Here is a 54,889-nt window from a genome sequence, read left to right as displayed (position 1 = left end):
CGCGCTTAAGGCCCGGCGGGACTTCGTGAAAGAATCGGCACATGCCTGAAACTGCCGCCACAGCTGATACCCGCACGCCGTCCGGACGCCTGGCACTTGCCGCGTCGGACCGACACATCGCACTCGGCCCGCTGGACGGCCGCTACCAGTCCGCCGTTGCGCCGCTGGTGGACTACCTGTCCGAGGCGGCCCTGAACCGCGACCGCGTGGCCGTGGAGGTTGAGTGGCTGATCCACCTGACCGGGAACAGCGTCCTGCCCGGCGCCGGCCCGCTCACGGCAGCGCAGCAGGAGCAGCTGCGCGCGATCGTCACGGAGTTCGACGCCGCATCTGTCACCGAACTGGCCGAGATCGAGGCGGTGACGGTGCACGACGTCAAGGCCGTCGAGTACTACATCGGCCGCCGACTGCCCGGCATCGGGATCGATCACCTGACCGCCCTGGTGCACTTCGGCTGCACCTCGGAGGACATCAACAACCTCTCCTACGCCCTCGGCATCAAGGGAGCCGTGGAGGACGTGTGGCTCCCCGCGGCCCGCGCCCTCGTGGCCCAGATCAGCGCCATGGCCGAGGACAACCGTGCAGTGCCGATGCTCTCCCGCACACACGGCCAGCCGGCCACGCCCACCACGCTGGGCAAGGAACTGGCCGTCATTGCGCACCGGCTCAACCGCCAGCTGGATCGGATTGCCCGGACCGAGTACCTCGGCAAGATCAACGGCGCCACCGGCACGTATGCGGCCCACGTCGCCTCCGTCCCGGGCGCCGACTGGGAGCACGTGGCGAAGAGCTTCGTCGAGGGCCTCGGCCTGACCTGGAACCCGCTGACCACCCAGATCGAAAGCCACGACTGGCAGGCAGAACTCTATGCCGACGTCGCGCGGTTCAACCGCATCCTGCACAACGTCTGCACCGACATCTGGAGCTACATCTCGATCGGCTACTTCGTGCAGATTCCGGTCGCGGGTGCCACCGGCTCCTCGACCATGCCGCACAAGGTCAACCCGATCCGGTTCGAGAACGCCGAGGCCAACCTCGAAATCTCCTCCGGCCTCCTGGACGTGCTGGGTTCCACCCTGGTCACCTCCCGCTGGCAGCGCGACCTCACCGACTCCTCCTCGCAGCGCAACATCGGCGTGGCGTTCGGCCACTCGCTGCTCGCCATCTCCAACGTCGCCAAGGGCCTGGACCGGCTCAAGGTTGCCGGGGACGTCCTGGCCGCGGACCTGGACACCAACTGGGAGGTCCTGGGCGAGGCCATCCAGATGGTCATGCGCGCCGAGGCGATCGCTGGCGTCGAGGGCATGGACAACCCGTATGAGCGGCTCAAGGACCTGACCCGCGGACACCGCGTGGACGCCGCGCGGATGCGGGAATTCGTCCAGGGCCTGGGCCTGTCTGCGGACGCCGAAGCCCGGCTTCTGGCGCTGACGCCCGGACGCTACACCGGCATCGCGGACAAGCTGGTGGATCACCTCAAGTGAGGCTCCTGCTCATTCGCCACGGCCAGACGCCCGGGAACGTGCTTGGGCAGCTGGACACCGACCATCCGGGCCCCGGGCTGACGGAACTCGGCGAGCAGCAGGCGGCCGCCCTGGCGCGGTCGCTGGCAAACGAGCGGATCGGCCTTCTCTACGCTTCGACCCTGATCCGGACCCAGATCACGGCACAGCCGCTGGCCACCCTGCGGGGCCTTGACGTGGGGATTCTCGCGGGCCTGCGGGAAATCGAAGCCGGGTCCCTGGAGAAGCTGACGGACCGCGAATCGCACCTCCGCTACTTCGGGACGGTCGCGGCCTGGACTGCTGGGGATCTGGACCGCCAGATGCCGGCCGGCCCCAACGGCCACGAGTTCTTTGACCGTTTCGATGACTCGATTGCCAGGATTGCAGGCGCCGCCGAGGGCGTTGCCGGCTCCGGGGCGGTGGCCGTGGTGAGCCACGGCGCCGCCATCCGGGTCTGGGCCGGGGTGCGTGCCGTCAACGTGGAACCTGAATTCGCGCTCCGCCATGTCATCGCCAATACCGGCATTGTGGCGCTGGAGGGCGATCCCGACGCCGGGTGGCGGCTCATCCACTGGGACGAAAGTCCCGTGGGCGGCCTGGTCCTGGCGGATCCGACGGCGGAGGATCCCACCGGCCGTCCGGCGTAGCGCAACGCTTACCGGCAGGAAACACAGCCGAAACCGCCGGCGCCTAGCCTTGGGCTGCATAACCCTTCGGCGAATCGAGGCAGTGATGCAGACCAACCCGCGGCTCAACATCCGTCAGGTCACGTGGGCGAACCCCGTCGGCGCGGACCTGAGAGCCGCCCAGCAGGCAGAACTCGACGCCCGTTTCGGCCGGCCCGACCACGAACCCGGCCCGCCGCCGTCGGAAGCTGACACCGCGGTGTTCCTGGTGGCGCACGACAAAGCATCCGGTCAGCCGGTCGGCTGCGGCGGTCTTCGGATGCTGGATACCCACACCGCCGAAATCAAGCGACTCTATGTCCTGCCGTACACCCGCGGCTCGGGGGTGGCGAGTTCCATCCTCGCGGCCCTCGAAGCGCACGCCCACGCGCTGGGGACCACCACCCTGACCGCGGAAGCGGGCTCGGTGCAGACCGACGGGCGGCAGTTCTACGAGAACTCCGGCTTCGTGTCCGTGCCGAACTTTGGACCGTATATCGGCGTGGAGCACTCGTACTGCTACGCGAAGCCGATCGATTCGCACAGCGCAGCCCACACCGCCATGGCGTGAGGCCGCCCGGGGCCGCGGACCGGGGCGGCCCCCGCTGGGCCCGCCATCCCGGCATGATGCGTCACACAACGCCGGCCGGCACGGAGTCGGCTACCCTCGCACTATGGAATCGGCCGACATCACGTTCCGCACCCGCAAATGGGTGCGGCACGAGGACCTCAACGCGAACGGCACGCTGTTCGGCGGCAGCCTGCTGAAGTGGATCGACGAAGAGGCGGCCATTTACGCGATCCTGCAGCTGGGCAACGGCCGGGCCGTCACCAAGTACATCTCCGAAATCAACTTCGTCAGCTCTGCGGTCCAGGGCGACCTGATCGAAATGGGCCTGACCGCGACCCGCTTCGGCCGGACGTCGCTGACCATGCGGGCCGAAGTCCGGAACATGATTACCCGGCAGAGCATCCTCACAATCGAGGAAATCGTGTTCGTGAACCTGAGCCTGTCTGGCAAGCCTGAGCCGCACGGATACACGGAAATCACCTATGACCGGGACCGGATTCCGACGCACCACCTGACCGAGACGCTGGAACAGGACTAAAGCGGCCACGACCCGGGCCCGCCTGTCACGGTGCCTGTCACGGTGCCGGCGGACTGTGCCCCTCGCTCAGGTCCAGAATTCGTCGGCCTTGGCCGTGTCCTCGAAGAATTCCCGCCCCTCGGCGATCTGTCCATCGCGGACGACGAACGTAATGACGGTGGCCATGTCCAAGGTCTTGCCGTTGGCCTCCCCGTGGGTTTGCTGGATCGCGACGGTGTGTTTTTCGCCGCCGACGATGTCCTCGACGTTGGCCTGGAAGTGACCTTGGGTTCGTGCCCCGAGTTCACCAAAGTACGCCAGGACCGCGTCGCGGCCCGCTTTGGTTCCAGACAGCACGCCGCTCCCGGCGACGTACCAGACGGCGTCCTCCGCGAATATCTCGCTGAGGGTCGCCATATCCCCTGCGTTGAAGGCCGCGTACCCCCGCCGGACCAGTTCAACATTCTCTGCCGTTCCCATGATCGGACACCTCTCCGTCATCCTTGTCGGGTTGTGCTGGGACGGTTAAAGGCTAGTCCTGGCCCCAAGGCCTGTCGATGGAAATATGCACCCTTTCCGGCCTCTTGGCCCACGTCCCGGCGGGTTCGGCCGGCCCGGGCTGTGGGAGAAATCGCCGGCGTCGGGCCTGCCTAGGAACGGCGTCCTGGCGAGATCCCGCGGCGGGACCTCAGGCGGCGCCACGCCCCGGGCGCCAGCACGACGGCGATGCCGACGGCAGCGCCGATGACCGTTTCCACAATCCTGTCGCGGAGCAGGATGCCGGGCGGCACAGGTGCCACCAGGAGCGTGGAGGTCAGAGCCAGCGGCGTGACGAAGACTTGCGCCAGCATGTACTGCCGCGCGATGAACATCTCGGCGCCGAACTGGCACGCGGCAATCACCAGCACCGTCTGCCACGGCGTCGGTTGCAGGAGGAGGATCCCGGCGAGCAACACGAGACCCAGCGCGGTGCCGGCGATGCGCTGCAGGCCGCGGCTGACGCGGTGCCGGGTGGTGTGTCCCACGAGCGGGACGACGGCGGCCACCATCGCCCAGTAGTTGTGGCCCACCCCGAGCCATGCACCGGCCAGGGTCCCCAGCGTTCCCGCCAGTCCGGCCGCCACGAGGTAGCCCGCGCTTTCCTGCCACGCGGCGCGCTCCTCGGCCGGCGTCAGGCTCACGGGCTTCGGGCTCACCCACGGGGCCTGGCGGCCAAGGGCCACGCGGGAGGACTGGCCGAGCAGCAGGGAGAAGGCGACGGTGAGCACGGCCACCAGCATGCACTGCCACAGCGGCGGCTGGTTGGGGATCGACGCGATGGCTGCAAAGGCAAAGATGTGGAACAGCGAACCCGAAGGACGCAGCCGCCATCGCGCCACCACCAGCGAGCAGGCGCCCGCCACCACGGTGGTGGCCCCCACCAGCACCCACGTGGTGCCTTCGGCCGAGAGCCGGGCCAGCGCGTCCACCCGCGCCGTGAGGGCGGCCAGGAACATCACCAGCAGCATGAGGCCGCCGGCCCGCACCTGGAGAGTGAGCCGCCTGGCATGCGGCTCATTCCGGCCGTAGATGCCGGTGAAGGCGCCGAAGGAGGCAAAAATTGCCAGATCCAGCCTTCCCAGCAGCATCAGGGTGATCAGCGGGACGAACACGCCCACGGCGCAGCGGAAAGCGACCCGGTGGTCTTTGTTTCCCGGCGCGATGGTGAACATGTCGGCGAGCAGCTTCACGGCAGCAACCTCACGGGCGCACCTTCGTGGGGCCGCCTCACGGCGCGGGTTGCACGGGGACGCGGCCTCACAGGCTTGCTTTCATGAGTTGGAGCGCCTTTCGCAGCGGGTCGGAGTGTTACGGCGGCGGCGCTGGCATCCATGGTGGATTTTACTCCGGATCCCCGCGGCTGGAGCACCGGATCCTGGTGAACGGGATCCGCCGGAACCCAGGCGAAGTGGTAGCGTCTATCGGTTGAATCAAGCACCTGTGGATCAGACAGCCGATTCACGGCTCAGACATCCAGCAACGCACACCGGAGGTTCCCCATGCTCAAAGGATTCAAGGATTTCATCCTTCGCGGCAACGTGATCGAACTGTCCATCGCCGTCGTCGTCGGCACCGCCTTCACGGCGCTGGTCAGCGCCTTCACGTCCAACATCGTGAATCCGATCATCGCCGCGGCCGGCGGGGTCAAGACCCAGGGCTTGGGCTTCCACATCTGGCCTGGCAACGATAAGACGTTCGTCAACTTCGGTGCTGTGCTCACGGCCTTCCTGACCTTCCTCATCACTGCCGCGGTGGTGTACTTCATCTTCGTGGCCCCAATGAACCGGATCAACAGGATGGTCAAGAGCCGGCTGAGCGCGGCCGAACCCGAGGAACAACCGATCCCGGCCGACACCGCCCTGCTGGCCGAGATCCGGGATCTGCTGGCCGGGCTGGCCGGCCCGGAATCCGACGGCGGCCGCGCCGGCGCTCCGGGAACCGCAGGGGTGCACGCAGCGGGGACCGCAAGTCCGCATCTGGAGGAGGATGCGGACGAGGACAGCCCCCGCCACGCCGCCAGCCGTTAGCGGCCAGTCCCGGCCGCCCTCGAGCCATCTCCCGTAGCCCTCAGCGGCGGTCCGAAACCGTCACGCGGCGGCAATCCGGCCGAAACAGCGGGCCGGAATCATGGGAGCATGACGCGCAACGCCGCAGGCAAAAACCCAGCCAAAGCCCAGTCCCCCGCCACCTCCGAGTTGAGCTGCGAAGTCTGCGGCCAAATGCCCGAACCGCCCAAGACGCGGCTGACTTTAGCCAATATCGCCGTGATGCTTCCCATCGAATTGCTGGTGCATGCGGCGGTGGTGGGAACGCACTTGCCCTATGTTGCCAAGGTTCTGGTTCTGACCATGACCGCGACCATCCTGGTGATCTGGGTAGCCGAACCCTCGGCGGCCCGGATGCTGAGGGGCTGGCTGCATGCCCCGGCCCTGCGGCACCGCAAGCGACTCGACGCTGCGCCTGCCCTGTGGCGGGCCCGGACTGTCCTGAAGGACAGGCCCGGGTCGCTGCAGAAGCTCACCCAGGCATTGGCCGGGCTGGAGACGAATATCCTCAGCATCCACGTTCACCCCGTGCCCGGCGGCGTGCTGGACGAGTTCGTGCTCTCCGCACCGTGGGACGTCCGCGAAAGCGAACTCCTGCGGACACTGCGTTCCGGCGGCGGAGCCGATCCGCATGTCTGGCCGACCACGGCCCTGGCCATGGCCGACGGGCAAACGGGGGCGCTGAGCCTGGCCGCCCGGATCGCCGCCAGCCCGCAGGAGCTGCCGCTGGCCGTCGCGGAACTGCTGCGGGCCAGGATCGTCACGGGACCCGGCACCGGCAGCGCCGAGGTGCCACCGTCCGCCGACGGGACGGTAATGAAGATCCCTACGGCATGGCACGGACCCATCACCTTCTCGCGGCCCGGTGAGCCGTTCACACCGGCCGAATCCGCCCGCGCGCACCGGCTGGCCGAACTCGCGGAGATCCTGGCGCACCGGAGGGCAACACAATAAGCAGTCTTCCGGTCGAACCGAAGGAAGGCACGGTCGTTGGTTCAGGAAGTCACTGACTTCGGGACCGGTCACCCGGGCTAGGAACGGCCAACAGGGAAGATGGATCCCGTGGCTCGATGCCGGAGACCACGTCGTCCCGCGGCAAAGACTGATCGGGCGCCACGTGCCGGCGCTGGACAGGTGTCTCGGCACGCTGGCGCCGAACCCTGACGGCATCTTGGGCAGGCCTCGACTCCGCCCGCCGCCGTTCCCTGCCCAGCTCCAGCGAGCGGGCGACGGAAACGGAGCCGAAAACCAGCAGTGCTCCTCCGACCGCCACTATGATCAGGGTGCGGAGCCGGCTTGAAAACATCTCCTTTGCCTGACCGGGTCCGTCTACCGGAAGCGCGGAGAATAAGTACAAATTATCCGCGCCATTGATCGTCTGTACATCGTGCAGGGTCGTGGTGAGCCGTTTGCCTAGGGCCAGGGCCGTATCGACAGCCTGCGTCGGCGATGTGCCCGAGGCTGAGAGCTGAAGCATCATACCGGACGAGGAGCTGCTGGACTGGCCCACCGAGTACTCCACTCCGAGGCCCTGCTTCTTCAGCTGTTCCCCGACGTCCTGGGATCCAAGTTTGGTGATGATCACCTGGGCCAGCAAGGTATTGTCGGCGCTTCTGAGATAGGGGTTGTCCGAGTTCAGCGCCGCCAGCTTGGGGTTGGCTTGCAGTTCTTCGGTGGTTGGAGTCTTTGGCGTCAACAGGGCGTACGTCATGGTCGCCTGATAAGTGCGCTGAGCGAAGAACATGACGTATGCACACGCTGCGCACGTTAGCAGAACCATGGGCAGCGCCACCCATTTGTGCCGCCACAGGGATTTGAGTACCGAAATCGGGTCCATAATTTTTCTTCCTACCCCCAGGGAACAGGCGCCGCCAGAGCTCCGGACGGAGCCTCCTGGGCTTGTTCGAGTTGATTCTTAACCATCAGCCAAGTGGTTCCGGACAAACCTATGAAAAACGGGCACAGCAAGGCGAAGACGCCGAAGGACATGGAGTCGAAAGTTCCCGACGCGACAGTGGCGATGAGTCCGGCAGCGGCAGCGGCAGCGGCAAGCAACTTAAGCTGCTGCGATTGCGCATTCCTCGCCGCCGTCAGGGCGGCCAGCGCCGGTACCGCCAGATATGCCACGAGGGCGACTAACCCGATGACCCCCATCGTGACGGCGGCCAGAAGGTATTCGTTGTCGAAGATGTCTCTCTGATGTGCGGGCATCCAGGTCCCCGGCCCGGAGCCGAACCAGGGCCGGTCGGATACCATCCGGAGCACCAGCGGGTAGTCGTCCGTCCGGGCCGACACGGAGGAATCCGAGCTCCCGGCTGTCGAGGTGTTGAACATCGTGGAAATGAGCCCAGGCACCGCAATGAACAGGCCGGCGACACCCACCGGTACCACGATCGCGGTCCATTGCCGGGCAATCCTCGGCAGAAAGGGCACGCAAATCACAAGGGCGATGGCGAGACCGATCAAGGCGGACCGGGAGACCGTCAGGGCATTCGCAGTAATCAGTAACCCCACGACCGACCAGTGCAGCCACGAGGGTCCCCGCCTGTCATACAGCGCCCGCCAGACACTTAACGGGACCAACATGGCACTGACCACCCCCAATTCAATGGGATGCATCGTGGTTCCGGAGACGCGCATTAGCGCGGAACGTGGTTGGAACACCGTACCTGCGTTGTCGTCCACGAAGCCCACCATGACCACTCTGAACCACTCGACCGGGTTCGTGTGGGTTAGGAACTGGATGAGGGCGACGACGCAGCAGACCGCCCCGCCGGCCAGGATCCAGCGGACCAGTACCATCGCATCCTCGAGACTCCGTACGGTTTCCGTCGTCACGAAGGCAATTCCGGCAGCGGCAAAGACCAATAGCATCCAGCGATCCGCTGCCGCCCGGCCCAACACTGTACTTGCGCCGCTCAGACCGGCAAACAAGTGCCCATAGCTGACACAGGAAGCTACGAGGAGCAACAGTACCGCCGCTCGGCCCGGGTGGGCGAAGCCCACCGGATCGTGGAGTGCCAGTGCACTGGATACTGCCCACAAACCAAAGAGGACCAGGGCAAGAAGTTGCGGGAGGCTTCCGCTGGCACCCACGGGTTCCAGAACCAGGTATGGCGGCACGGCCACGACGGAAAACACGGTGACCTTGAGGAGCATCGGGGGGCCAGCATGCTCCCGATCCCTGACCGTCGGCGGATTTGTGTACGTGCTCAGCACGGGGACCCGCCCTTGGCCGCAGGCCCGTGGCTGCTCTCGTCTCGCTCCGAGCGTTCGGCGCCCTTCGAGCCCCGGCGGCCCGCCACCGCGAATCCCAAATATAAGGCGGCGTTCACCGCGGACAACGGAGCGCGGCGAGCGCCGACGACCTCGGTGACGGTGTGCCCCACAGTGTGGCGGGTCGTGACGGGGCCGGGCAACGCCGCCCAGCGATCCTCGGACACGACAGTCCACAGCACGCCGGCGCGATCCGGTTTCCAGCAGCGCAGGAGTTCGGACAAAACAAGAACTGCGTGAAACGCGCCTGCATAGGCTGCCGAGTGGTACTTGCGGACATAACGAACGCGGTTGACGGCCATCAGGGCATTGAGCTCCGCCGACTCACCGGACCCTCCGCCTTTGTGGGTCATGGCGGCCGCAGGTTCATACCAGACCCGCTGGCCGAGCATCCTCATTCGATGGAAGAAATCCGTCTCTTCCGAGTACAAGAAGTACGACTCGTCCCACGGCAGTGCGTCCGCCAGGGATCGCTGAACCATGAGCGCGGCCCCGGTTGCCCATTGCACCGGATGGGCGTGGGCGTAGCTTTCGGCGTTGAAATCGGTTGTGGCAAGCCAGCCGGGCCGATCCGGGGCACGTCGCCCCAGGAACGCGTCGCCGATGGCCCGGGTGATGCTGGGTTCGCGGTACAGGCTGGGGAGGGTGGCGTCCTGGCTGTCGACCAGCCGGGGCACGACGGCCCCGGCGCGGGAGGCTTGGAGCCGGTTCATCATCACCGCTAAGCTACCTCGCTTGACCAGGAGGTCCGGATTGAGTATCACCACGGTTTGGGCGTCGCCCGCCCGGCGCAAAGCGGCATTGATGCCGGCGGAGTACCCCAAGTTGCCGCCGGTGCCGAATGCGATAACGTCCGGGTGCCGCCGCTGGACGAGTCCGAGCGTGCCGTCGCGGGATGAATTGTCGGCGACGAGTACCCGCAGGGTCAGATCGGACGTTTCGGCCCGCAGGCTGCCGAGAAGGGCGTCAATGTCACCGGCGCTGTTATAAGTGACGACAACGACGACGGCGTCCGCTGCGCCATCAGGTCCGGTGAACCGGCCCGGCGATCGGGGCGCCGGCGTGCCCGACGGCAGGACATCAGGCACCGCCGGCGGTACAGCAGACGAATCCGTCCGCAGCTTCAGGTAGGAAGGTGCTCCGCCGAGCAGGTACCGTCCGGCAAGTCGCCGGGGTTCCAGAGCGAGCCGGTAGCCCCATTCAAGACCGTGGTCGCTGACCCACTTGGGGGCCCGGCCCATCCGGCCTGCCAGGAAGTCAACGGCAGCGCCGAAGGCCAGAAGTACTTCGGCGCCGGTGAGTCCTCCGTAGCGGTCTATCCACAGCTCCTGCCGGGGTTTGCCGAGCCCCACATAGAGCAACTGCACCCCGGACTCGGCTATCTGCCGAGCAAGGGCTTCCGAGTCCGGCCCGGAGGCCAGGGCATTCCGGGCCGGTGACCACATGCCTGCGATCTGGAGCCCGGGTTGGTCCCGAACGAACTTTTCCGCGAGCAACCGCTGGCTAGCCTCCGAACCGCCCAGGAATCCGACCCTCAGACCCAACTCCTCCGCGCGCAGCAGCAGCGGGGACGCCAGATCACTGCCTGCCAGGCGCGGCCAACGACGGCCGGTGAGTCGGTGGGACTGGGCCACCAGGGGTGCCCCGTCCAGCAGGTAGAGCCAGTCCACGGCACTGGCCGGATCGTCATGGAGGGTGCCCGCCCACCGCCTCCCCGCGCCGAAGTGGTTCAAATGGTCCAGGTTCACGGATGCGACGGCCAGTGGCCGGTCTTCACTGCGGACGGCCCGTCCGAGGATCATCTCCAGGGCCGCCTCCGGATCCATCAGATCCACGGGCGTACCGCCCAGAATAACCTTGCTCGTGTCTACGCGTTCCACGACTCCCCCTTGAGCGTTTCCTCGGGCAACAGCTGCCCCCTTGCTTCGATGTAGCGGCGCCCGGTGACCGGACAAAGCCAGATTCCGCCATCGTCCTGTTTCAACGGGATCCCGGCCTCCCCTGTCCAGCCCAGCTGTCGGGCCGGCACGCCGGCAACTAGGGCGTAGGCCGGCACATCCTTGGTGACGACGGCACCCGCAGCCACGGTGGCCCACTCGCCGATGCAGACGGGAGCGACGCACACAGCACGCGCCCCGATCGCGGCACCTGTGCCCACCGTGACGCCGACGGCCTCCCAGTCGTCGAAGCCCTTGAGCGCACCGTCGGGCGTGATGGCCCGGGGATGCAGATCGTTGGTGAGCACGGCCGCCGGACCGACGAAGACGCCGTCGCCCAGTCGTGCCGGCTCGTAGACGAGGGCGTAGTTTTGGAGCTTGCATTTATCGCCTACCCGTACTCCCGGGCCGACATAGGCCCCGCGGCCAACGTTGCAGTTCATGCCCAGTGCGGCGTCCTCGCGGATCTGCGCAAGGTGCCAGATGCGGGTGCCTTCGCCGATGGACGCGGTTTCGGCCACGTCCGCCGAGTCTGCAATATCTTTCCCCAGGTTGCCGACTCCCGATCCGCGGGACGGCCCGTGCCGTGCCGGCCGGCGAATGCGGATCAGCGCAACGGCCGTGGCTCCCAGAAGTGCTCCCAGCGTATTGGCCATGACATCGCGAAGGCTGGCATGCCGCTGGCTCAGGGCGAAGAACTGCACAACTTCGATCGCCGCTGACGTCGGAAGGCCAATCAACGCTGCCAGCCACCAGCGGCGTACCGGCAACAGGAGGGCAGTGATGACGCCCAAAGGGACAAAGAGGCAGACGTTTGCTGAAGTCTCCACGAATTTGTAGTCGATTCCGGCTGTCAGGGCGTGCTGTTGCAGGACCGAAAGAAGGTCGTCGAGAATACCGGAAACTGGGCGGTCTATCGGCGTGGGCCAGAATCCGATGCAGGCCAGGGCCGCCAGGTAGATCACCAACAGCATCACGATCCCGTACCGGGCGTTCGGGCCGAGGTTCTGCGCGGCATTCATCGCTCGGTCTCCAGTCGGAGGGCGTCCAGCACGCAGCGTGCATCGGTGGCGGTCTCCGGGACGCGAGTGGCCGGCGCCCGGACGCCGCCGAGCCATTCCGCCGGGCCGGTCCCGGCCCTGACGGCTGTCGCGGCGGGACGTAACGGTGCCGTCAAATCCTGCATGCCGCCACCTCCGACTCGACGGCGGCAGCGAAAGCATCCTGAGTTTCTCCCCAGCCAGAACGAGTTCCAGAGGACAGCGTCGCAACGGGCATGCGCGGCACGTCGGTAACGATGCGTCCGAGCGCATCGGCCAGGCCGCCCGGCGTGGCCGGCGCCCAGGCAACATGCGGATGCGGCAGGTCCAGTCGAGCGTAACGGTGGTCGTTGACCACGGGGATCATACCGGCGGCCAGCATCTCTTCCGCGACGAGGGATATGTTGGTGAAGGACATGGCGAGGCCGGCCAGCGCGGAGTTGTAGAGGGTATTTAGCCGGGCCGGAGAGAGCTTTCCGTAGTGGGTGTGCGGGACTTTCCAACTGTTCACCGGGTCTCCGTAGACGTGGATCTGCTGCTCCGGATAGCGCCGGTGAAATTCCTCCAGCGCCAGCCTCGCCAGCAGAAAGCCGCGCCGGTCAGCGGATTCCCTGGCATAGAAGACCACCCCGCTGCGGCTGCCACGGTTTTGCAGCCCATAGACCTCCGTGTCGCACCCGAAGGCCACCACCGAGGACTCGACTCCGACGTTCTCCCTGAGGGCGGCACCGACCATCTCGCCAAGCGCAATGTGATGGAAGCCGAACCGGTAGCTGTCCTCGGCCAGACTGTAGAGGCTGCCGCGGGGATAGAAGAACGGTTCGAAATCCTGGACGAAGTAGAACCGGTGCATCCCGGCGCGGCCGCGGCTTGCCAGGACGTGGGCTGTATCCCAGGAACTTGCCACACAGGCGTCGAAGCCCTCAAGGCGGTCCGGCGCCGCCTTGATGTCGGCGGACAGATCCGGCCAGTGCCTTCTGATCACTCCCCGCTGGCGGTTCAGGTCCCCGCCGTGGCGGTCGTACAACAGGATGGTGCACCTGTGTCCGCGTTGTTCCATTCCGCGTACCATACGAAACAGGGTGGTGTGGCCGCCGGACCCTGGGCCTGGGGGCGTACACAGCCAAGCCACGGCAAGCCCGGGGCCATCGTTGCTGCCTGGCATCGCGGAGGCCAACTGCAGCCTCGTCGAATCCGCAACGTCGTGGGGCAGCAGGGGGAAGTCCAGTGCAGCCGTTTCGAACCTGGACTCCAGATGGCGGGCCGCGCGTCGAGCGATGCGCCCGATGACGTCCCCCGTCCCGGCAGTGCGGACCCGGCGCAGCAGCCCGGCCGCAGCGGAGTGTTCCAGTACCATCTCAGAACACCCCGTTCCGACGCCAGTTCCGCCAGCGGAACTCCGATCGGACCCGGCCGACGCCTCGCCGCAGGACCGCCCGGCCCCGGCCCCACGGTTTCGCCGCCGCCGCAAGTGCCGCAGGGTGCGTGACCCGACGCCATGCGGGTCCCTGAGTGACTCCGGGGTCCATGTCCCGTGCCAGCCGCAGACAGAACTCATAAAGCGGGGACGCTCCGTGACCCCGGTCGATCTCGTGGGCGGCGGTGTTGAGGGCCTCGTCCACGAGGGCCCTGGTGGCGGCCTGCCGGAGCCCATGGGCTCCCGCCACTTCTCCGGCGGGACCGGCGAAGAGGACATCGAACGCTTCGCGGCGTTCTTTGAGATCAACTAACGGGTCAACTTCCCTCGCCGACATACTGGCGGGGTGCTCCCGGTGCCAGGCCTGATCCACGCCGTGGATGTAGGCGACGTCGCTGAATGCAGAGATCCGGAGCCAGAGCTCCATGTCATGCGTGTGACGGAGGGGAGCCTGGTAGCCGACTCGTCCCAGGACGGAGCGGCGCATGACGACCTCGGGAGCGGTGATGACGTTGGTTCCGGAGCGGCACCGGTCCGCCAGCCATTTGTGGCCGGGCCAAACCGTCCACGCGCTCGGAGAACCGCGGAAAGCGGGGGGTTCCTCCGTTTCAAAATGCACGGGGCGTCCGTAGATCAGGCCAACCGACGGGTAGGCGGCCGCCACTTGCGTGGCGCGGGCCAGGGCACCCGGAGTGAGCAGATCATCCGCGTCGAGCCGCACCAGGAATTCGCCTGTGGCCGCCTTGGCGCCGTCGTTAAAGGTTTCGACCACACCCACATTCGCTCGGTGGTTGATAACCGCTACGTTTGGGTGGCTCGCCGACAGTTCCCGGGCCAGCTGCAGGCTCGCGTCGGTGGAGGCATCGTCGACGATGATGACGTCCACGGTCACGCCAGCCTGGGTGAGGGCGGATTCCACCGCCTGCCGGAGGTATCGCTCGTAGTTGAAGCAGGAGATCACCACCGTGACAGTCGCGGGGCTTCCCGGCACCGGAGCCGGCAGCGTGCGGACGCGGCGGTTGAGCCGCCCGGCATCCACGGTCGTCATTGCCCTATCGCCTTCCGTAGTTGTGCGGCGACGAATTCCTGCTCCTCGGCCCTGAGCCCCGGATAGATGGGTAGCGAGAGAATATCGTCTGCGAATCGTTCAGCGCGCGGAAAGTCACCGGCGCCGTGGCCCAAGTATGCGTATCCCGGGAGCAGATGAATCGGGACCGGATAGTGGATTGCCGCACCGACGCCGGCGCCGTTCAGTTCCCTGAGCACCCGGTCGCGTCCGGATACGCGGATCACGTACACGTGGTGGACGTGTTCATTGCCCGCTGCGGTACGGGGCAGGACCACGTCGTCGACGCCGTCGAGCAGCTCCGCGTAGTAGCCTGCCGCTTCGCGGCGCTGCCGGTTCCACTCATCAAGCAGGTGCAGCTTGGCGGAGAGGACCACAGCCTGCAGGCTGTCCATCCTCGAGTTGAATCCGACCTCCGGGTGCTCGTAACGGGCCGTGCCGCCGTGGTTCCGCAGGCGCCGCGCGGACTGCGCATACTCTTCTGAGTTGGTCATGAGGGCGCCGGCGTCGCCATAGGCTCCAAGGTTTTTGCCCGGATAAAAGCTGGTGGCGGCCAGGTCTGCCAGGCTCCCGGCGCGGCGCCCGAAGCGCGTTGCCCCTTGGGCCTGGGCCATATCTTCGACAATGAGCACGCCGGGGCCCGCCGCTTCACGGATTTGTTCAATTGGTGCCGCCTGACCATACAGGTGGACGCCGATCACTGCTTTGGTCCGCCGTGTCATCTTGGCCGCGACGTCCCCGGGGTCCAGCAGATAGTCCTCGGTGCAGTCGGCAAGAATAACTTCTGCGCCGGAGCGAAGGACCGCTCCCGCCGTCGCCACGAAGGTGTTGGCCGGAAGGAGGACTTCGTCCCCGCGTCCGATGCCAGCAGATCGGAGGGCAAGCTCGATTGCGTCAGTGCCGTTTCCGACGCCGACGGCGTGGTCCGAACCGCAGTAGCGGGCCCACTCGCGTTCAAACTCCTCCACCGGGGGGCCAAGTATGAAGCTGGATTCCGCAATGACCCGGTTGAAACCTTCCCGGATTACGTCGGCTATCTGTTCCTGCTGCCTGGCGAGGTCCACCAGCGGTACGCGTTGCATCAAAGCGTTCCCCCTTGAGTTGCTGTGGCTTGAGCTGCTGCGGGCTGGGTTGCTGCTGGCCGCCCGGCGCTGGCAGGCGCTGACGCCGGGATCCCTTCTTGGATCATGAGTCGGCGCACGCCACCAACCTGGCGCCCGAACCAGCGTCCGAGCAGGAGCGCATAGACGCCGGCCCCGGCGAGTCCGCCGGCCAGAAGACCCGTCAGCGGGTCCGGCAGCAGCGCCACGGCGACCGAGGCGGCGACCGCCGCCGGCACGGCTGCGAGGGCTGGCGGCCAGAGGCGCCGAGCGACGGCCTTGAGGTCCGCGCCGCTGCGCCGCAGGACAACGGCATAGGCCGGGGCGACGACCAGCGCAGCCGTTGCCAGATGCGCCGCCGCTGCACCTGGGGTCCCGCCCAGTCCTATCCCGGTGAGGATTGCGGGAACGAGGGTGACAATCCAAAGGATTTGGACCACGAGGGTGGCCGAGGATGCTCCCCTCGCCAGCAGGTAGGAAGCCGCTAAATCAAACAGTGTCCGCAGCGAACCGAAGACCCCCAACCAGGCGAGGACGGCTGCCGCCGGCAGCCACCGAGAGCCGTAAACCAGGCCGATGACCGGGCCCGACAGGACCGCCAGCAGCAGTCCGGTCAGCAACGCCACTGCCCAGACCGGCCCCAGCACGACGGCAAAACTCGAGTCCTTCGCCCCGGCCGCGAGGCGTGCGAAGGCCGGGATCGAGACAGACCGCACCACCTGGCCCAACGCGCTCATGGGCCAGTTGGAGACGTTGAAGGCGATGAAATAGAAGCCAAGTGCAACGGGCCCGGCGAGGCGAGAAATCGCGACATTGTCCACGTTCAGGAGGGCCCACGAAAGCATATTCGCCCCGGCCACGGGCAGGCCGAACGAAAGTACCGCCGGCGCCACGGCCCGATCAAAGCCGAACCGGACGCGCTCTCCGGCGAGGACGTACTGCAGCACAAGCGTCACAGCCTGCGACACCAGGCGGCCGACGGCGAGGCCCATGAGTCCCCACCCCGCGAAGACCAGCACCAGCGTAAGTCCTGAACCGATGACGAGGTCTGCTGCGGCGATGGCGAACAGCTTGTCCTGTGCAAACCGCCGTTGCAGCGACGCATAGGGAACCACTCCGGCGCCCGCAAGCATGAAGGAAAACGCCATCACGGAGATCACCGGTCCGGCGGCCGGGCTGCCCAGGAGTTCGGCGACGCCTTGACCGGAAAGGGCCATGATGACTGCAAGCAAGGTGCCCGAGGCCAGGCCGAGCACCGCCACGGTGGGGGCTTTCCGGTCTGGATCTTCGGACCTGATCAGGTCGGTGCTCATGCCGAGATCGGCGAGCGTCATCACAACGGACTGCACGGTCAAGGCGACGGCGAAGACCCCGAATTGTTCGGGTGCAAGGAGCCTGGCCAAGATGACCCCGACCGCGAGACTTCCGAACCGGATCACCAGGCTGTTAATACTGCTCCACGCCAGACCGTGGCCGATCTGGCGCCCCAGACCGTCCTTCGCTGCCTTTGTCATATCCCGAATCGCCTCCATCGGCGCCAGCGCAAGGCCCATCGCCAGCGGTACACCGAGCCGGAGAGACTTTGCCGGAACGTGGCGCTCGGCCGGCGCTGCCGGCGCTGGAGCGAGCCCCAGAGGGGGGTCTTCTCAATATCGCCGTCTGTTTCCAGGGCAAAGCGTGCCAATTCTGTTACGGCAGCCAGAGACTGGTGCGCACCGATAAGATGAGCTGCCTCACGGAGGGCCTCGCGGGCGATGGCGCGCCTCGCTTGTACGGCGAGCAACCCCGTATTCAGGCGCGCAGCATCCGGAACGGCCGCCAGTTGGTCAAAGACTTCACGCCGGGCCCGCAGGTCGGTGAGCAAGCCCCGGTAATCTGTTAGATGCATGTTGGAGCCATGGACGCGGTACAGCGCCTGAATGGGCCCGTTCACCCGCCCGATATCTGCAAGGCAGGCCGCGCGCAGCCAGAGGTCGAGGTCGGCCGCATGAGGCATGTCGGCCCGGTATCCAACCAACTGGTCCATGACGCTCCGCCGCATGACCACTTCTGGGTTGATTATCACGTTGGAGCCCTTGCGGCAGACTATCCGGAGCCAATCTTGCCCAGTCCAGACCGCCCATCTTGGCCGTTTGGCGGCCAGCGGCGGGACGCTGTCCGTGAATTCCATGGCGTATCCATAGACAAGACCAACCTCGGGACGGGCTTCCAGCAGCGCGACTGACCGGCCCAGTGACCCGGGCGCCAGCATGTCGTCCGCGGACAGCAGAACGACGTACTCTCCCATGACCTGCCTGAGTCCGTCGTTGTAGGTGGCGATGTGACCCATATTGCGGTCGTGGACGAGGACGCGGATACGTTCATCCGCCTGGGCGAGGTCCCTGGCCACCCACTGGCTGCCGTCGGTCGAGGCGTCGTCAACGATCAGAACATCCAGGTCGACGCCGCTTTGATCCAGCACCGAGGCCACAGCATCCGGCAGATATCGCCCGTAGTTGTAGCAGGGTATGACAACGGAAACCACAGGGCGGCGCTTCAGTGCCACTGGCCGGAGGATGCGCATCAGCCGGCCCTCCTGGTGCTCCCGATGGCGTGATGCGCAACGCTCGTCCCTAGGCCCGCAATGCCGGCCCGCAGGACACGTGCCGGCACGCCCACCCAAGTCTCGTCATCCGGCACGTCGGTCAGGACGGCCGCGCCCATGCCGATAGTGGCGCCCGCACCGACCGAGGCGCCTTCCCGCACGCACGCGTTCATACCCAAGTAGGCGCCGCGCCCGATCCTGACACCGCCGCCCAGGGATACCCCGGCCGCAAACGTTGCAAAGTCGTCCACGACGACGTCGTGAGTCAGCGTCACGCCGGGCATGACCACCACATGCTCACCGAGGGTGACGCCGGCGGTCAGGGTGACATGGCCCAGCAGGACGCTGCCGCGGCCGATCCTGCATCCGTCCGGGACCCGGACCGAAGGATCGATAACGGTGGCGTACCGGCGGTCCGGGAACCCGAGGCCGGCCAGCCGGTCCACAATCCGGGCGCGCCCGATGCCGGCACCGACGCAGACCGCCACCCCGGCCGCCGGGTAGCCGAGGGCCTCACTGGCGGGGCCCAGGACGGGGACACCGTCCACGATTGCTCCAGTTTTGCCGGGGTCGTCGTCAAGGATCCCAAGGACGTCAAAGCGTCCGCTCGCCCGGACGGCGGCCAGGACTTCACGTGCCAGGCCGCTCGCGGCGATGAGGAGCAGCTCATCCATGCGCCCGCCCCCCGGCCCTCCGGAGGGAGTCGATCACCCGGTATTGCTCCTCCGGCGTCAACTGGTGGTACACGGGAAGAATCACTGTGTTGTCCGTGAGTCGTTCCGTAACCGACAAATCAGCGGAGCCGGTGTCCCGCCCGGCGTACGCGGGCTGCCGATGCGCGGCCATGATGCCCCGCCGGGCCGAGATGCCGTCGCGGGCCAGGTGAGCCAGCACCTCATCCCGTCCCAGTCCAAAGCCCGGAAGGACCTCGAACCAGAACGACTGGAAATTGCTGGTGCCGTACGCGGGGTCCTGGCTGAACCGCAGCCCTTCGACGTCCGCGAGGGCGGACCGGTAACCGGCGACGATGCCGCGCCGCCGGGCGACGGCGTCCTGGAGCCTGCCCAGCTGTACCAGCCCGACGGCCGCCTGCAGATCCGTCATCCGGTAGTTAAAGCCGATCTCCAGATACTCCTCGGCCGGGGCCAGCAGCGCGGCATGCCGATCGTTCGCCGAAACGCTCATGGAATGTTCCCGCAACTGCCGGGCCCGGGCGGCCCATTCCGGGTTCCGCGTCGTCAGCATGCCGCCCTCACCGGTGGTCAGAATCTTGCGGGGATGAAAGGACCAGGCGGCGAGCTCGGCTCCCGCCCCGACCGGATGGCCCCGGTACGTGGACCCTGCCCCGCAGGCCGAATCCTCGATAACCGTGATGCCCCGGGGGTCGCAGAGCTCGCGGATGGGGTCGAGGTGGACCGGCATGCCGCCCTGGTCGACCACGATCACGGCACGGGCGGCCGGCGTCAGGGCCGCCGCGATGGTCCGTGCGGACACGTTCCCGGTGTCCGCTTCGACGTCGGCAAATACCGGCCGGGCGCCAACGTAGGTGGCGGCATTGGCGGTGGCGATGAAGGAGAAAGAGGGAACCACGACGTCGTCGTCCGGGCCGATGCCGGCAACTTTCAGCGCCAGGTGCAGTGCGGTGGTGCAGTTGGAGACGGCGACGGCGTGCGGCGCTTGTTGCGCTGCGGCAAAAGCGTCTTCGAACCTGGCCACGCGGGGGCCCTGCGCCACCCAGCCGGAGGCGATGACCTCGGCGACGGCCTCGGCTTCTTCGGTTCCAAGCCACGGCTTCATGACGTTGATCCGGCTCAGTGCCTGCTCTTGTGCGTGGCCCTGGTCGATGCTCATCGCACGCCGCCCACTCTGGCGGCGGCAATCTCCTCGCGCAGCGGACGCCACCAGTTGACGAGTTCGCGGAGGCCTTCCTCAAGCCCGGTTTCGGCCGTGAACCCGAGATCGCGTGCGGCCGCCGACGTGCCCGCCAGCCGCCGTACGACGCCGTTGACGGCGCGGTCCGGTCCATGCTCCACTTCAAGGTACGAATCCATCGCCCTCAAGAGCGCCTCGGCAAGTTCCAGGAGGCTCGTTTCGGCACCGCTCGCCACGTTGTAGACGCCCTCGCGGACGTCGCTCCCGGCCGCCAGGATGTTGGCCCGGGCGATGTCCCTGGTATGGACGAAATCCATGGTTTGCCGGCCGTCGCCGAAGATCAACGGCGGCTGCCCGTCCGCGATCCGTTCCATCCAGCGCACCAGCACCTCGGTGTACAGGCCGTGCACGTCCATCCGCGGCCCGTAGACGTTGAAGTAGCGCAGCAGCACGTAATCCAGCCCGGTCATGGCGCGGAAGCTGCGGGCCATGCCTTCGTTGAAGGACTTCGCCGCCCCATAGAAGGTGTCGTTGTTGTGATGGTGATGCCGTTCCGTGGTCGGAAACTCCTCCGCCATGCCGTAGACCGAGGCGCTGGAGGCCGCGACGAGCTTGTCGACACGGTGGGCTGCCGCTGCCTCCAGAACGTTGAATGTGCCGTCGACCAGCACCTCCAGGGCGAGTCGTGGCTCTTCCGCGCACTGGGTGATGCGGATGGCGGCTTGATGGAAGACGATATCTTTGCCGCGCGTTAGGTCGTGGACGAGGTCCCGGTCGCGCAGGTCGCCTTCGACCAGATGGACCCGGCCGCTTTCCATGGCCTCGTCGAGATTCGCCCGACGTCCGCGGACAAGGTTGTCGAGGACCTCGATCCGCCCGGCTCCGGCGGCGAGCAAATGATCAACAATGGTGGACCCGATGGTTCCGGCGCCCCCGGTTACCAAGACCGCCGCCCCCTGCAGTGTGCTCATCGTGTTCCTTCCAGCTGAAATTCGTTTCCCGTTACGGCACTGGGCCGTCCGTCCGTGCTGAGGCTGTGGCTGACCGCTTCGAGCACCGAGAGGACCCGGAGGCCGGCGGCCCCGCTGGTCCGCGCGGGCCGCCGCTGCCAGATGCTGTTGGCAAATTCGGTCACCATCTGGCCGAGGGCCTCGTGTTCGGGCAGGGCAGGGGACCAGGTGTCCCCCAGCCGGTAGGAAATGGCCGATGCTTTTTTCTCTGCCGCTTTCTCCGCCGCGGACCGGGGCTGCGCTTCCAGGCTGACCCCGCGGTCGTATACGCTGAGCCGCTGCTGCGGGTTCAAATCGTCCCAGACCAGGGTGCGCCGGGAGCCGCCGACCACCATCTGCCGGATCTTGGTGGGGCTCAGCCAATTGACGTGCACGTGGGCCATGCCGCCGCCGGCCAGCGCGAACGTCAAGTGGCCGACGCAGGCGTTTCCGGTACCGAGGGGATCCGCGCCGTGAGCGGCCACTTCGGCCGGCCGCAGTCCGCCGGGAAGGATGAAGTCCAGGATGGACAAGTCGTGCGGGGCAAGGTCCCAGAAGACATCCACGTCCGGCTGGACCAGGCCAAGATTGATCCGGACTGAGTCGATGAACAGGATCTCGCCCAAGGAGCCGTCGCTGATGAGTTCCCTGATCTTCAGCACGGCCGGGGTGTAGCAGTACGTGTGGTCGGCCATCAGGACCAGGCCGCGGCGCTCGGCTTCCTCAACCATTTCCAGGCCGTTGGCACGGCTGTCGGCCAACGGCTTTTCAACCAGCACGTGCTTTCCGGCGCGCAGGGCAGTGAGGGCGATGCCGTGGTGGGTATGGGCCGGCGTCGCGATGGCGACCGCGTCGACGTCCACCGTGTCCAGGAGCTCCTGGACGGAGCCGCACACCGCGACGTCGCCATGAGCGGCGGCCAGCTTGGCGGCCCGGGCGCGGTCCATGTCCACGATTGCCGCCAGCTCCCAGTCGGGGCCAGCCTTGAAATTTCGGGCCAGATTTGGCCCCCAGTAGCCTGCGCCGATGACTGCGACCCGCAAAGGGGCCGGAGAAGCCATGGACTCAGAATCTCCGGCCGAAATCGCCACAGCCAACCCCCAGTGCGCTAGACGGCGGCATCTGAGTGATGCCTGTGCCTATCCAAGCCGCTGCCCGGGCTGCCCGTCACGAGTGCCAGTTACTTGCCTTTGCGAACAACCCCCCAGCGAAGCGTCCGGGTAGTACCTAGTTGGCCCCGGGTGCACCACGTGGGCCGGTCCACCGCGCGCGGCCGTCCCACAGGCGCGGCCCGTAGCCTCAGATCGCCGTCATCCGGACGGTGAGGGCGTCGTGTTCGACCGAGACTTTCAGGTGTTTGGCCTTGCCGAGGGGGTCGCCGTCGAGCTGGAATTCTTGTTCGTGGGCGAGTTCGATTTCGGCTGTTTTTCCGGCGAAATATTCGACCGACGCGTTCTTCGGGTTGTTCCGGCCGAAGACGCCGGCCAGCACGCTCAGCCAGCCCAACCGGCCGACGGGAGCCAGGATCACGACGTCCAGGATGCCGTCGTCCACCTTGGCGTCGGGGAAGATCTCCACGCCGCCCATGATCTTGCCGCAGTTTCCAACCATGACACTGCGGATCCGGCGCCGCACGGAGTGCTGGCCGTCCATGCTGATCTTGGCCCTGATGGGCTTGCCCGGCAGGTGCCGGATGCCCGCTTCAACGTACGCGAGCCAGCCCACCCGGTCCTTGAGTTCGTCCACGGTGTTGGCCATGATGGCGGCGTCGTAGCCGAGACCCGCCATGACCAGGAAGATGTGCTCCTCCTCGGCGTGGTCCAGCGTGGCCTTCACCACGTCCACCTTGGCGTCGGTGCCGCTCAGGACGTCATAGCTCGCGGCCACGGGGTCGGTGATGTCGACGCCGAGGTTGCGGGCCAGCAGGTTGCCGGTGCCCATGGGCACCAAGCCCATCGGCGTTCCGGTGCCGGCAAGGATCTCCGCCACGCAGCGGACAGTTCCGTCGCCGCCCGCGGCGATCACGACGTCGACCCCGGCGGCGAGGGCCTCACGCGTCTGCCCGAGCCCGGTGTCCTCCTTGGTGGTCTCCAGCCAGAGCGGCTCGGCCCACCCCTGGGTCTCGCACAGGCGGAAGAATGAGGCGCGGAAGCTCTCTCCGGGAGACTTCATGGGGTTGATGACCACGGCGGCCCGCCTGGACGCTGTAGTGTCCCGGGTTTCCAGGGTCTCCGACGTCGCGGTGTTGTTCTCTGTCATGGCGTCCTTAGGGCGAATGGCGGGAGAGGTCCCGAAATGAAATCCTAGCCGCTGAGCATGCCCAACTTCCGCAGGGCCGGCGGGAAGCGTGGACGCCCGCTCCGCGCTGTCACTAGACTGGGGTTCGTGATGTGCCGGGGCCCGCGCTCCGGACGCCGAAAGCGGGGGTAAATGACTGAACCAGAGAAGTATTCAGCAACGGCTGAATCATCGAGCATGGATCCCCACGACTGGGGCCGGGCGATGGCATTGGCGCTCACGCGGCTGGCCGAGCAGATCGCGCCAGAAGGCAGCGACGACATTCATACCCTGCTGGTGGGGCGGGACCTGTACCTGAAAATCAGTGACGAACCTGCCGGTGTCTTGATCAGGGTTTCCACCGGGCCCATCTCAGACGCCGGCTAGCAAAGCGCGCCCGGCCCGAAACAGCGTCGGGAAAACAATCATTTCCCCTCCTTGTTGTGCCAGAATAAGCGGGATTTACCGGCACACAGTGGACCGGAAACACTCATCTCATTTGGGGGAATGATGACCGAGCGCGCAAATTTTGACGCCAGAAATGAATCCGAATCCTTCGACGGGGCCCAGCCGGCTTATGGCCAGCGCTGGCCGGACGGGGCCCTTTGGCCGGATTCTTCCGACCACCGGCAGGCACAGTTGCCGGCGCTGCCCGTTCCTCGGATCCGGACGGAGTCCCGGGAAAACACGGTGCGGGGCACGGTCTTTGCCCTCGCCATGGTCCCGGCCGGCGTCGCCGTCTGGCTGATCCTCTGGAAGCTGGGCTGGATGGGCTCGATTGTTGCCTTCCTGACGGCGGCCGGGGCCGCCCGGCTGTACATTGCCGGCAGCTCGGCGGGCAGCGGCGGCACCATGACGAGGCGCGGCGCGTGGGTCGTCGTGACCGTGACCATTGCGACGGTGCTCCTGTCGTTCATGAGCAGCATCTGGCTGGATCTGGCCGACTACATGGGCGGCGCCTCACCGCTGGCGCTGCTGTTCGAACCCGGGGCGTGGGACCTGCTGGGCGATAACCTGGCCAACAACGCGGACCTGGTCGAATCCCTCAAGGGTGAGTTCCTGACGGGGTTGCTCTTCAGCGCCCTGGGCTGCTTCTTCACGCTGCGGCAGTTGTTCGCCCAGTCCCGCCGCGGCTAGGCGCCGTCACCGACCGGCCGGGGGTCGCCTCAGCGCGTCGGGGCGTCACCGTCCCGACGTCAGGTCCTCGGAGATCAGTTCCGCCGTGGCCAGCGCCGCCTCGCGCACGGCCGCGAGGTAGGCGTCCGGGTCGGGCTGCGCGGACACTGTCTGGGCCTGAAGCGAGACGTTGATCGCCGCCACCACCGTGGGCCCGTCGTGGATCGGCGCCGCAACGGACATCAGTCCCAGCTCCAGCTCCTGGTCCAGCAGGCACCAGCCCTGGGCCCGGACGCTATCCAGCTCGGCCAGGAGGGCGGCCCGCGTTCCGATGGCTCTGGGGGTGAGGGGCCGGATCTCGGCGGCCGCGAGGTACTCTTCCAGCTTCGCCGGCGGGAGGGCCGCGAGCAGCACCCTGCCCATGGAGGTGGCGTAGGCGGGGAAACGGGTCCCCACCGTGATGCCCACCGTCATGATCCGCCGGGTGGACACCCGGGCGATGTAGGCGATGTCGGTGCCCTCGAGCACCGCGGCCGACGTCGACTCCCCCAATTCGAGCGAGAGCTCCTCCAGGTGCGGCTGGGCGAGCTGCGGCAGCGACAGCCCGGACAAGTAGGCGTAGCCGAGCTGCAGCACCTTGGCGGACAGGGCAAAAATCTTGCCGTCGGTGCGGACATAGCCCAGCTCCACGAGGGTGTGCAGGAACCGCCGGGCCGTGGCCCGAGTCAGTTCTGTCCGGGCCGCGACCTCCGTCAGCGTCATTTTGGGGTGGTCGGTATCGAAGGCGCGGATCACGGCGAGCCCGCGCGCCAGCGACTGCACGTACTGGTCGCTGGCCGCTGGCGCGCCGGCACTTTTGGCTGCCTCAATCATTTTCCGCCTCCCGGTCCCGCATCACTTTATCCCGCGGACGCCGCCCGGAGCGGGACGGGGACCATGGCCTGGAGTTCCTCGAGGGTGCAGCCGAACGTTTCCCGGACCTGGACGCCGTCGGGTCCGGTCAGGAAGACGGCTTTGTCGGTGTAGACGCGGGTCACGCAGCCGATCCCGGTGAGCGGGTAGGTGCACGTCTCCACCAGCTTGGACGCGCCGTCGCGGGTTAGGAGCGTCATCATGACGAAGACGTCCTTGGCACCGGTGGCGAGATCCATGGCCCCGCCGACGGCGGGGATCGCGTCCGGGGCGCCGGTGTGCCAGTTGGCGAGATCGCCCGTGGCGGAGACCTGGAAGGCGCCGAGCACGCAGATATCCAGGTGCCCGCCGCGCATGATCGCGAAGGAGTCCGCGTGGTGGAAGTAGGACGCCCCGGGAAGCTCGGTCACGGGAATCTTCCCGGCGTTGATGAGATCGCCGTCAATCTGGTCCCCGGCAGCTTCCGGGCCCATGCCGAGCATGCCGTTCTCGGTATGAAGCGTGATGTTCTGCTCGGGCGCGAGGTAGTTGGAGACCAGGGTGGGCTGGCCGATGCCGAGATTCACGAACGATCCGGGCTTGATGTCCCGGGCGACGAGGAGGGCGAGATCGTCGCGGCCCAGCGGCTTGTCGCTGGTCTGGAGATCGGCCCGGAGACCGGCCTGGCTGTTGGACTGGATGCTCATCTCAGGCCGCGCTTTCTGTCGTGCCGGCGCCGGCAGCACCGCTGGAACCAATACGGACGATGCTGTTGACGTAAATTCCGGGGGTCACGATGACTTCAGGGTCCAGGCCGCCCGTGGGGACGATTTCGGAGACCTGCACGATGGTGTGCTTCGCTGCGGCGGCCATGATGGGGCCGAAGTTCCGGGCGGTCTTGCGGTAGACGAGGTTGCCCTTGCAGTCGGCCGTGAGCGCCTTGATGAGGGCGACGTCGGCGTGGATGGGGGTCTCGAAGACCTGCCATTTGCCGTCCAGGAAGCGGGTTTCCTTGCCCTCGGCCAGCATGGTGCCGTAGCCGGTGGGCGTGAAGAAGCCGCCGATCCCGGCGCCGGCGGCCCGGATCCGCTCGGCGAGGTTCCCCTGCGGGACGAGTTCGAGCTCGATTTCGCCGGCGCGGAACTTGGTGTCGAAGTGCCAGGAGTCGGACTGCCGGGGGAAGGAGCAGATCATCTTCTTCACCCGGCCCTCCTTGATCAGCAGGGCCAGGCCCTGGTCGCCCTGGCCGGCGTTGTTGTTCACCACCGTCAGGTCGGTGGCGCCGCACTCCAGCAGCGCATCGATCAGTTCGAACGGCTGGCCGGCGTTGCCGAAGCCCCCGATCATGACCGTGGAGCCGTCCTTGATGCCGGCGACGGCCTCGCCGACCGTGTCAATAAAATTCAGCATGGCTATGCTCTCCTAATGCCGACGGGCTGTGCCGGCAGGTTATGCCGACGGGGCGGCGGCGGTGACGTTTTCGAGGACGACGGCGAGGCCCTGGCCGACGCCGATGCAGATCGCGGCGACGCCCCAGCGCTGCCCGGAGGCCTGCAGGGACCGGGCCAGGGTGCCGAGGATGCGACCGCCCGACGCGCCGAGCGGGTGGCCCATCGCGATCGCGCCGCCGTGCCGGTTCACGATGTCCGGGTCGATGCCCCAGGCGGTGATGCAGGCCAGGGACTGCGCGGCGAAGGCCTCGTTGAGTTCGACGGCGCCGACCTGGTCCCAGCCGATGCCGGCCTTCGCGAGGGCCTTGTTCGCGGCCTCGACCGGGGCGTAGCCGAAGTACTGCGGGTCGTTGGCGTGCGCGCCGCGCCCGGCGATCCGGGCCAGCGGGTCCAGGCCCAGGACCCCGGCGGCGGCCTCGGAGCCCAGCCACGCCGCGGAGGCGCCGTCCGAGAGCGGCGAGGCGTTCCCGGCGGTCACCGTCCCGTTCCCGGTCCCGGTCCCGGTCCGGAACACGGTTTTGAGCCCGGCGAGCTTCTCCGCGGAGGACCCGGGACGGATCCCTTCGTCACGGACCAGGTCCGTGCCCGGGACCGGGGCCACCAGGGTGTCGTAGAAGCCCTCGTCCCAGGCCGCGGCGGCGAGGTTGTGGGAGGCGGCGGCGAATTCGTCCTGCGCCTGGCGGGTGATCGCGTACTTCTCGGCCAGCCGCTCGGTGGCCTCGCCCAGGGAGATGGTCCACTCCGGGCGCATCGCCTCGTTCACCAGGCGCCAGCCCAGCGTGGTGGAGACCAGGGACAGGTCCCCGGCCGGGTAGGGCTTCTCGGTCTTGGGCAGGACCCAGGGGGCGCGGGACATCGATTCGGCGCCGCCGATCAGCATCAGCTCGGCGTCGCCGGTGTTGATCTGCCGGGACGCGATGATCGCCGCGTCCAGCGAGGACCCGCACAAACGGTTCACCGTGGTCCCCGGAATCGAGACCGGCAACCCTGCCAGCAACGTCCCCATCCGGGCGACATTGCGGTTCTCCTCGCCCGCGCCGTTCGCGTTGCCGAACACCACCTCGTCGATCCGCTCGACGTCGAGCTTCGGCGCGCGCTTCACGGCCTCGCGGATGACGTGCGCGGCGAGGTCGTCCGGCCGGACCCCGGCAAGACCGGAGCCGAACTTGCCGAACGGCGTCCTCACGGCGTCGTAAATGAAAGCCTGGTTCATGATTTCTTGTCCATTTCTGCCTCGTCCATCGAATGGAACACCTGCTGGGCGGTCTTGAAGGCGGTGTTGGCGGAGGGGACTCCGCAGTAGATGGCGGTCTGGAGCAGGATTTCCTTGATCTCATCCCGGCTCAGGCCGTTGGTGATGGCAGCGCGGATATGCATGGCCAGTTCTTCCCAGTGCCCGTGCGCCACCATGGCGGTGATAGTGACAGCGGAGCGCATCTGCCGGCTGATCCCGGGCCGGGTCCAGATGCCACCCCAGGCGATTCTGGTGATCATGTCCTGGAAGTCCTCGGTGAAGGAATCCTTGTTGGCGTTGGCGCGGTCAACGTGCGCGGCGCCGAGGACTTCACGGCGGACTTTCATGCCGCCGTCGTAGATTTCCCGGCTTGTCGCGCCGGGCTGGACTACGCCGTTTCGGTCCGGCCCGGTCAGGTCGGGGCTGCTGGTTTCGGGGAGAGTCATTCGACGACTCCTTGGGTCTCAGTCCAGGTGATGAGGCTCTTGAGTAGTTCGGCAACGTGGGCAGGTGCCTCGAACGGAGCCAGGTGGGCCACGCCCTCCAGGCTGACGGCCGTGGCGGTGCCGCCGCCGGCGGTGATGCCCGCGGCCGCTTCCTCAGCCACCGAGGGCGGAGCCACGGAGTCCAGGGCGCCTGCAACCACCTGGGTGGGGACGCGGATGGTGCCGAGCTGGTCCCGGACGTCAAAGCCCGCCAGGGCCTCGCAGCAGAAGGCGTAGCTGAAGCGGTCGGCGTCACGGAGGGTGTGCAGGAGCCGGCCGCTGAGCTCCGGCTGGCGGTCCATGAACCCCGGGGCGAACCAACGCTGAGCGGATCCCTGGATCATCACCGGGGTTCCCTGCGTGCGCACGGTCTCGGCCCGTTCCAGCCAGCCCTCGGGAGTGCCCAGCTTCGCGCCGGAGCACTGCACGGAGAGGCTCTTGAGCCGGTCGCCGTGTTTAATGCCCAGTTGCAGGCCGGTCGCCCCGCCGAGCGACACCCCGGCGTAGTGGAAGCGTGCGCCGGGGGCGATCGAGTCGACCAGGCCGATCACGGCGTCGGCCAGCTCGGCAACGGTGAAACTCTCCTGCGCCGCGGGCGAGACGCCGTGGCCGGGCAGGTCCCAGGCGACCACGTCGACGTCAGACCCCAACAGGGTGCCGGCTTGGCTCCACAGCAACGAGGATGTCCCGAGCGATGGCCCCACGATCAGGAGGGGCTTGTCGCCGAGGGCGCGCTGGGGCGAGAGCAGGACTGCTTTGACGGTAGGTCTAGCCACGGGAGGCTCCGTTCTGGAGTTGGTGGGCGGTGGCGCGGTCATATTCCAATGAGGCCGGCCCGGCGGCGTATTCCGGGTACGCCGCGAGGATGCGGCGTGTGATCTCAACGGCCTGGCCGAGGTAGTTGGCCCGGTCCAGAAGCTCCTCAAGCCGGCTGTCCGCGAGCAGTTCCTCAGGGACTGCCGCGCGGAGCAGTTTCCGGTAGGTGGCCGCCTGCTCCGAGGCCGGGGCCTGGAGGGTCTGGTCGACAACCTCCTGCAGCAGTTGCTTGCCGGCACGGCCCGGCCCCGCTCCGGCGCTGCGGGCGTCCAGAAGCGGCGCTACGGCAGAGTTGACGGCTTCGGAGAGAAGCAGCGGGCCGGCGAGGTCGAGGTTGCGTTGCATGCGACCGGGGAACACCTGCAGCCCTTCGGCCAGTTCGCGGAGCTGACCCGCGGCGCCCAAGGCCAGGCGCAGCAGCTGGCGCAGGGCCGCCCATTCGCTGTGCCAGGCTCCGTCGGGTCGCTCGTCGTTGAAATTGGCGGCGGCAAGGTGCAGCTGAGCGGCCAGGGCTGGCGCCTGCAGGGCGGCGCTGCGGATCAGCACGGACAGCACCGGGTTCTGCTTCTGCGGCATGGCCGAGGATACGCCGCGGCCCGCGGCGCGCGGTTCGGCGACCTCTGCCACTTCCGGCCGGCTCAGGAACAGGACGTCGGCGGCAATCTTTCCGGCAGCGTCCGTCACGGTGGCCAGGGCATCGCCGAGCGAGGTCACGGCAACACGGTTGGTGTGCCAGGGAGCCGGAACGGTGGCAAGACCCAGGCGTGCGGCCAGCCGGTCGGAGAGATCGAAGGGTGACAGGGGGCCGGCCACCTGCCCGGTGCCGGACGAGCGTGCACCGCCGGACGTCAGTACAGTTCCGGCGGCCAGGGTCCCGGCGGCGCCGCCGGTCTGCACCGGCAGTTCGAGGGCTTCGAGCCGGCGGCCGGCGGCGGCCAGCCCGGCAAACCACTGCGCGGACCGGAGTCCGAAGCTGAAGGGCAGCGAGTGCTGGGTCAGGCTGCGTCCCACGCAGAGAGTCCGGGCATGGGCTTCGGCCATGCCGGCGAGGGCCGACGTCGCCCCCGTGAGCTCGGCGAGCAGCTCGTGCACGGCCCCGGCGGCGAGCACCATCAGGGCCGAGTCGAGGACGTCCTGGCTGGTCAGCGACGTGTGGACGGCCCGTACCGCGCCAAGGCCGGCGCCGTCCAGGGCCCTGACCTGTTCACGGAGGTCGGCGAGCAGCGGGATGACCGGGTTTCCGCCGCCCTGAGCGCGCACGGCGATGTCTGCGACGTCGTAGCGCTGCACCTGCGCGGCGGCGGCCACCACCGCTGCGGACCCGGCCGGGGCGAGGCCCGCCTCATCCAGGACCGCCGCCCAGGCCACCTCGACCTGCAGGATGGCGGCGAGCACTGCACGGTCCCCGGTCAGCGCCGCCACCTGGGGCGACGCCGACACGGGGTTCAGCAGGCCAAAGTCACCGTGCAAGCCAAAGTCACCGTGCAGGCCCGCGCCGCCGGTCTCGAAGGAGGTCACTTCGAGGCACCCTCGACGTCGCTGAAATCCAGGAACACGGTCTCGCCCTCGCCTTGGAGGCGGATGTCCCAGGTCAGGCCGCCGTCGGGATCCCGGCGTGCGATCAGGGTCTCGCGGCGGTCCGGCTCCAGGGAGGACAGCAGGGGGTCCTTGGCCAAGGCCTCCTCGTTCTCCGGCAGGTAGATCCGGGTGAACAGTCGGTTCATGAGGCCGCGGGCGAAGACCGCAACAGCGATGAACGGCGCCGCGCCCTCTTCGGTGGGTCCCGGATTCACGGTCGTGAACGTGAAGACGCCGGTGTTGCCCACAGCGCTGCGGCCGAACCCGGTGAACGTATAGCCGTCGCGGACCAGGGAGCCCGTGTGGTGCGGAACCTTGCCGTCCGCGTCGGCCTGCCAGATTTCCAGGATGGCGTCCGGAATCGGGTGGCCGGCGCCGTCATACACAGTGCCCTGGAGCCGGATGGAGCCCGGGGCCCCGGGGGCGAGCAGTTCGCGGTCCTTGGCGTAGGGCAGGGCGTAGCCGTAGAACGGGCCCACGGTCTGGCCCGGTGTCGGGGTGAGTTTACTCATGATGCGCCTATTCATTCTCGTCGCCTGCTGCACCTAATGCCTCGTTCTCGGTCCAGGTCCGTTTGGGCCCGGTCAGGACAATGTCCCAGTTGTATGCCAGAGCCCATTCAGGCCTGGTCTGCTCGTGGTTGTAGGTGGCCACGAGCCGGTCGCGGGCGTCCTGGTCCACGATCGACTGGTAGATCGGGTCCAGCGGGAAGAGCTGGTCACCGGGGAAGTACATCTGGGTGACGATCCGCTGGGTGAACTCCTGCCCGAACAGGGAGAAGTGGATGTGGGCCGGTCGCCAGGCGTTGAGGTGGTTCTTCCAGGGGTAAGCGCCGGGCTTGATGGTGGTGAAGCTGTAGGCGCCGTCGGCGCCCGTGATGCAGCGTCCGACGCCGGTGAAGTTGGGGTCCAGCGGTGCCGGGTGCTGGTCCCGTTTGTGGATGTAGCGCCCGGCGGAGTTCGCCTGCCAGATCTCCACGAGCTGGCCGGCGACGGGACGGCCGTCGCCGTCGAGCACGCGGCCGGAGACCACGATGCGTTCGCCCAGCGGTTCACCGTTGTGCTGGATGGTCAGGTCCGCCTCCAGCGCGTGCACGTCCATGTGCCCGAACGCCGGAGAGTAGAGCTCGATGGTTTCCGGGTCCGCGTGGTGCAGGTCCTTGGTAGGGTGGCGCAGGACGCTGCTGCGGTAGGGCGCGTAGTCGAGCCGTGGCTGGGTTTCGGCCGGGGTCCCGTTCTTGAGGGCCTGGGCGTAGGCCTCCCCGATCGCCTTCATCTCGGCGCTGAGGTCCGACTGCGACTCTGCGGCGGCATCGAGCGGCGCGTACGTCTTTGGTGCGGCCTCCGTGGCTTCGTCGGACACGTCTTCGGTGACCGGGTCGGCGTTGAAGATCTCGAGGTTCAATTCTTCAGGCACAGCAGCCTCCTCTCATGGGTGTGATTGTTGTTCGGGTGGGGATCAGGAACTGCGAGTCAGCTGGTGCAGGTGGTCGTACTGGACGGCGTGCCGCACGGGTGCGTTCGGAGCGCCGTAGCCGTCGTAGGCGCCGCGGCGTTCCACCATTTCGAAAAACACGCTGCCTACCGTGGCCGTGTAGAAATGCAGGAATTCGCCGTCGGCATCACGGTCATAGAGCAGGTTGAGCTCACGGAGCGTGGCCAGAAAGTCCGGGTCCAGGGCGAACCGGGCGTCGAGGTCCTCGTAGTAGTTCGCCGGAATCTGCAGGAAGTCCAGGCCGCGGTCCCGGGCGGCGCGGGCCGTGGCCACGAGGTCAGTCACCGCGAAGGCCACGTGCTCCTGGTAGGTACGGCGGTGGCCGATCCCTGACTCGCCGGGCTCTTTTGTTCCGGCGGCCTCCTGCTGCAGCAGCGGTGCCAGGTTCAGCACCAGGCGGACGCCCCGGTCCTCGGTGAGCATCACCTGGGAGCGGACCAGCCCGGTGGGGCTCGCCACCTCGGCATACGGCTGCGGTTCCAGCGCGAGGGCGCTGGTGTAGAACAGCACGGCCTCGTCGAAGTGCTGCCACGGCTGGGCAAGGTTCACGTGGTCGATCACGGCACCGGCCGCGGGGCCCGCGGCAGGAGCGGTGCCGCCGGCTGTAACAGCAGGAGGCAGTCCGCCGCCGGGATTGTGAGGCTCCCCGAATTCGCCGACCCAGGCCGCCGTGCCGTCCGGGCTGCCCTGGCAGAGGAAGACCTCGGTGGAGTCCGGCGCTGCGAAGCCCTGGAAGACTTCCTCGTTGGCCTGGCTCTTGCGCGGCACCGCGGGGGCCTTGAGCTGCTGGGCGCGGGCGGCGGCGATGACGGGAGAGTCGACGTCGAACCCCACGGCCGAAATAGCAGTGGAAATGGCAGCAGGAGCGGACGCCTGCTGCCCGGCGGCGGGTTCTTCGTTGATGATCAAGCGGGCGCGGCCCATGGTCCACAATTGCACGTTCTTGGTCCGATGGCGCCCGTTGAACGCGAATCCCAGCTGGCCGAGCAGCGTTTCCAGGCCGGCGGTGTCCCCGGCCCGGACTTCGGCGAAGTTGAAGCCGGCGGGCTCGGCCACCCGGGGAAGCGTGGCGAGCTCCATCGGGTAGCGGCGCCGGGCCGTAGCGCCGGCCGCACCGCTTTCAGCCGCGGCCGGGTTGGCCTCGAGCCATCGGGCGCTCTGCTCCTCGAGCCAGATCAGCGAACGCATGGCGTCGACGGCCGTGCGTTCGACGTCGGCCTGGCGGAAGACGTCGTTGAACACCTCCAGCGACACCGGCCCGGTGTAGCCGGCGCGGACCACGTGGCCCATGAACTTGGCGAGGTCGAACTGGCCCTCGCCCGGGAACACCCGGTAGTGCCGGCTCCAGGACAGCACGTCCATCGACAGTTTGGGGGCGTCCGCCACCTGGACGAAGAAAATCTTGTCCGGGTTGAAGGCCTCGATCGGCGCGGTGTCCCAGTCGCGGGAGAGGATGTGGAACGAGTCCAGGCAGGTGCCCAGGCTGGGATGGTCCACCGTCTCAACGAGCCGGTGGGCGTGCTCGTAATCGTTGACATACTTGCCCCAGGCCAGCGCCTCGTAGGCGACCTTGACGCCGTGGTCCCCCGCGAGGTCCGCTAGCCGGGAGAGCTGGGCGGCCCGGAGATCGTCGTCGTCAATCGTTGCCGTCCCGACGTTGGAGCAGAGCAGCATGGTGTCCATGCCCAGGCGGGACATGAGCCGGAACTTGGCGTCCGCCCGGCGCAGGTTCGCGGCGAGCACGTCCTCGGAAACGCTGTCAAAGTCGCGGAACGGCTGGTAGAGGTCAAGGGTCAGGCCGAGGTCGGCGGCCAGCTTTCGGACGTCCTCCGGGCTCAGCGGCGACGTAATGAGGTCCTGCTCGAAGATTTCGATCCCGTCGAACCCGGCAACGGCGCAAGCCTGCATCTTTTCCCGCAGGGTGCCGGAGAGGCAGACGGTGGCGATCCCGGTGCGCATTACGCGGCCACCTCTTCCGCGGCCACAAGGTCCAGGAAGTGGGACCGCATGCGCTCCGCGTCCGGCTCGCGTCCGGTGAAAATCCGGAAGGCGTCCGCCGCCTGGCCCACGGCCATCCGGCCGCCATCGAGCACCTCGCAGCCCTTGGCCCGGGCCGCGCGGACGAGTTCGGTGTCGATCGGCCGGTACACGATGTCGGCCACCCAGTGCCGGGACTCCACGAGGGACACGTCCAGCGGAAGGCCCGGGTGGGCAGCCATGCCCACGGGAGTGCAGTGGACCAGGCCGTCGGCCAGCGGCATGAGCTGCGGCAGCTCCGCCGTCGTCCGGGCGGTGACCGTCCGGCCCGGGAAGAAACCGGCGAGTTCGGCCGCGCGGGCGGCGCAACGCGCCACATCGGTGTCCACAAGGTCCAGTGCCCGGACTCCCGCGGTGAGCAGGGCGTAGGCGACGGCGGATCCGGCGCCGCCCGCTCCCAGCTGCACCACGCGGTCCAGGGTGGCGCCCGGGAGTCCGGTGGCCAGTGCCGCCGCGAAGCCGGAAAAGTCGGTGTTGTGGCCGATGAAGCGTCCGTCCCGAATGACGACGGTGTTGACGGCACCGAGGCACCGGGCGTCGGAGGAGACCTCGTCGAGGTAGTCGAGCACGAGCTGCTTGCAGGGGTGCGTGATGTTCAAGCCGTTGAACCCGAGACTCCGCGCACCGGCCAGCAGCCCTCCCACCGCCTGGCCGGGCAGGCCGAGTTCGATCAGGTCGATGGGGCGGTAGAGGTACCGGAGGCCCTGAACGTCGCCTTCGCGTTCGTGCATGTAGGGCGTGAGGGAGGGCGTGACGCCGTCTCCCACGAGGCCCACGAGGAAGGACTCTGCTCGATTGCTCATCCGGTTAGCTCCTTTGACAACGGCACTCGGCGGGCGGGGCGCTTGCGGCGCCCGCGGCGGACCGGGTAGGGATTACAGTACAGACTTTGTTCACATGTTGCACGTATGTTCGAGTGACGAACATATTGTGACGATGCGGGCTCACTGCTGGGGCAGCCGGGCGGACAGCTCCGCCGCGGCCGACTGCAGGAGGGGCACCAGGGCCACAAGGGCCTCCATGCTGAGCCGGAACACGGGCACGGCAGTGGCGAGGGAGGCGAAGGCGTGGCCCTGGGCGTTGAAAACCGGAACGGCGAGGGCGCGCATGCCGAGCTCGTTTTCCTCGTCCATCGTGGCGTAGCCGCGCCGGCGGACCAGCTCGATTTCCGCCCGGAACGCCTCGCGGTCGGTGATGGAATGCTCGGTCAGCGGATCGAGGGGCAGTTCGTCCGTGAGCTGGGCGCGGGTGGCGTCGTCGGCGAACGCCACCAGCGCCTTGCCCACCGAGGTGGTGTGCAGCGCGCCCAGATGGCCGGGGTCGCTCGTGACCCGGAACGTCTGCGGCCCGTCCACCTTGTTGACCGTGAGGTGGTGGATGCCGTCCCGCACGGAGAGGATGGTGGCCTCGCCCGTTTCCTCGGTCACGCGACGCAGGATGGGCAATGCCGTGCCGGCGAAGCCGTGGTGGTTCGAGACACGCTGGCCCAACTGGAAAACGCGCAGACCCAGGTGGTAGCGGCGGCCGTCCGGTTCATAGTCCACAAAGCCGTCCCGCGTCAGCGAGCCGAGGAGGCGGTAGGTGGTGCTGAACGGAAGCTCGGCCCGGCGGGAGATCTCCGCGGCGCTGGCACCGCGGGGCTCGTCGCCGAGGAGGACCAGCAGACCCAGGGCCTTGCCCACCATATCCGTCCGCGAGTCCTCCTTATCAGCCTTACTGCCGGTCTTTTTGTCAGTCTTGACGGTTCCGGCGGCCGTGCCCGGCTTCGGGACGGACTCGGCCGGGTACCCGCGAGGGCCGGGCGTTTCTGTGGCTTGATTCACACTCATGCATCAATGCTCCCACATAGTGAGAGCTATTTCTAGATGGTGATTATTTTCCTTGACAAGTGACTGCGCTCACAGCCATGATTGCTGTATCGCACAAGTAGCTCCCACCATGTGGCTACTGGTCCGGGTCTTTCCACGGACTTCCGGTTGCACCACACGTGAACAAGCGGCAGCCGAGACCTTCCTGATCCATCCGCGACAACGTCGTCACACAAAAGGAACACCATGAGCCACACTGTCCCGTCTACGACGCCGGGTACCACCACAGGAGGGACGCCGAAGAAGGCGGCCCTTGCCAGCTTCCTGGGCAGCGCCGTCGAGTACTACGACTTCTTCATCTTTGGTTCGGCAGCGGCGCTGATCTTCCCGCACGTCTTCTTTCCGGATGCCGACACCAACGCGGCGATCATGTCGTTCGCCACCTTCGGCTTCGCCTACATTGCCCGTCCGGTCGGGGCCGTCGTCCTGGGCCACTTCGGCGACAGGATCGGGCGCCGGAAGGTCCTCATGTTCACGCTGCTGCTGATGGGGGCCTCCACCTTTGCCATCGGCTGCCTGCCGGACTTCAAGACGGTGGGCTGGTGGGCTCCTGTCCTGCTGGTGCTGGCGCGTCTCTGCCAGGGCTTTTCCGCGGCCGGCGAGCAGGCCGGCGCCTCTTCCATGACCCTCGAGCACGCCCCGGACAACCGCCGCTCCTTCTTCACCTCCTGGACGCTCACGGGAACCCAGGGCGGCCAGATCCTGGCGGCCCTTGTCTTCATCCCGGTCCTGGCCCTGCCGGATGACATCAAATACACCATCGGCTGGCGCATCCCGTTCTGGCTCAGCGCGGTGGTAGTGCTGATCGCGTTCTTCATCCGCCGCACCCTGCACGAACCGCCGGCCTTCGAGGAAGCCCGCAAGACCGCCCAGATCGCCAAGCTCCCCGTTGCCGACCTGCTCAAGGGCCACTGGCGCGATGTCCTCCGCGTGATTGCCTGCGCCTTCATCGCCGCCGTGTCCACGGTCTTCGGTACCCTCGCCATCAGCTACGCCAAGAACGTTGCGGGCGTGGACGGCACCACCACCCTCTGGCTGGTGGTCGGCGCCAATTTCCTGGCCCTGGGCACCCAGCCGCTGTTCGGCATGCTCGCGGACAAAATCGGCCGCAAGCCGGTCTTCATCTACGGCGCCCTGTCCAGCGCGGTCCTGACCCCGGTGTTCCTGCTGAGCCTCGAGTCCGGCAGTGTCCCCCTGATGTTCCTGGCCGCCGTCGCGTTCTTCTCCTTCGGCTACGCCGCAGCGAATGCGGTCTGGCCCTCCTTCTACGCCGAGATGTTCAGCACCAACGTCCGTTTCTCCGGCCTGGCCATCGGCACGCAGCTGGGCTTCCTGATGGCCGGGTTCGCCCCGGCGATCGTGGCGGCCATGGGCGGCATCCAGCCCGGCGGCTGGGTCCAGATCACCATCTTCACCGCCGTCATCTGCGTGATCGCCACCATCTCGGCACTGACGGCCAAGGAAACGTTCCGGGTCCCCACCCAGCAGCTCGGCGTCAAGTAGCCCGGCATTAAGGAGCGCGGGATTAAACAGCTCGGCACTATGGAGCCCCGCCGCAGCGCTCCTGCCCGGTTGCTTCCGGCCGCAATACCGAAAAGCCCGGCGTGTTCACGCGACACGCCGGGCTTTTGGTGTGTTCCGAGCGGGCCCGGGAAAGCAACTGGGCAGGAGCGTCTGAATAGGAGCGTCTGAACTGGAGCGACTGGACAGGGCAGGAGCCCGGCGGTCAGTCCTTGCCGGCGCCCAGCACCGCGGCCAGTTCGTACTTGACCGGCTCCTCGAGCTGGTCATAGGAACAGGAGCGCGGATCCCGGTCCGGGCGCCAGCGCACGAACTGGGCGGTGTGCCGGAACCGTTCCCCCTCCATATGGTCGTACTTCACTTCCACCACGCGCTCGGGCCGCAGCGCGACAAAGGACAGGTCCTTGCCGCCGCTCCACCGGCTGCCTTCGGCATTGCGCGGCGTCCGCGTCCCTTCCTCCTGCCGGCCCCGGGCCCAGGGGTGGTCCTCGGAATCGGTGACCAGGTCCTGCAGCTCGACGAAGAGCTCCTTGCGCCGCGCCAGCGGGAAAGCGCCCACAACCCCGACGTTCGCCAGCGCCCCGGCGGCGTCGTAGAGCCCCAGCAGCAGCGAGCCGACCCGGTCCGGCCCGGACGTGTGCACCCGGTATCCGGCGAGCACACAGTCAGCGGTGCGTTCGTGCTTGATCTTGACCATCGCGCGCTTGTCCGGCTGATAGGTGCCTCCCAGCGTCTTCGCCACGATGCCATCAAGTCCGGCGCCCTCGAACTGCCGGAACCAGCGCTGCGCCGTCTCCCGGTCGGACGTCGCGGCCGTGAGGTGCACCGGTGCCCCGCTTGCGGCCAGCACGTGTTCTAGCTCCTGCCGCCGCTCAGCGAACGGCCTGCCAGTGAAGTCTTCGCCGCCGAGGGCCAGCAGATCGAAGGCCACGAAGCGCGCCGGGGTCTGCGCCGCGAGCAGCTTCACCCGGCTGGCAGCCGGATGGATGCGCTGCTGGAGGGCATCGAAGTCGAGCCGGTCCCCGCTGGCCGCCACCAGGATGATCTCGCCGTCGAGCACGCACCGCGGTGGCAGGTTCGCTTTCAGCGCCTCAACGAGCTCCGGAAAATACCGGGTCATGGGTTTGCCGTTCCGGCTGCCGATCTCCACCTCATCGCCGTCGCGGAAGATGATGGAGCGGAAGCCGTCCCACTTCGGTTCAAACAACCAGCCCGTTCCGGCGTCCGGCGTCGGCAACACAGGGAGGGCTTTGGCCAGCATGGGCGCGATGGGAGGCATCAGCGGCAGTCGCATAAGGCCCATTCTTGCGCCGCCGACCCGGCACCGCCAGCCCCGGCGCCGCCGAAAGATAACCGGGCCCTTACCGTGCCGAAACGCGGACGCAACATTGGCGCCGGACACTGGAAGCGCCGGCAACAGCAGGCACCAGCTCCAGTCCAGGAGGCCCCCGCCATGTTGAAGGAAGCGAAAGCCCACGCAACCCGGATCCGCGCGCTCGACCAGCTTCACCGCGGAGATGAGATCGAGGCGCGCCTGCGTGTCGGTCCGAACTACGACGACGTCGTAATCCGCCGGGGCAGCGTCCAGGAAACGGCCCCCGGAATCGGCGTCGTGTGGATCATGGACCGCCACACGGGCATGCGCAAGGCCATCAATGCGGACGAATGCACCCTCTGGCGGGTCCCCTGAACGCTCAGCCTCCCGCCACCGACTGGATGATGAGGACTTCCTGCCCGGGCGCCACCGGAGTCACCAAGCCCTGCAGCCGGCGGATTTCATTCCCGTTGACGTATATATTCACGTAACGGCGAACAGCCCCTGTCTCGTCCCGCAGCCGTCTCGACAGCGCCGGATAGTCCCCGGTCACCGCATCCAGCAACCATTCCACCGTCACCGCTGCCTCCGCGGGCGCAGTCAGGATGGACTGCCCGCCGGCGAGCGGTTGGAGGACGCTCGGCAGGACTACGTTGATCGCCGAGTCCGGAGCACCAGGCATGCCGCTGATCATGCGCCGCGTTAGCCCTTGAGCAGCGGGGCCGGCAGGAGTGCCGTGGAGACGGCGGCTGCGCGTACGCACAAGACGTCCGGCAGGTGCGAGGCCACTTCCGTGAAGTGCTCCCCCTCGTCGGCGCTGGCATAGACGCTTCCGCCACGCGTTCCGAAATAGACGCCCGCGGGCTCCGCCGCATCGACGCAGGCAGCATCGCGCAGCACGGCGTTGTACTCGGGCTCCGGGAGCCCGTCGTCGAGCCGTTTCCAGCTGGCCCCGGCGTCGTCCGTCCGGTGCACCGCCAGCTTTCCGTCCGGCGGAATCCGCTCGCCGTCGGCCTTCAGCGGGATCACCCAGGCGGTGCCGGCCCGGCGCGGATGCGTCAGCATGACGAAGCCGAAGTCCGCCGGCAGCCCCTCGGCGATCGACTCCCACGATTCGGCGCCGTCATCGCTGCGGTATACACCGTGGTGGTTTTGCGCATACAGCCGGCCGTCGACGGCGGCGTCGGCCGCGATCTTGTGGACGCACTGGCCGAATTCCGGGTTTGGATCGGGCATGAAGTACGCGGAGATCCCTTTGTTGCGCGGCTCCCAGGAGGCACCGCCGTCGAGCGAGCGGTAGACACCACCGGTGCTCATGGCGATATGGACCTTCTCACCCGTCGGGTCAACAACAATTGAGTGCGCCGCGGCGCCCCCATAGCCGGCGCCCCATTCGCTGCGGTGCGGATGGTCCCAGAGTCCGGTGTTGAGCTCGAAGTGCTCGCCGCCGTCGGTCGATTTCCACACGGAGATCGGCTCACAGCCTGCCCACACGACGCCCGGGCGGGAGTCGGCGTCGGGGTAGATCTGCCAGATCCGTTCCAAGGCGGCATCCGTACCTTCGGGGAAGGTGATGGCGCCGTTTTCGGGTTCGTTCCAGGTCGCGCCCAGGTCATCCGAGTGGAAAACGGTCGGACCCCAATGCTCCGATCGGACCCCCACCAGGATCCGGGTCCGGCCGTCGCGGGTATCGATGCCGATACTTGGCACTTCGCTCATCAGGAAATGCGGGCCGGATAGGGACCAGTCCTTGCGGTCCGGGCTAGTCGCCAGCCAGAGACCCTTCTTGGTGCCGATCGCCAGGACATAACTCTCTGCAGTAGCCATGCCCCCCATGCAACCATCCGCGCCGGATGGCCGCAATGGTTTTCTTCCGGCGCGTTTCTTCCGGCGCCGCGGAATTACGGCTCGTCCGATCGCCGCAGAAAATGCCCGCCCAACCGGAGGGCGCCGCCAGTCGGGTTAGTCGACGAACTCGGACTGCGTCTCGATGAAGTCCCAATCCGCGACCGTCAGGACCGCGGCGCCGGCGGCAACTTCGACGGTCCGCGGTCCGCCGGCGTCGGCAATCCCGCGCTGCACGGCCTCGGGCAATTCGGCGTTCCGGAGGTTTTCCCGAAGCCATTCCTTAGTCGCCAAATCCAGATCCAGCCACCACATGTAGATCTCCACGATGGCCACCTCCTCCTGTGTTCTTCAACCGTAGGCCCCGCCCCGGGGGCGTTCAAGGGCGCGGGCGGCAAAGGTCGGCTGCAACCTCCCGGGCCGTGTGGACGGGAAGTAAGCCCCTGTTCAGGGCCGCATCACGACGCCACAATGAAGTATGTCTGCAGAGTCCGTCAACGGCCCGCCCCCTCTTGTGGTGGGCGTGCTCCCGGGACAGCACCCCGAGGTGCTGCAGACCGCGGCATCACTCGCGAAGAGCCTCGCCGTGCCGCTGATCTTCGCCTATGTCGACGAGGCAAGCTACCTCGTGGAGTGGGACCCGGCCCGGTCCGCGCACCGGCTGTCACTGCACCCGGACGCTGACAACGCCCGGATCCGGGAGACCATACAGAAGCTGAATTCGGTCCTCGAGGAGCGCTGCGCAGGCCTGGGCGTCGACTGGACCCTGCGGACCCTTGCGGGCGACCCGGCCAGGGCGATTGGCAGGCTGGCCGCGGACGCCAACGCCTCCATGATCGTGGTGGGGACGCCCGAACTCGGCATGGGCCACCGCATTTCCGCGGCGCTCAACGGCTCCGTAGCGGCCTGGTTGAGCCACCACCAGGAGCGCCCGATCCTGGTCGTTCCGGCCGCAGGAAAATAAACCGAAAGTAGTTATTCGCGGTGCTGGCCTTATCCCTCTACCGCCGAGTAAGCTCGATGTGTAGGCGAAAGAAGCGTCGCCCAACCCAATAGCTGCTCCGGAGTGCGTATCCCCCAATAACGCACTCCGGAGCTCTTTAATTTCCGGACCATGCCCGGTTTCGGCCTCAGCCGCCACTTGTAAGATACCCCTAGGGGGTATACCTTTGGGGCATGAGCGAGTTCGAAGTTCCCGTCCCGCCCGCCGTGGACGCGCCTCCCGCCGAACCGGCGCCCCACGTGCACGGCTACACCTCCAACAAGGAGGCCTATCTGCGCCGGCTCAAGCGGATCGAAGGCCAGGTGCGCGGCATCGCCCGGATGGTTGACGAGGACAAGTACTGCATCGACATCCTCACCCAGGTCGCCGCCGTCACCAAGGCCCTGCATGCCGTCAGCCTGGGGCTCGTGGAAGAACACATCGGCCACTGCGTGGTCGGCGCCGCCTCCGAGCCGGATCCGGAGCTTCGGGCAGAAGCCATCGACTTCAAGGTCAAAGAGGCCACCGATGCAATCGGGCGGCTCCTGCGCTAGGACTTCCAGCACCCACCACACCACCGGGCCGGGGAACCACCCCTGCCCTACGACAAGGAGTACGCCATGCGCACCGTTTCCACCACCGTCAACGTTTCCGGCATGACCTGCGGCCACTGCGTGTCCTCCGTCAGTGAAGAACTCGAGGCGCTCTCCGGCGTCGAAACGGTCGACGTGGACCTCAAAGCCGGCGGCATCTCCACCGTCACGATCACCTCCACCGGCGCATTGTCCTCCGCCGAGATCGGCGAGGCTGTCGCCGAAGCCGGCTACCTGATGGTTGCCAGCGACGCCTGAGGGCCGAAGGCGCCCGCGGGGGCACACAGTGGAACGAGCGAGAGAACAGGAAGGCACCGTGAGTACCGAGCAGTTGCTGGACCAGTCCGGAAGCCGCGTCATTGACCTCGGAATCGAGGGCATGACCTGCGCCTCCTGCGTCAGCCGCGTCGAACGCAAGCTCGGGAAGCTCGACGGCGTCGCGGCGACCGTCAACCTTCCCCTTGAGTCCGCCCGCGTCACCGTCCCGGCGGGCATCACGGACGAGCAGATCACCGCCACAGTTGCGGCGGCAGGCTACACGGCAACCATCCGGCCCGCCAGGTACCCGGAACCGGCGGGACCGCAGGATGCGCCGGCAGAACCCCCGGCCAGTACCGGCTTGTCGGCCAGCTCGGCCGCACCCTCGCTCCGGCCGCGGCTCGTCGCCGCGGCCCTGCTGACCGTCCCGGTCTTCGCGATCTCGATGATCCCGGCGCTGCAGTTCCCGAACTGGGGCTGGGTGGCCGCGGTCCTTGCCCTCCCGGTGGTCGCTTGGGCGGCGTGGCCGTTCCACCGGGCCGCGGCGATCAACGCCCGGCACGGGGCCTCGACTATGGACACCCTGGTCTCCATCGGCGTGATCGCCGCCTACGCCTTTTCCGCCGGGCAGCTGCTCGCGGATCCGCGCCTGACCGAGCAGCCGGCCATGGAAGGCGCGGGCGGCCTCTATTTCGAGGTCGCGTCCGTGGTGACCACGTTCCTGCTGCTGGGCCGGTATCTCGAGGCGGCCGCCAAGCGCAGGGCCGGCGACGCGCTCCGGGCCTTGCTCAGCCTTGGCGCCAAGGACGCCGTCGTGCTGCGCGACGGCCGTGAGCAGAGGATTCCCGCCGGGCAGCTCGTGGCGGGAGACGTGATGGTTGTCCGGCCGGGCGAGAAGATCGCCACCGACGGCGTGGTCCTGGACGGTTCCTCGGCCGTGGACGCCTCGCTGATGACCGGGGAATCGGTGCCGGTTGAGGTCGGTCCGGACAGTCAGGTCACCGGTGCCACGATCAACACCTCGGGCCGCCTCCTGGTCCGTGCCACCCGCGTCGGATCTGACACCACCCTGGCCCAGATGGGGCGGCTGGTGTCTGCGGCGCAGACCGGGAAAGCGCCCATCGCCCGGCTGGCCGATCGCATCAGCGCCGTCTTCGTGCCTGTCGTCCTTGCCGTCGCGGCCCTGACCTTCGGGGCCTGGCTACTGGCCGCCGGACCGGCACCCGGTCCCGCCGAGATCCGGGCTGCCTTCACCGCCGCTGTCGCGGTGCTGGTCATTGCGTGCCCCTGCGCGCTGGGGCTAGCTACGCCGGTGGGGCTGCTGACGGGGACCGGCCGCGGCGCCCAGCTGGGCATCCTCATCAAGGGTCCGCAGGTCCTTGAGGACACCCGCACCGTGGACACCATCCTGCTGGACAAGACCGGGACCGTGACAACCGGCCAGCTGGCCGTGGCCGGCATCCAGGGCTTCGGAACGTACAGCGAATCCGAGGTGCTGCGCCTCGCGGGAGCGGTGGAGAACGCCTCCGAGCACCCGATCGCCCGCGCCATTGCCGCGGCGGCACTCTCGGCTGAGCGCGGCGACAGCGGCTCCGGCAGCCTCCCCGCCGTCGTCGATTTCCGCTCCGCGCCCGGAGGCGGCGTGCAGGGAACCGTTCAAGGCCGGCGCGTCACGGCAGGCCGGCTGGGGTGGCTGGAAACGAACGGCATTGTTCCCGACGCCGGGCAGTTGGAGGCCCTTGGCGCCGCCGAAGGCGCCGGGGCCACCGCGATCTGGCTCGCCGTGGACGGGGAGCCAACCGGCATCATCAGCCTGCGGGATACGCTCAAGCCTGGTTCCGCCGCCGCGATCTCGCGGCTGCGGAGCCTCGGCCTCCGGCCGATCCTCTTGACCGGGGACAATGCTGCCGTGGCCGCACAAGTGGCTGCCGCCGTCGGTATCGCTCCCGAGGACGTGTTCGCGGGAATGCTGCCGGAGGGCAAGGTCGAGGCGGTGCGGAGGCTGCAGTCCGCCGGCGCCACCGTCGCAATGGCCGGCGACGGCGTCAATGACGCCGCGGCACTGGCCCAGGCGGACCTCGGCATCGCCATGGGCTCTGGCACCGATGCCGCCATCGAGGCCGCCGACCTTACGGTCATGGGCAACGATCTCGGCCAGGTCGCGCAGGCCATCGAGCTTTCCCGGCGGACCCTGGGGACCATCAAGACGAACCTCTTCTGGGCCTGCTTCTACAACGCCGTGGGCATTCCCGTGGCCGCCCTGGGCCTCCTGAACCCCATGATCGCCGGGGCCGCAATGGCCGCGAGCTCAGTGCTTGTGGTGGCCAATTCGTTGCGGCTGCGGAGCTTCGGCAAGTAGGGCCCTTCCAGGCCGCCTACCGACCGATCAACCGCCGTTCAGGCCGCGCCAAAGCGGATGGCCGCCTTGGCCTTGGCCTTGGCGGCTTCCTCCCCGCGGTCCTTTGCCGGGGCATGGGTCACGAGGGAGTCGAGCAGGTGCTGTGTGGCGTGGGCAATCTCGTGCACAGCCCGGTTGAAGGCTTCTTCGTTGGCTTTGGACGGCTTGGTGCTGCCGCTGATCTTGCGCACATATTGCAGCGCGGCGGCCTCCACTTCGGCGGAGGTGGCGTGGGGCTCAAAATTATGGAGGGTCCGGATATTTCGGCACATATCCTCATGCTAGGTGTCTTCGCGCCCGGGAACGAGGGCACCGCGGTGGACTAGGCCCGAAAGCCGGCACCCGGCGGGCAGGCCCGCAGGCATCAGGGTGCCGGGAGGTTTACGGCACGGGTTCGCAGTCGTTCGCGTGGTCCAGCGCCGCTGTACGGGCGCCGGACGGGGCCCGGAGCTCGTCCAGCCGGACCAGGACCACGCCACCGACGATCAGGAGCCCGCCCAGCAGCTGGATCGGTCCGGGCAGTTCGCCAAGCAGCAGCCACGCCCAGATGACGGCGAACAGCACCTCGGTGAGCGAGACAAAAGACGCCACTTTCGAGCCAAGCGCCCGCGCGGCGACAATTCCGGACACGTACGCCACGACGGTAGCCAGGACGACGAGGCCAGCGAGGGCCACCCACCACGGGGTGATCCAGGGTCCCAGCCGGGTGTCGGCGGTGCTGAAAGCCATCGGCAGCAGCCCGGTTGCCGCGGTCAGCCACATGACGACGGCGCCCACCATGAGCCCGCCGGAGGCCAGGACGATGGGCGGGAGCGTGTCATTTTCCTTGGCCGTAATGAAGAAGTAGATGGCGAGGCAGACGGCGGCCGCGATCCCCCACAGGACCCCGATCAGGTCGATCTTCACCGCGCCCGTGAGGTCCAGAACCAGGACCAGCCCGGCGAGGGACAGGAGCGTGCCGGCGATGGTCAGTGGCCGCGGCCGTTTCCGGCTCGCGGCCCACAGCCAGAGCACGATGAGGACCGGGGCGAGGTACTCCAGCAGCAGCGCGACGCCGACCGAGAGCCTGGACACGGCGTTGAAGTAGAACAGCTGGCAGGCGGCGACGCCGATGAAGCCAAACAGGACCACGGTCAGCCAGTTGTCCCGGAGCTGGTGCCAACGCCCGCGCAGGGCGGCAATGGTCGGGACGGCCAGAATCAGGGCCGCCCCCGTGAGGCGGGCCGTGACGGCCGCACCGGGAGTCCAGCCCGTCTCCAGGAGCGCCTTGGCGAACGAGCCGGAGAGCCCGAAGACCGCCGATGAGAACAAGGCCATGCCGAGGCCCGAGGCCATGAAGCCGGACACGGCGCCCGGCCGGCGGGCACCGGCCCGTTCGGCCCCCTGAACGGCCCCCTGAACGGCCCCCGGCATGGCGGCGCCAGGTTCCGAGGCAGGCCGGGGGACGGCGAGGTCTCGGACCGGGGCGGCGGCGGGGCGCTGGGGGGCAGACATGGGCATTCTCCTGTCAGGAGTAAAGTAGGGTTATGGTCATGACATTACGCCCCGGCAAGGTAAGGAGTCAAGATGGTTTTTGCCCCTGACACGGAAGTTGCCCTGCGGTCCGTGGTCAACCTCATTAACACCGCGGCCAACGGTGAGGAACATTTGGCCACGGCTGAGGATCTGGACGGCTTCCTGCAGGCCGAGGGCTTCACCGGCTCCCGCACCCGGGATGAGGCCGAGCTGGCAAGCGTGCGGCGGCTGCGCGGCGAGCTCGCCGAGGTGTGGCTGGCGGACGAGTCAGCCGCCGCGGCGACCGTGAACCGCCTGCTCCGGGAGGCCCATGCGCTCCCCCAACTGGTCAAGCACGATCCCTGGGACTGGCATCTGCACGCCACCACCCCAGAGGCGCCGCTGGCCGACCGGATGAGTACGGAGGCAGCCATGGCGATCGTTGACGTGATCCGCAGCAAGGAAATGGACCGCCTGTTGGTGTGCGCCGCGGACGACTGCGACGCCGTCGTGCTGGACCTGAGCCGAAACCGCTCGAAGCGGTACTGCGATACCGGCAACTGCGCCAACCGCGCACATGTGGCTGCGTACCGGGCTCGGAAGGCGGCCTCCTAGGGCTGCGCCGTGGCGTTAGGCTGCGCCCTGGTGTTAGGGCTGCGGCGTGTCGTCCCGGGACGCGGCTGTGCCGGGGTTCTCGGGCCCGGACTGCGCTGACGGGCCGCCGTGGCTGGCGGGCGTCCGCCTGGAACTGAGGTTGACCCCTGATCCCTTGCCGAGGTCGTCGGCGTTGTCCTTGTGGCTCATCGAGAGCATGGCGGCCACCACGAGGATCACAATGAAGGCGATCCCGGCACCGGTGAAGGCGAGGTCGAAGCGCGGCGGGCGGTCGCTGCCGCCCGAGGCGAAGATCAGGACGCCGAAGAAAACTACCACGGCCCAGAACGCGGAGAACATGAGCGGTCCCTTGACCGAGGTCCGCAGGCTGCGGGGCGCTCCGGGTTTCTGCTGTGCCAACGTGATTTCCTCCTGCAGCCAACGCGGGAAGCGTGGCCGTCTTATTACCGCTATTGTTCTACGTCGGGTAGAACCTGTCCGTACTAGTTTACGGCCTCGGCGGAATCGCCCCGAGCATCGTGCCGCAGGGTTAGGCCGGATAGCATCCACAGGACCCCGCAGATGATGGCTCCGCCGCCCGAGACGCCGAGAAGGGCGTGCGCACCGAGGCCAATGAAGAACGGCAGCGCTACCGCGGTGCCCAGGCCGATCACGCCGGAGGCGATCCAGTCGCGGCCCAGCACGGACCGGCCGCGGCCGAGCACGCCCGCTGCCAGTTCCGCGGCCCCCGCCACGCCGAGGCCCACGGCCGCGATCGTCCCGAAGACGAGGGGGGAGGCGATCAGGGCCACAGCAGCGCCGGCTCCGGCCAGGACGGCTCCTCCGGCCGAGAGGATCCTGCCCGCGCCTTCACGCGGGCGGAACCCGGTCTTGGTAACGGTCCAGATGATCACCACCCCAGTGGCCAGCAGGTAGAGGCCGCCGGCCCAGCCCATGCCCGTCACGGACGGCGCCGCCCAGAACACGGTCACCGCGCCGAACACGAGCGCGATGGCAGCCCTGACAAGCACGGGCTTCCAAAGGTCGGCCGCGGCGCGGATGGCAGGGGTCGCGTCAGGCGCTGCGGGGAGAGTCACCCGTCCAGTTTAGTGCGAAGCCGCCACTGCGCATTGACCGTGCCCTGAAGCCGCACTCACGGCGCACCGAGAACCATCCACCGGTCCGTTCGGGCGCGCAGACCCAGCGTCAGCGCCCGCGCCGCCATGTAGCCCAGGGAGAAGGCGGCCCAGAGCCAGAGCAATCCCGTGCTCCCACCGGTACCGGAATATCCCACGGCCAGCAGCAGCGGCAGGTAGGCGGCGAGATTGACGACGCCGGCGATCGCCAGGTAGCGCGCGTCGCCCGCCCCGATGAGGACACCGTCCAAGACGAACACGTATCCGGCGAGGGGCTGTCCGGCGGCAAGCACCCACAGGGCGAGCGTGAGCGCGGCCCGGACGCCGCCGTCGGGAGTAAACAAGGAGCCCGCCCACGGCGCCGCGGCAGCGAGCAGGATCCCGGTCAGGACACCAAACCCGAGTCCCCAGCGCGTCATGGTGCGTGTCAGCGCCCGCGCCGCCGCCGGCCGTGCCGCGCCGAGTTCCTTTCCGATCAAGGCCTGGGCCGCGATCGCGAGAGCGTCCAGCGCGAAGGCGAAGAACGTGAAGATGGTCATGGCCAGCTGGTGCGCGGCGAGATTGACCGGGCCCTGGGCGGTGGCCACCAAGACCGTGGCGAGAATCGCGATCCGCAGGCTGAGCGTGCGCAACATCAGCCAGGAACCCACCCTGGTCAGTGCCCGGATTCCACGCCAGTCCGGCCGCAGGGACACCCGGCTGGTGCGGGCGTTGCGCCGGACGATCAGCACGTAGACGGCCGCCATGGCCCACTGCGTGATGCTCGTGCCCACGGCCGAGCCGGTCACGGACCAGCCCAGCCCGTAGACCAGGACCAGGTTCAGGACGATATTCAGGGTGAAGCCGGCGGCGGCAACGGCCAGGGGCGTACGGGTGTCCTGGAGCCCGCGCAGCACCCCGGTGCCCGCGAAGATCAGCAGCATCGCCACGAGCCCCGGCATGGACCACCGCAGGTAGTCCACGGCAAATGTGTGCACCTCACCGCGGGCTCCCATCAGTTCAAGGAGTGGGCCGGCGGCCAGGAACCCGGCCACGGCCAGGCCAATCCCCAGCAGCAGTGCCAGCCAGATGCCGTCACGTCCGGCGGCGAGGGCCTTGGCCAGCTGGCCGTTGCCGATGGCCCGGGCGACTGCCGGCGTGGTGGAGTACGCAAGGAACACCATGAGGCCGACGGCCGTATGCAACACCGCTGATGCCAGCCCGACGCCGGCGAGCTCGGCCACGCCGAGGTGGCCCACAATGGCCGAGTCCGCGAGAAGGAACAACGGCTCGGCGACGAGGGCACCAAAGGCCGGGACGGCCAGGCGGAGGATTTCCCGCCGGTGCCCTGCAGCCGGCGGCAGGGTCTTGGACAGCGGAGGCGAGTAAGGCACGGCTTAACCCTAGCGGGGCCACTCGCAATGCCACGGAACGTCATTTAGTTGATTTTTCAACTAAATACTCGGATCATAAGAGTTGAAAGTACAACTGTTCAGCGCCGTAGCGGCCCGGCTGCCGCGACGCCCTCACCCCAGAAAAGGCACGTTATGAACCAGCCCGCACTGACCACCTCCGCCCGCACCATCCTGCGCGTCATCACGGGCTTCCTGTTCGCGGCCCACGGCTGGCAGAAGTTCAACGAATTCACCATCGCCGGCACCCAGGCGTCGTTCTCCCAGATGGGCGTCCCGGCGGCCCAGGCGGTGGCGCCGGTCGTCGCCACCCTCGAACTCGTCGGCGGAGTCGCGCTGATCCTGGGCGTGCTGACCCGCGTGTTCGCCGCCCTTCTCGCAGTGGACATGCTCGGTGCGCTGTTCCTGGTCCACGCCTCCGCCGGCGTCTTCGTCACAACCGGCGGCTATGAGCTGGTCCTGATCCTGGCCGCCGCCGCCCTGGCCGTGGCCCTCGTCGGCGCGGGCAGGCTCTCCGCTGACCGCGCCCTCTTCGGCCGCAGCAACTCGAAGCTCAGCATTCTCGCCTAAGGCGTCAGTGAAGCAATCAGCGCGCGACGGCGGGCGGACACCTTTTGGTGGCCGGCCGCCGTCGTAGGTCATATCGCTTGGCGCTGTCCCGGTTATGGCGCCCCGGACAGCGATTGTGTCGCCGGCCTGCGGCGCCTGCCGGGGCTTTCAGTAAACTCGCAGCATGAGCGAGAACGCGCCGAATTCCGTGACCCTGCGCTTCCTGGCGGCCCCCACCGACGTCGGCCACAGCGGCTCAGTCGACGCCGGCACCGTGCTGGAGTGGGTGGACAAGGCGGCCTATGCCGCCGCCGTCGGCTGGGCGAAGTCCTACTGCGTGACCGCCTATGTGGGCAACATCCACTTCGCGGATCCGGTCAACAGCGGCGACATGGTGGAGGTTGAGGCCACGATCGTCTACACCGGGCGGTCCTCGATGCACATCCGCACCGTGGTGTCCTCTAGCGATCCAAAGGGCGGACCGGCCACCATGCGCAGCCAGTGCATCGTGATCTTCGTGGCCGTGGGCGCCGACGGCAAGCCCATACCGGTGCCGCAGTTTGACCCGGTGATGCCCGATGAAATCGAACAGCGGGACAATGCACTGGCGCGGATCAAAGTACGCGAAGACATTGTCCAAGCCATGAGCGGACAGGAATATACCGATGCCGGCACGGCTGAGCGCGTGGTGCTGCGGTTCATGGCGGCGCCCACGGACGTGAACTGGGGCGGCAAGGTCCACGGCGGCATCGTCATGAAGTGGATCGACGAGGCCGCCTACGTCTGCGCCTCCCGGTACTGCGGGATGGACACCGTGGCCGTGTTCTCCGGCGGTGTACGGTTCTACCGGCCGCTGCTGATCGGCCATGTGGTGGAGGTGGAGGCCCGGCTCGTCTACACCGGCACGAAAGGCATGCACATCGCCGTCCACGTCCGCTCGGGAGATCCCAAGGGGCGCGAGCTGAACCTCACCACCTACTGCCTGACGGTCATGGTGGCCCGGGATGAAACCGGCACCTCGGTGCCGATCCCACAGTGGGTGCCGGTATCAGAGGAGGACAAGCGGCTTCACGCCCATGCCCGCGAACTGCTGGAAATCCGCGGCCGGGCACCGGGGAACCGGCTGCCCAACCACCTGCTCGCAGCGGGCGGGAGCTAGAACTGGCCCCGGACGGAGCCATGCGGATTGGCCGGGCCGGGAGGCTAGAGGCCGTCTCCGCCATCGGGTCCGCTCTAAGTTTAACAATCGGGCCCGTCACCACGGGCGGTGCGATTCCAAATTAACCCAAGGGGCCCCTGGGCTCGAGGCCGATCGTGTGCGCGCTGTACTCAGGACGTGAGACGGTTCACGGAAAGGTGCCGGGCTGGTCGCTCACACCGGCGTCGGCTGGTTCTCCGCGACCGGCGGGATCGGCTCCTGCTCTGAAACCGCTTCGACGTCGGCGTACGGCGTCTCCGCGAGGTGGTGCGCCAGCCTCAGGGCAAGGCAGACCGCGGTGAACGTCGGGTTCGCCTCCGCAGAGGTGCGCAGCACACTGCTCGACGCGATGAACAGGTTGTCGATGCCGTGGACGCGGCAGTCGCCGTCGACCACGCCGTCGGCCGGGACCGCGCTCATGCGGGTCGTGCCGATGTGGTGGAAGCCGTCTATCGCCTGCTCCCAGACGGCGGCGCCGCGGTTCTCGGGCGGATCGAGGTACTCGATGCGGCCCCTGCCGGCGGCCCGGAGGCGATCGTCGAGCAGCGCGTGGAAGCGCAGCACGGAGTCGATGTCCCGCTCGGTGTAACGGAAGTCGATCTCGAGACTCGGCGTGCCGTCGGCGTTGCGACCGCCGTCGAGGCGCACCCGGCTGTCGGGGTTGGCGATCTGCTCGGAGTGGTAGTGGAGGGCGTAGGTCCCGCCCGGGTTGCGCAGCAGGAAGCCGGGCTTGCGCACGTTCGACAGATAGCGCCGGCGCAGGATGTCGGCGGAGTCGATGATCGCACGGATCGGGCGCCGCAGGACGTTGACGATGTGCGGCCAGTAGCGTCGCGGCGTCGGGCCGATGTGGCGCAGACGGATGCCCTCGGCCAGGATGCGGCGGCCGACGGGAGGGACGGCCAGGGCCAGGAACACCGCCGACAGCGTGGCGTTGCGATGCCGATAGTCGTAGAACGGCGGGTTGTCGAGGTAAAAGCTGGCGTTGAGCAGCTCATGCTCGCGCAACGACTCCGCCGGGAGCGAGAAGCGGCGGCGCACGTAGCTGTCGTGCTCGTCGAGCTGGAAGTCCAGGTCGGCGATATCGGCCGGGTTGGTGAGCACCACGTTCGCGATGCTGCCAGTAGCGTGTCCCATGTAGTAGCGGCCCAGCGGGCCGTCTGCACCGCCGAACGCTGCGGGCAGGGTGCGCTGGGCGTCGAGCAGGAGGCGCACTGTCTCCATCCCGCCGGCGGCCAGCACGTAGCGGTTGGCGCGCACGACGGCCGGACGGTCGTCGGACAGGATGCGCAGCCCCTCCACCGTCGTCCCGTCGGTGTCGAAGGCCACGCCGACGACGGGCGCATCGCACATGAGGTCGATGAGGGGATGCGCGGCGACCATCGCGGCGAGGCGCGGGCCGAGCGTGGGCTGGCGGGCCCAGCGTTCCAGCTGCGACATCTTCAGATCGCCCAGCCCCTCCCAGTCGGGCTCGTCGGAGGCAAACCCGCCCGCGCCGCAGTCAAGGTACTCCTGGGCCTTCGCCCGCCACGGCTCGATGTCCGAGAAGTCGATCGGCCAGTCGGAGTCGGGCACGAAGTCGCGCTGCTCGAAGTCGACGGGCTCGTAGGTCACGCAGCGGCCGCCCCACATCCACGAGGCGCCGCCGACGCCGACTCGGGTGGTCTGCAGCTCGGGCGCATGCCGGTCGGGATCGACGATGGTGTCGTTGCGGCGCCGGCCGGCCGGCTTGTCGCGGCGGCCTGCGTCCTCGCCACCGGCGTCGAGCAGCAGCACCCTCAGGCCAGCGTCGGCCGCCTCAAGGGCGAACGAGAGGCCGACCGCGCCGGCGCCGACCACGCACACCGCGTAGTCCTCGCCTTCGGCGGGGAGGGTCTTGAGCCTTATCGGGGCGGCCGCCGTTCCGTGCGCGCGTCTGCCGGCCGTCGCTGAAGGAGTGGAAGGGGCGGCCGGCACAGGCGCCCGCGTCGACGCGTCGGTCTCCCATTGCTGCGTTCCAACACCGACCGTGGCGTGCGACCGGAGCCGTGCAATTGCGGCCAGCGCCGCGTAGCAGAACGCGTCGAGCGCCGACGGGAGGCCGCGGATCGTGCCGAGCAGCGCCCGCCCGCGGCCCTGTGACCCAGGGTCGGAAGTCTCGAGCTCGACGTAGCCGCGACGGTGCCTGCCCAGGATCTGGAGCAAAGCGGCTGCCGTGCGCGGCGCGTGCACGCGCGCGGGCGCAGTCTCGACGATCGTCTTCTCGTCCTCGGCGAAGAGGCCATCGAACCAGGAGTCGTCGGCGGTGACCTCGGGAAATGCGGCAAAGCGTGCGTGCCCCGCCTCCGACGCAGCGTACAGGCCGGCGCCCCAGAGGCGGGTTACCGGCTCGGGGATGCGGGCGCGTGCGCGGTAGTAGGAGCGCACGAGGAACGTGGACTTGCGCGTGTCGACGATGGAGGAGGGGCGTGACGCGAGCGGGGCGCCCGGGCGCGAGAGCTCGCGGAAGACAGCCTCGACGGCCGACGCCTCGATCTCGATGTCGGCGTCGAGGTACAGCCGCGGCCAGCGCTCCGTCGCGGCGTCGCCCAGGTTCATGGCGGCCGGCTTCGACCCGACCGGCGTCTCAAGCACCGTCACGCCCGCGTAGCGGCGTGCGATCTCGGCGGTGCCGTCTGTGCAGCCGTTGCAGACCACGATGACGTCGACGTCGGGCGACGAGAGGAGGGGGAGGAGGCCGTCGAGCGTGCGCGCGATCACGCGTTCCTCGTCGTGGGCCGGGATGATGACGGCGCCGGCGGCTCCTCCGCAGTCGGCGCGATGTGGTTCGATCACAAGTGAGACCTGTCTCTTTCCGTGTCGGCGGTCATCGGTCAACTGAGCAAACATCACTTTTCTGACCGCTGCCAAGAGTAGGCTGTACTCGTTTTTCACCGGCATACCTGCAACCTGTTGACTGGGCCGCTCGGCTCATGTCTTACAAGCTTGGACGAAATGCTCTGAAGACGCCCGGACCACAAAGCCGGGCCACCGATAAGTATGGCGTGATGCCGCCGGCAAAAAAGCTCACCTATAGCGTGTTGACACTTTTAGAGGGCAGAGGCCAAAAATGGCGTCTAGCTGTACTCGGCCAGGACGTTGGTTACATGTTGAAAGGGTGAAGACCTCTTAGGTTGGTGGTTACCACACACACCGAACGACTAAGAGGTCTTCATGGTCCACCGTAATGCCCGCCTGACTCCTACTGGTAGAGGCATCCTTGTCC

56 protein-coding genes and 1 pseudogene are annotated in these 54,889 nt (G+C 67.8%); 17 read left to right on the top strand and 40 right to left on the bottom strand.

Features of this window, described 5'->3' with window-relative positions; translation table 11 throughout:
- The first annotated feature begins 41 nt into the window (after positions 1-41).
- The 4 genes from purB (at position 42) to AB4Y72_RS17240 (ending at position 3,279) form a co-directional block, all read left to right on the top strand.
- Positions 42-1,484, top strand: coding sequence for an adenylosuccinate lyase (purB, locus tag AB4Y72_RS17255; RefSeq protein WP_441427360.1), 1,443 nt, complete (start codon positions 42-44; stop codon positions 1,482-1,484).
- Positions 1,481-2,152, top strand: coding sequence for a histidine phosphatase family protein (locus AB4Y72_RS17250; RefSeq protein ID WP_441427359.1), 672 nt, complete (start codon positions 1,481-1,483; stop codon positions 2,150-2,152). The genes purB and AB4Y72_RS17250 overlap by 4 nt, the downstream gene beginning before the upstream one ends.
- Positions 2,153-2,237: 85 nt before the next feature.
- Positions 2,238-2,741, top strand: coding sequence for a GNAT family N-acetyltransferase (locus AB4Y72_RS17245; RefSeq protein WP_441427358.1), 504 nt, complete (start codon positions 2,238-2,240; stop codon positions 2,739-2,741).
- Between the two features lie 103 nt (positions 2,742-2,844).
- Positions 2,845-3,279, top strand: a complete 435-nt coding sequence (locus tag AB4Y72_RS17240; protein WP_441427357.1) for an acyl-CoA thioesterase — start codon at positions 2,845-2,847, stop codon at positions 3,277-3,279.
- Positions 3,280-3,345: 66 nt separating this feature from the next.
- On the opposite strand, the gene AB4Y72_RS17235 is transcribed toward AB4Y72_RS17240, so the two are convergent.
- Complete coding sequence (locus tag AB4Y72_RS17235; RefSeq protein ID WP_441427356.1) at positions 3,346-3,738, bottom strand: nuclear transport factor 2 family protein; 393 nt, start codon at positions 3,736-3,738, stop codon at positions 3,346-3,348.
- Between the two features lie 170 nt (positions 3,739-3,908).
- Positions 3,909-4,988: an FUSC family protein gene (locus AB4Y72_RS17230; protein ID WP_441427355.1), complete on the bottom strand. Its 1,080-nt coding sequence runs from the start codon at positions 4,986-4,988 to the stop codon at positions 3,909-3,911.
- A 309-nt stretch (positions 4,989-5,297) separates the two neighbouring features.
- Between AB4Y72_RS17230 and mscL the strand changes: the two genes are divergently transcribed.
- Positions 5,298-5,825 (top strand): large conductance mechanosensitive channel protein MscL, encoded by a 528-nt coding sequence (gene mscL / locus AB4Y72_RS17225; protein ID WP_441427354.1) that lies wholly within the window; start codon positions 5,298-5,300, stop codon positions 5,823-5,825.
- Positions 5,826-5,933: 108 nt separating this feature from the next.
- Positions 5,934-6,797, top strand: coding sequence for an amino acid-binding protein (locus AB4Y72_RS17220; protein WP_441427353.1), 864 nt, complete (start codon positions 5,934-5,936; stop codon positions 6,795-6,797).
- Positions 6,798-6,846: 49 nt separating this feature from the next.
- Here the strand turns inward: AB4Y72_RS17220 and AB4Y72_RS17215 are convergent, their stop codons facing one another.
- The 16 genes and pseudogenes from AB4Y72_RS17215 to AB4Y72_RS17140 form a co-directional block, all read right to left on the bottom strand.
- Positions 6,847-7,680, bottom strand: coding sequence for a Wzz/FepE/Etk N-terminal domain-containing protein (locus AB4Y72_RS17215; protein WP_441427352.1), 834 nt, complete (start codon positions 7,678-7,680; stop codon positions 6,847-6,849).
- Positions 7,681-7,691: 11 nt separating this feature from the next.
- Entirely contained in the window at positions 7,692-9,002 is a 1,311-nt protein-coding gene (locus tag AB4Y72_RS17210; protein ID WP_441427351.1) for an O-antigen ligase family protein, read from the bottom strand.
- 53 nt (positions 9,003-9,055) lie between these two features.
- On the bottom strand, positions 9,056-10,999 hold the full coding sequence (locus AB4Y72_RS17205; RefSeq protein WP_441427350.1) for a WecB/TagA/CpsF family glycosyltransferase: 1,944 nt from the start codon (positions 10,997-10,999) through the stop codon (positions 9,056-9,058).
- Positions 10,987-11,607, bottom strand: coding sequence for an acyltransferase (locus AB4Y72_RS17200; protein WP_441427418.1), 621 nt, complete (start codon positions 11,605-11,607; stop codon positions 10,987-10,989). Before AB4Y72_RS17200 ends, AB4Y72_RS17205 begins: the two co-directional genes overlap by 13 nt.
- Before the next feature lie 66 nt (positions 11,608-11,673).
- Positions 11,674-12,030, bottom strand: a pseudogene (locus AB4Y72_RS17195) (VanZ family protein); the annotation flags it as partial.
- Between the two features lie 44 nt (positions 12,031-12,074).
- Positions 12,075-12,242, bottom strand: coding sequence for a hypothetical protein (locus AB4Y72_RS17190; RefSeq protein ID WP_441427349.1), 168 nt, complete (start codon positions 12,240-12,242; stop codon positions 12,075-12,077).
- Positions 12,230-13,453: a rhamnosyltransferase WsaF family glycosyltransferase gene (locus AB4Y72_RS17185; RefSeq protein WP_441427348.1), complete on the bottom strand. Its 1,224-nt coding sequence runs from the start codon at positions 13,451-13,453 to the stop codon at positions 12,230-12,232. Before AB4Y72_RS17185 ends, AB4Y72_RS17190 begins: the two co-directional genes overlap by 13 nt.
- 1 nt (position 13,454) lies before the next feature.
- Complete coding sequence (locus AB4Y72_RS17180) at positions 13,455-14,561, bottom strand: glycosyltransferase family 2 protein (protein WP_441427347.1); 1,107 nt, start codon at positions 14,559-14,561, stop codon at positions 13,455-13,457.
- Positions 14,558-15,661: a DegT/DnrJ/EryC1/StrS family aminotransferase gene (locus AB4Y72_RS17175; RefSeq protein ID WP_441427346.1), complete on the bottom strand. Its 1,104-nt coding sequence runs from the start codon at positions 15,659-15,661 to the stop codon at positions 14,558-14,560. Before AB4Y72_RS17175 ends, AB4Y72_RS17180 begins: the two co-directional genes overlap by 4 nt.
- On the bottom strand, positions 15,661-17,193 hold the full coding sequence (locus AB4Y72_RS17170; RefSeq protein WP_441427345.1) for an oligosaccharide flippase family protein: 1,533 nt from the start codon (positions 17,191-17,193) through the stop codon (positions 15,661-15,663). Before AB4Y72_RS17170 ends, AB4Y72_RS17175 begins: the two co-directional genes overlap by 1 nt.
- Complete coding sequence (locus AB4Y72_RS17165) at positions 17,190-18,224, bottom strand: glycosyltransferase family 2 protein (protein ID WP_441427344.1); 1,035 nt, start codon at positions 18,222-18,224, stop codon at positions 17,190-17,192. The genes AB4Y72_RS17170 and AB4Y72_RS17165 overlap by 4 nt, the downstream gene beginning before the upstream one ends.
- 17 nt (positions 18,225-18,241) lie before the next feature.
- A complete protein-coding gene (locus AB4Y72_RS17160) occupies positions 18,242-18,937 on the bottom strand; it encodes an acetyltransferase (protein WP_441427343.1) in 696 nt (231 codons plus the stop codon).
- Positions 18,930-20,114 carry a DegT/DnrJ/EryC1/StrS family aminotransferase gene (locus AB4Y72_RS17155; RefSeq protein ID WP_441427342.1) on the bottom strand — a complete coding sequence of 395 codons (1,185 nt, stop codon included), beginning with the start codon at positions 20,112-20,114 and terminating at the stop codon, positions 18,930-18,932. Before AB4Y72_RS17155 ends, AB4Y72_RS17160 begins: the two co-directional genes overlap by 8 nt.
- Positions 20,111-21,106 carry an NAD-dependent epimerase/dehydratase family protein gene (locus AB4Y72_RS17150; protein ID WP_441427341.1) on the bottom strand — a complete coding sequence of 332 codons (996 nt, stop codon included), beginning with the start codon at positions 21,104-21,106 and terminating at the stop codon, positions 20,111-20,113. Before AB4Y72_RS17150 ends, AB4Y72_RS17155 begins: the two co-directional genes overlap by 4 nt.
- The gene (locus AB4Y72_RS17145; RefSeq protein ID WP_441427340.1) at positions 21,103-22,185 is read right to left on the bottom strand and encodes a Gfo/Idh/MocA family protein; all 1,083 of its coding nucleotides are present in this window, start codon (positions 22,183-22,185) and stop codon (positions 21,103-21,105) included. Before AB4Y72_RS17145 ends, AB4Y72_RS17150 begins: the two co-directional genes overlap by 4 nt.
- Positions 22,186-22,423: 238 nt before the next feature.
- Positions 22,424-23,383 (bottom strand): diacylglycerol/lipid kinase family protein, encoded by a 960-nt coding sequence (locus AB4Y72_RS17140; protein ID WP_441427339.1) that lies wholly within the window; start codon positions 23,381-23,383, stop codon positions 22,424-22,426.
- A gap of 171 nt (positions 23,384-23,554) precedes the next feature.
- On the opposite strand from AB4Y72_RS17140, the gene AB4Y72_RS17135 reads away from it, so the two are divergent.
- Together AB4Y72_RS17135 and AB4Y72_RS17130 are read left to right on the top strand one after the other, a co-directional pair.
- Positions 23,555-23,788, top strand: a complete 234-nt coding sequence (locus tag AB4Y72_RS17135) for a hypothetical protein (RefSeq protein ID WP_441427338.1) — start codon at positions 23,555-23,557, stop codon at positions 23,786-23,788.
- Positions 23,789-23,911: 123 nt separating this feature from the next.
- Positions 23,912-24,538, top strand: a complete 627-nt coding sequence (locus tag AB4Y72_RS17130) for a hypothetical protein (RefSeq protein ID WP_441427337.1) — start codon at positions 23,912-23,914, stop codon at positions 24,536-24,538.
- A gap of 45 nt (positions 24,539-24,583) precedes the next feature.
- Here the strand turns inward: AB4Y72_RS17130 and AB4Y72_RS17125 are convergent, their stop codons facing one another.
- From AB4Y72_RS17125 to AB4Y72_RS17070, 12 genes are all read right to left on the bottom strand, one after another.
- Positions 24,584-25,390: an IclR family transcriptional regulator domain-containing protein gene (locus AB4Y72_RS17125; protein WP_441427336.1), complete on the bottom strand. Its 807-nt coding sequence runs from the start codon at positions 25,388-25,390 to the stop codon at positions 24,584-24,586.
- Between the two features lie 26 nt (positions 25,391-25,416).
- Positions 25,417-26,115: a 3-oxoacid CoA-transferase subunit B gene (locus tag AB4Y72_RS17120; protein ID WP_441427335.1), complete on the bottom strand. Its 699-nt coding sequence runs from the start codon at positions 26,113-26,115 to the stop codon at positions 25,417-25,419.
- Position 26,116: 1 nt separating this feature from the next.
- A complete protein-coding gene (locus AB4Y72_RS17115; RefSeq protein ID WP_441427334.1) occupies positions 26,117-26,818 on the bottom strand; it encodes a 3-oxoacid CoA-transferase subunit A in 702 nt (233 codons plus the stop codon).
- Positions 26,819-26,857: 39 nt separating this feature from the next.
- On the bottom strand, positions 26,858-28,072 hold the full coding sequence (locus AB4Y72_RS17110) for a thiolase family protein (RefSeq protein ID WP_441427333.1): 1,215 nt from the start codon (positions 28,070-28,072) through the stop codon (positions 26,858-26,860).
- Complete coding sequence (gene pcaC, locus AB4Y72_RS17105) at positions 28,069-28,539, bottom strand: 4-carboxymuconolactone decarboxylase (protein WP_441427332.1); 471 nt, start codon at positions 28,537-28,539, stop codon at positions 28,069-28,071. The genes AB4Y72_RS17110 and pcaC overlap by 4 nt, the downstream gene beginning before the upstream one ends.
- Positions 28,536-29,354, bottom strand: a complete 819-nt coding sequence (locus AB4Y72_RS17100) for an alpha/beta fold hydrolase (RefSeq protein WP_441427331.1) — start codon at positions 29,352-29,354, stop codon at positions 28,536-28,538. Before AB4Y72_RS17100 ends, pcaC begins: the two co-directional genes overlap by 4 nt.
- Positions 29,347-30,912: a lyase family protein gene (locus AB4Y72_RS17095; RefSeq protein WP_441427330.1), complete on the bottom strand. Its 1,566-nt coding sequence runs from the start codon at positions 30,910-30,912 to the stop codon at positions 29,347-29,349. Before AB4Y72_RS17095 ends, AB4Y72_RS17100 begins: the two co-directional genes overlap by 8 nt.
- Positions 30,909-31,484 carry a protocatechuate 3,4-dioxygenase subunit alpha gene (pcaG, locus tag AB4Y72_RS17090; protein ID WP_441427329.1) on the bottom strand — a complete coding sequence of 192 codons (576 nt, stop codon included), beginning with the start codon at positions 31,482-31,484 and terminating at the stop codon, positions 30,909-30,911. The genes AB4Y72_RS17095 and pcaG overlap by 4 nt, the downstream gene beginning before the upstream one ends.
- Positions 31,485-31,491: 7 nt before the next feature.
- Positions 31,492-32,388: a protocatechuate 3,4-dioxygenase subunit beta gene (gene pcaH / locus AB4Y72_RS17085; RefSeq protein ID WP_441427328.1), complete on the bottom strand. Its 897-nt coding sequence runs from the start codon at positions 32,386-32,388 to the stop codon at positions 31,492-31,494.
- Between the two features lie 42 nt (positions 32,389-32,430).
- A complete protein-coding gene (locus AB4Y72_RS17080) occupies positions 32,431-34,425 on the bottom strand; it encodes a bifunctional sugar phosphate isomerase/epimerase/4-hydroxyphenylpyruvate dioxygenase family protein (protein WP_441427327.1) in 1,995 nt (664 codons plus the stop codon).
- Positions 34,425-35,306, bottom strand: coding sequence for a shikimate dehydrogenase (locus AB4Y72_RS17075; RefSeq protein WP_441427326.1), 882 nt, complete (start codon positions 35,304-35,306; stop codon positions 34,425-34,427). The genes AB4Y72_RS17080 and AB4Y72_RS17075 overlap by 1 nt, the downstream gene beginning before the upstream one ends.
- 141 nt (positions 35,307-35,447) lie before the next feature.
- Positions 35,448-36,188, bottom strand: coding sequence for an IclR family transcriptional regulator (locus AB4Y72_RS17070; protein WP_441427417.1), 741 nt, complete (start codon positions 36,186-36,188; stop codon positions 35,448-35,450).
- A 369-nt stretch (positions 36,189-36,557) separates the two neighbouring features.
- Here AB4Y72_RS17070 and AB4Y72_RS17065 point away from each other — a divergent pair, with 369 nt between their 5' ends.
- Entirely contained in the window at positions 36,558-37,874 is a 1,317-nt protein-coding gene (locus tag AB4Y72_RS17065) for an MFS transporter (protein ID WP_441427325.1), read from the top strand.
- 223 nt (positions 37,875-38,097) lie between these two features.
- On the opposite strand, the gene AB4Y72_RS17060 is transcribed toward AB4Y72_RS17065, so the two are convergent.
- The gene (locus AB4Y72_RS17060; RefSeq protein WP_441427324.1) at positions 38,098-39,186 is read right to left on the bottom strand and encodes an ATP-dependent DNA ligase; all 1,089 of its coding nucleotides are present in this window, start codon (positions 39,184-39,186) and stop codon (positions 38,098-38,100) included.
- A 159-nt stretch (positions 39,187-39,345) separates the two neighbouring features.
- Between AB4Y72_RS17060 and AB4Y72_RS17055 the strand changes: the two genes are divergently transcribed.
- On the top strand, positions 39,346-39,582 hold the full coding sequence (locus AB4Y72_RS17055; protein WP_441427323.1) for a hypothetical protein: 237 nt from the start codon (positions 39,346-39,348) through the stop codon (positions 39,580-39,582).
- A 4-nt stretch (positions 39,583-39,586) separates the two neighbouring features.
- Here AB4Y72_RS17055 and AB4Y72_RS17050 read toward each other — a convergent pair whose 3' ends face one another.
- The 3 genes from AB4Y72_RS17050 to AB4Y72_RS17040 all read right to left on the bottom strand — a co-directional run bounded on the left by AB4Y72_RS17050 (position 39,587) and on the right by AB4Y72_RS17040 (position 41,379).
- Positions 39,587-39,889: a MoaD/ThiS family protein gene (locus AB4Y72_RS17050; RefSeq protein ID WP_441427322.1), complete on the bottom strand. Its 303-nt coding sequence runs from the start codon at positions 39,887-39,889 to the stop codon at positions 39,587-39,589.
- A gap of 20 nt (positions 39,890-39,909) precedes the next feature.
- The gene (locus AB4Y72_RS17045; RefSeq protein ID WP_441427321.1) at positions 39,910-41,043 is read right to left on the bottom strand and encodes a WD40/YVTN/BNR-like repeat-containing protein; all 1,134 of its coding nucleotides are present in this window, start codon (positions 41,041-41,043) and stop codon (positions 39,910-39,912) included.
- Between the two features lie 126 nt (positions 41,044-41,169).
- Positions 41,170-41,379, bottom strand: coding sequence for a hypothetical protein (locus tag AB4Y72_RS17040; RefSeq protein WP_441427416.1), 210 nt, complete (start codon positions 41,377-41,379; stop codon positions 41,170-41,172).
- 151 nt (positions 41,380-41,530) lie between these two features.
- Between AB4Y72_RS17040 and AB4Y72_RS17035 the strand changes: the two genes are divergently transcribed.
- From AB4Y72_RS17035 to AB4Y72_RS17020, 4 genes are all read left to right on the top strand, one after another.
- On the top strand, positions 41,531-42,016 hold the full coding sequence (locus tag AB4Y72_RS17035) for a universal stress protein (protein WP_441427320.1): 486 nt from the start codon (positions 41,531-41,533) through the stop codon (positions 42,014-42,016).
- A 212-nt stretch (positions 42,017-42,228) separates the two neighbouring features.
- A complete protein-coding gene (locus AB4Y72_RS17030) occupies positions 42,229-42,588 on the top strand; it encodes a metal-sensitive transcriptional regulator (protein WP_441427319.1) in 360 nt (119 codons plus the stop codon).
- 66 nt (positions 42,589-42,654) lie between these two features.
- Positions 42,655-42,885 carry a heavy-metal-associated domain-containing protein gene (locus AB4Y72_RS17025; RefSeq protein WP_441427318.1) on the top strand — a complete coding sequence of 77 codons (231 nt, stop codon included), beginning with the start codon at positions 42,655-42,657 and terminating at the stop codon, positions 42,883-42,885.
- Between the two features lie 58 nt (positions 42,886-42,943).
- Positions 42,944-45,244, top strand: coding sequence for a heavy metal translocating P-type ATPase (locus AB4Y72_RS17020; protein WP_441427317.1), 2,301 nt, complete (start codon positions 42,944-42,946; stop codon positions 45,242-45,244).
- A 38-nt stretch (positions 45,245-45,282) separates the two neighbouring features.
- Here the strand turns inward: AB4Y72_RS17020 and AB4Y72_RS17015 are convergent, their stop codons facing one another.
- Together AB4Y72_RS17015 and AB4Y72_RS17010 are read right to left on the bottom strand one after the other, a co-directional pair.
- Complete coding sequence (locus tag AB4Y72_RS17015; RefSeq protein ID WP_441427316.1) at positions 45,283-45,555, bottom strand: DUF2277 domain-containing protein; 273 nt, start codon at positions 45,553-45,555, stop codon at positions 45,283-45,285.
- A gap of 109 nt (positions 45,556-45,664) precedes the next feature.
- Positions 45,665-46,618: an EamA family transporter gene (locus AB4Y72_RS17010; RefSeq protein WP_441427415.1), complete on the bottom strand. Its 954-nt coding sequence runs from the start codon at positions 46,616-46,618 to the stop codon at positions 45,665-45,667.
- Positions 46,619-46,849: 231 nt separating this feature from the next.
- Here AB4Y72_RS17010 and AB4Y72_RS17005 point away from each other — a divergent pair, with 231 nt between their 5' ends.
- Positions 46,850-47,392, top strand: coding sequence for a CGNR zinc finger domain-containing protein (locus tag AB4Y72_RS17005; RefSeq protein ID WP_441427315.1), 543 nt, complete (start codon positions 46,850-46,852; stop codon positions 47,390-47,392).
- Between the two features lie 33 nt (positions 47,393-47,425).
- Here AB4Y72_RS17005 and AB4Y72_RS17000 read toward each other — a convergent pair whose 3' ends face one another.
- From AB4Y72_RS17000 to AB4Y72_RS16990, 3 genes are all read right to left on the bottom strand, one after another.
- Positions 47,426-47,791, bottom strand: coding sequence for a hypothetical protein (locus tag AB4Y72_RS17000; protein ID WP_441427314.1), 366 nt, complete (start codon positions 47,789-47,791; stop codon positions 47,426-47,428).
- Positions 47,792-47,874: 83 nt separating this feature from the next.
- Positions 47,875-48,468, bottom strand: coding sequence for a hypothetical protein (locus tag AB4Y72_RS16995; protein WP_441427313.1), 594 nt, complete (start codon positions 48,466-48,468; stop codon positions 47,875-47,877).
- Between the two features lie 56 nt (positions 48,469-48,524).
- A complete protein-coding gene (locus tag AB4Y72_RS16990) occupies positions 48,525-49,880 on the bottom strand; it encodes an MATE family efflux transporter (protein ID WP_441427312.1) in 1,356 nt (451 codons plus the stop codon).
- Positions 49,881-50,033: 153 nt separating this feature from the next.
- On the opposite strand from AB4Y72_RS16990, the gene AB4Y72_RS16985 reads away from it, so the two are divergent.
- Together AB4Y72_RS16985 and AB4Y72_RS16980 are read left to right on the top strand one after the other, a co-directional pair.
- The gene (locus tag AB4Y72_RS16985; RefSeq protein WP_441427311.1) at positions 50,034-50,468 is read left to right on the top strand and encodes a DoxX family protein; all 435 of its coding nucleotides are present in this window, start codon (positions 50,034-50,036) and stop codon (positions 50,466-50,468) included.
- Positions 50,469-50,631: 163 nt separating this feature from the next.
- Positions 50,632-51,606 (top strand): acyl-CoA thioesterase, encoded by a 975-nt coding sequence (locus AB4Y72_RS16980; protein WP_441427310.1) that lies wholly within the window; start codon positions 50,632-50,634, stop codon positions 51,604-51,606.
- 213 nt (positions 51,607-51,819) lie between these two features.
- Here the strand turns inward: AB4Y72_RS16980 and AB4Y72_RS16975 are convergent, their stop codons facing one another.
- The gene (locus AB4Y72_RS16975) at positions 51,820-54,564 is read right to left on the bottom strand and encodes a GMC oxidoreductase (protein ID WP_441427309.1); all 2,745 of its coding nucleotides are present in this window, start codon (positions 54,562-54,564) and stop codon (positions 51,820-51,822) included.
- Positions 54,565-54,889: the final 325 nt, after the last annotated feature.

It is taken from the genome of Arthrobacter sp. YAF34, from assembly GCF_052113245.1.
Lineage (GTDB): Bacteria > Actinomycetota > Actinomycetes > Actinomycetales > Micrococcaceae > Arthrobacter.
The sequence above is the reverse complement of the archived record's forward strand: the minus strand, read 5'-3'. Positions and strand labels throughout refer to the sequence as shown.

Excerpts from the sequence above, each read along its gene's own strand:
- AB4Y72_RS17140 (WP_441427339.1), bottom strand. The coding sequence starts at position 23,383 with ATGACAGAGAACAACACCGCGACGTCGGAGACCCTGGAAACCCGGGAC.
- AB4Y72_RS17070 (WP_441427417.1), bottom strand. The coding sequence starts at position 36,188 with ATGGTGGGCAAGGCCCTGGGTCTGCTGGTCCTCCTCGGCGACGAGCCC.
- mscL (WP_441427354.1), top strand. The coding sequence starts at position 5,298 with ATGCTCAAAGGATTCAAGGATTTCATCCTTCGCGGCAACGTGATCGAA.
- AB4Y72_RS16985 (WP_441427311.1), top strand. The coding sequence starts at position 50,034 with ATGAACCAGCCCGCACTGACCACCTCCGCCCGCACCATCCTGCGCGTC.
- purB (WP_441427360.1), top strand. The coding sequence starts at position 42 with ATGCCTGAAACTGCCGCCACAGCTGATACCCGCACGCCGTCCGGACGC.
- AB4Y72_RS17160 (WP_441427343.1), bottom strand. The coding sequence starts at position 18,937 with ATGGATGAGCTGCTCCTCATCGCCGCGAGCGGCCTGGCACGTGAAGTC.
- AB4Y72_RS17150 (WP_441427341.1), bottom strand. The coding sequence starts at position 21,106 with ATGAGCACACTGCAGGGGGCGGCGGTCTTGGTAACCGGGGGCGCCGGA.
- AB4Y72_RS17110 (WP_441427333.1), bottom strand. The coding sequence starts at position 28,072 with ATGAACCAGGCTTTCATTTACGACGCCGTGAGGACGCCGTTCGGCAAG.
- AB4Y72_RS17080 (WP_441427327.1), bottom strand. The coding sequence starts at position 34,425 with ATGCGCACCGGGATCGCCACCGTCTGCCTCTCCGGCACCCTGCGGGAA.
- AB4Y72_RS17185 (WP_441427348.1), bottom strand. The coding sequence starts at position 13,453 with ATGGTACTGGAACACTCCGCTGCGGCCGGGCTGCTGCGCCGGGTCCGC.
- AB4Y72_RS17030 (WP_441427319.1), top strand. The coding sequence starts at position 42,229 with ATGAGCGAGTTCGAAGTTCCCGTCCCGCCCGCCGTGGACGCGCCTCCC.
- AB4Y72_RS17075 (WP_441427326.1), bottom strand. The coding sequence starts at position 35,306 with ATGAGCAATCGAGCAGAGTCCTTCCTCGTGGGCCTCGTGGGAGACGGC.
- AB4Y72_RS17010 (WP_441427415.1), bottom strand. The coding sequence starts at position 46,618 with ATGGCCTCGGGCCTCGGCATGGCCTTGTTCTCATCGGCGGTCTTCGGG.
- AB4Y72_RS17145 (WP_441427340.1), bottom strand. The coding sequence starts at position 22,185 with ATGGCTTCTCCGGCCCCTTTGCGGGTCGCAGTCATCGGCGCAGGCTAC.
- AB4Y72_RS17055 (WP_441427323.1), top strand. The coding sequence starts at position 39,346 with ATGTTGAAGGAAGCGAAAGCCCACGCAACCCGGATCCGCGCGCTCGAC.
- AB4Y72_RS17050 (WP_441427322.1), bottom strand. The coding sequence starts at position 39,889 with ATGCCTGGTGCTCCGGACTCGGCGATCAACGTAGTCCTGCCGAGCGTC.
- AB4Y72_RS17170 (WP_441427345.1), bottom strand. The coding sequence starts at position 17,193 with ATGACAAAGGCAGCGAAGGACGGTCTGGGGCGCCAGATCGGCCACGGT.
- AB4Y72_RS17065 (WP_441427325.1), top strand. The coding sequence starts at position 36,558 with ATGAGCCACACTGTCCCGTCTACGACGCCGGGTACCACCACAGGAGGG.
- AB4Y72_RS17235 (WP_441427356.1), bottom strand. The coding sequence starts at position 3,738 with ATGGGAACGGCAGAGAATGTTGAACTGGTCCGGCGGGGGTACGCGGCC.
- AB4Y72_RS17115 (WP_441427334.1), bottom strand. The coding sequence starts at position 26,818 with ATGCTGAATTTTATTGACACGGTCGGCGAGGCCGTCGCCGGCATCAAG.
- AB4Y72_RS16975 (WP_441427309.1), bottom strand. The coding sequence starts at position 54,564 with ATGCCGGTGAAAAACGAGTACAGCCTACTCTTGGCAGCGGTCAGAAAA.
- AB4Y72_RS17245 (WP_441427358.1), top strand. The coding sequence starts at position 2,238 with ATGCAGACCAACCCGCGGCTCAACATCCGTCAGGTCACGTGGGCGAAC.
- AB4Y72_RS17240 (WP_441427357.1), top strand. The coding sequence starts at position 2,845 with ATGGAATCGGCCGACATCACGTTCCGCACCCGCAAATGGGTGCGGCAC.
- AB4Y72_RS17130 (WP_441427337.1), top strand. The coding sequence starts at position 23,912 with ATGACCGAGCGCGCAAATTTTGACGCCAGAAATGAATCCGAATCCTTC.
- pcaG (WP_441427329.1), bottom strand. The coding sequence starts at position 31,484 with ATGAGTAAACTCACCCCGACACCGGGCCAGACCGTGGGCCCGTTCTAC.
- pcaC (WP_441427332.1), bottom strand. The coding sequence starts at position 28,539 with ATGACTCTCCCCGAAACCAGCAGCCCCGACCTGACCGGGCCGGACCGA.
- AB4Y72_RS17025 (WP_441427318.1), top strand. The coding sequence starts at position 42,655 with ATGCGCACCGTTTCCACCACCGTCAACGTTTCCGGCATGACCTGCGGC.
- AB4Y72_RS17210 (WP_441427351.1), bottom strand. The coding sequence starts at position 9,002 with ATGCTCCTCAAGGTCACCGTGTTTTCCGTCGTGGCCGTGCCGCCATAC.
- AB4Y72_RS17005 (WP_441427315.1), top strand. The coding sequence starts at position 46,850 with ATGGTTTTTGCCCCTGACACGGAAGTTGCCCTGCGGTCCGTGGTCAAC.
- AB4Y72_RS17190 (WP_441427349.1), bottom strand. The coding sequence starts at position 12,242 with ATGCAGGATTTGACGGCACCGTTACGTCCCGCCGCGACAGCCGTCAGG.
- AB4Y72_RS17155 (WP_441427342.1), bottom strand. The coding sequence starts at position 20,114 with ATGAGCATCGACCAGGGCCACGCACAAGAGCAGGCACTGAGCCGGATC.
- AB4Y72_RS17180 (WP_441427347.1), bottom strand. The coding sequence starts at position 14,561 with ATGACGACCGTGGATGCCGGGCGGCTCAACCGCCGCGTCCGCACGCTG.
- AB4Y72_RS17215 (WP_441427352.1), bottom strand. The coding sequence starts at position 7,680 with ATGGACCCGATTTCGGTACTCAAATCCCTGTGGCGGCACAAATGGGTG.
- AB4Y72_RS17045 (WP_441427321.1), bottom strand. The coding sequence starts at position 41,043 with ATGGGGGGCATGGCTACTGCAGAGAGTTATGTCCTGGCGATCGGCACC.
- AB4Y72_RS17035 (WP_441427320.1), top strand. The coding sequence starts at position 41,531 with ATGTCTGCAGAGTCCGTCAACGGCCCGCCCCCTCTTGTGGTGGGCGTG.
- AB4Y72_RS17220 (WP_441427353.1), top strand. The coding sequence starts at position 5,934 with ATGACGCGCAACGCCGCAGGCAAAAACCCAGCCAAAGCCCAGTCCCCC.
- AB4Y72_RS17120 (WP_441427335.1), bottom strand. The coding sequence starts at position 26,115 with ATGAGCATCCAGTCCAACAGCCAGGCCGGTCTCCGGGCCGATCTCCAG.
- AB4Y72_RS17015 (WP_441427316.1), bottom strand. The coding sequence starts at position 45,555 with ATGTGCCGAAATATCCGGACCCTCCATAATTTTGAGCCCCACGCCACC.
- AB4Y72_RS17135 (WP_441427338.1), top strand. The coding sequence starts at position 23,555 with ATGACTGAACCAGAGAAGTATTCAGCAACGGCTGAATCATCGAGCATG.
- AB4Y72_RS17175 (WP_441427346.1), bottom strand. The coding sequence starts at position 15,661 with ATGCAACGCGTACCGCTGGTGGACCTCGCCAGGCAGCAGGAACAGATA.
- AB4Y72_RS17060 (WP_441427324.1), bottom strand. The coding sequence starts at position 39,186 with ATGCGACTGCCGCTGATGCCTCCCATCGCGCCCATGCTGGCCAAAGCC.
- AB4Y72_RS17125 (WP_441427336.1), bottom strand. The coding sequence starts at position 25,390 with ATGATTGAGGCAGCCAAAAGTGCCGGCGCGCCAGCGGCCAGCGACCAG.
- AB4Y72_RS16980 (WP_441427310.1), top strand. The coding sequence starts at position 50,632 with ATGAGCGAGAACGCGCCGAATTCCGTGACCCTGCGCTTCCTGGCGGCC.